52 protein-coding genes (1 of these 52 cut by a window edge) are annotated in these 56,088 nt (G+C 72.2%); 22 read left to right on the top strand and 30 right to left on the bottom strand.

Annotated features, from left to right (window positions below):
* Positions 1–8: 8 nt before the first annotated feature.
* The 5 genes from JI742_RS11055 (at position 9) to JI742_RS11035 (ending at position 9,875) form a co-directional block, all read left to right on the top strand.
* Positions 9–3,473, top strand: coding sequence for a transglutaminase family protein (locus JI742_RS11055; protein WP_201826858.1), 3,465 nt, complete (start codon positions 9–11; stop codon positions 3,471–3,473).
* Positions 3,474–3,570: 97 nt separating this feature from the next.
* Positions 3,571–6,309 (top strand): circularly permuted type 2 ATP-grasp protein, encoded by a 2,739-nt coding sequence (locus tag JI742_RS11050; RefSeq protein ID WP_350309669.1) that lies wholly within the window; start codon positions 3,571–3,573, stop codon positions 6,307–6,309.
* Positions 6,287–7,339, top strand: coding sequence for a transglutaminase family protein (locus JI742_RS11045; protein ID WP_201826856.1), 1,053 nt, complete (start codon positions 6,287–6,289; stop codon positions 7,337–7,339). The genes JI742_RS11050 and JI742_RS11045 overlap by 23 nt, the downstream gene beginning before the upstream one ends.
* Positions 7,340–7,432: 93 nt before the next feature.
* Positions 7,433–8,866 (top strand): circularly permuted type 2 ATP-grasp protein, encoded by a 1,434-nt coding sequence (locus JI742_RS11040; protein WP_201826853.1) that lies wholly within the window; start codon positions 7,433–7,435, stop codon positions 8,864–8,866.
* 52 nt (positions 8,867–8,918) lie between these two features.
* Complete coding sequence (locus JI742_RS11035) at positions 8,919–9,875, top strand: alpha-E domain-containing protein (RefSeq protein ID WP_201826851.1); 957 nt, start codon at positions 8,919–8,921, stop codon at positions 9,873–9,875.
* Between the two features lie 43 nt (positions 9,876–9,918).
* On the opposite strand, the gene JI742_RS11030 is transcribed toward JI742_RS11035, so the two are convergent.
* The 19 genes from JI742_RS11030 to JI742_RS10940 all read right to left on the bottom strand — a co-directional run bounded on the left by JI742_RS11030 (position 9,919) and on the right by JI742_RS10940 (position 24,886).
* Positions 9,919–10,113, bottom strand: a complete 195-nt coding sequence (locus JI742_RS11030) for a zf-HC2 domain-containing protein (RefSeq protein WP_201826849.1) — start codon at positions 10,111–10,113, stop codon at positions 9,919–9,921.
* A gap of 11 nt (positions 10,114–10,124) precedes the next feature.
* Positions 10,125–10,706 (bottom strand): sigma-70 family RNA polymerase sigma factor, encoded by a 582-nt coding sequence (locus JI742_RS11025; protein ID WP_201826848.1) that lies wholly within the window; start codon positions 10,704–10,706, stop codon positions 10,125–10,127.
* Between the two features lie 68 nt (positions 10,707–10,774).
* Positions 10,775–11,686: a cell envelope integrity protein TolA gene (tolA, locus tag JI742_RS11020; protein WP_201826846.1), complete on the bottom strand. Its 912-nt coding sequence runs from the start codon at positions 11,684–11,686 to the stop codon at positions 10,775–10,777.
* Complete coding sequence (locus JI742_RS11015) at positions 11,683–12,174, bottom strand: ExbD/TolR family protein (RefSeq protein WP_201826844.1); 492 nt, start codon at positions 12,172–12,174, stop codon at positions 11,683–11,685. Before JI742_RS11015 ends, tolA begins: the two co-directional genes overlap by 4 nt.
* 16 nt (positions 12,175–12,190) lie before the next feature.
* Entirely contained in the window at positions 12,191–12,874 is a 684-nt protein-coding gene (tolQ, locus tag JI742_RS11010; protein WP_201826842.1) for a protein TolQ, read from the bottom strand.
* Between the two features lie 48 nt (positions 12,875–12,922).
* Positions 12,923–13,450 (bottom strand): YbgC/FadM family acyl-CoA thioesterase, encoded by a 528-nt coding sequence (locus tag JI742_RS11005; protein ID WP_201826840.1) that lies wholly within the window; start codon positions 13,448–13,450, stop codon positions 12,923–12,925.
* 27 nt (positions 13,451–13,477) lie between these two features.
* Positions 13,478–14,035, bottom strand: a complete 558-nt coding sequence (nusB, locus tag JI742_RS11000) for a transcription antitermination factor NusB (protein WP_201826838.1) — start codon at positions 14,033–14,035, stop codon at positions 13,478–13,480.
* The gene (gene ribH / locus JI742_RS10995; protein ID WP_201826837.1) at positions 14,032–14,496 is read right to left on the bottom strand and encodes a 6,7-dimethyl-8-ribityllumazine synthase; all 465 of its coding nucleotides are present in this window, start codon (positions 14,494–14,496) and stop codon (positions 14,032–14,034) included. Before ribH ends, nusB begins: the two co-directional genes overlap by 4 nt.
* A gap of 75 nt (positions 14,497–14,571) precedes the next feature.
* Positions 14,572–15,666 (bottom strand): bifunctional 3,4-dihydroxy-2-butanone-4-phosphate synthase/GTP cyclohydrolase II, encoded by a 1,095-nt coding sequence (gene ribBA, locus JI742_RS10990; RefSeq protein WP_201826835.1) that lies wholly within the window; start codon positions 15,664–15,666, stop codon positions 14,572–14,574.
* A gap of 52 nt (positions 15,667–15,718) precedes the next feature.
* Positions 15,719–16,375: a riboflavin synthase gene (locus JI742_RS10985; protein WP_201826833.1), complete on the bottom strand. Its 657-nt coding sequence runs from the start codon at positions 16,373–16,375 to the stop codon at positions 15,719–15,721.
* 59 nt (positions 16,376–16,434) lie between these two features.
* Positions 16,435–17,574: a bifunctional diaminohydroxyphosphoribosylaminopyrimidine deaminase/5-amino-6-(5-phosphoribosylamino)uracil reductase RibD gene (ribD, locus tag JI742_RS10980; RefSeq protein ID WP_201826831.1), complete on the bottom strand. Its 1,140-nt coding sequence runs from the start codon at positions 17,572–17,574 to the stop codon at positions 16,435–16,437.
* Between the two features lie 55 nt (positions 17,575–17,629).
* On the bottom strand, positions 17,630–18,697 hold the full coding sequence (locus JI742_RS10975; protein WP_201826829.1) for a hypothetical protein: 1,068 nt from the start codon (positions 18,695–18,697) through the stop codon (positions 17,630–17,632).
* A 9-nt stretch (positions 18,698–18,706) separates the two neighbouring features.
* Entirely contained in the window at positions 18,707–20,053 is a 1,347-nt protein-coding gene (locus JI742_RS10970; protein ID WP_201826828.1) for a hypothetical protein, read from the bottom strand.
* Positions 20,019–20,657 carry a hypothetical protein gene (locus tag JI742_RS10965; RefSeq protein ID WP_201826826.1) on the bottom strand — a complete coding sequence of 213 codons (639 nt, stop codon included), beginning with the start codon at positions 20,655–20,657 and terminating at the stop codon, positions 20,019–20,021. Before JI742_RS10965 ends, JI742_RS10970 begins: the two co-directional genes overlap by 35 nt.
* 5 nt (positions 20,658–20,662) lie before the next feature.
* Complete coding sequence (locus tag JI742_RS10960; RefSeq protein ID WP_201826824.1) at positions 20,663–21,157, bottom strand: type IV pilin protein; 495 nt, start codon at positions 21,155–21,157, stop codon at positions 20,663–20,665.
* A gap of 9 nt (positions 21,158–21,166) precedes the next feature.
* Positions 21,167–21,739: a prepilin-type N-terminal cleavage/methylation domain-containing protein gene (locus JI742_RS10955; RefSeq protein ID WP_201826822.1), complete on the bottom strand. Its 573-nt coding sequence runs from the start codon at positions 21,737–21,739 to the stop codon at positions 21,167–21,169.
* A gap of 108 nt (positions 21,740–21,847) precedes the next feature.
* A complete protein-coding gene (gene nrdR, locus JI742_RS10950) occupies positions 21,848–22,291 on the bottom strand; it encodes a transcriptional regulator NrdR (protein WP_201826820.1) in 444 nt (147 codons plus the stop codon).
* 95 nt (positions 22,292–22,386) lie between these two features.
* The gene (glyA, locus tag JI742_RS10945; protein WP_201826818.1) at positions 22,387–23,637 is read right to left on the bottom strand and encodes a serine hydroxymethyltransferase; all 1,251 of its coding nucleotides are present in this window, start codon (positions 23,635–23,637) and stop codon (positions 22,387–22,389) included.
* A 229-nt stretch (positions 23,638–23,866) separates the two neighbouring features.
* On the bottom strand, positions 23,867–24,886 hold the full coding sequence (locus JI742_RS10940; protein ID WP_201826816.1) for a lytic transglycosylase domain-containing protein: 1,020 nt from the start codon (positions 24,884–24,886) through the stop codon (positions 23,867–23,869).
* A 235-nt stretch (positions 24,887–25,121) separates the two neighbouring features.
* Here JI742_RS10940 and JI742_RS10935 point away from each other — a divergent pair, with 235 nt between their 5' ends.
* Positions 25,122–26,699: a UbiD family decarboxylase domain-containing protein gene (locus JI742_RS10935; protein WP_201826814.1), complete on the top strand. Its 1,578-nt coding sequence runs from the start codon at positions 25,122–25,124 to the stop codon at positions 26,697–26,699.
* A 272-nt stretch (positions 26,700–26,971) separates the two neighbouring features.
* Here the strand turns inward: JI742_RS10935 and adk are convergent, their stop codons facing one another.
* The 4 genes from adk to lpxK form a co-directional block, all read right to left on the bottom strand.
* A complete protein-coding gene (adk, locus tag JI742_RS10930) occupies positions 26,972–27,625 on the bottom strand; it encodes an adenylate kinase (protein WP_201826812.1) in 654 nt (217 codons plus the stop codon).
* A 109-nt stretch (positions 27,626–27,734) separates the two neighbouring features.
* The gene (gene kdsB / locus JI742_RS10925) at positions 27,735–28,508 is read right to left on the bottom strand and encodes a 3-deoxy-manno-octulosonate cytidylyltransferase (protein WP_201826810.1); all 774 of its coding nucleotides are present in this window, start codon (positions 28,506–28,508) and stop codon (positions 27,735–27,737) included.
* Complete coding sequence (locus JI742_RS10920) at positions 28,505–28,705, bottom strand: Trm112 family protein (RefSeq protein WP_201826808.1); 201 nt, start codon at positions 28,703–28,705, stop codon at positions 28,505–28,507. The genes kdsB and JI742_RS10920 overlap by 4 nt, the downstream gene beginning before the upstream one ends.
* Before the next feature lie 19 nt (positions 28,706–28,724).
* Positions 28,725–29,828 carry a tetraacyldisaccharide 4'-kinase gene (lpxK, locus tag JI742_RS10915; RefSeq protein ID WP_201826806.1) on the bottom strand — a complete coding sequence of 368 codons (1,104 nt, stop codon included), beginning with the start codon at positions 29,826–29,828 and terminating at the stop codon, positions 28,725–28,727.
* Between the two features lie 291 nt (positions 29,829–30,119).
* Here lpxK and xseA point away from each other — a divergent pair, with 291 nt between their 5' ends.
* The 6 genes from xseA (at position 30,120) to pbpG (ending at position 37,062) form a co-directional block, all read left to right on the top strand.
* Positions 30,120–31,442, top strand: coding sequence for an exodeoxyribonuclease VII large subunit (gene xseA, locus JI742_RS10910; RefSeq protein ID WP_350309668.1), 1,323 nt, complete (start codon positions 30,120–30,122; stop codon positions 31,440–31,442).
* Between the two features lie 119 nt (positions 31,443–31,561).
* The gene (locus JI742_RS10905) at positions 31,562–32,143 is read left to right on the top strand and encodes a superoxide dismutase (protein WP_201826801.1); all 582 of its coding nucleotides are present in this window, start codon (positions 31,562–31,564) and stop codon (positions 32,141–32,143) included.
* 137 nt (positions 32,144–32,280) lie between these two features.
* Positions 32,281–32,925: a phosphatidylserine decarboxylase gene (locus tag JI742_RS10900; RefSeq protein ID WP_201826799.1), complete on the top strand. Its 645-nt coding sequence runs from the start codon at positions 32,281–32,283 to the stop codon at positions 32,923–32,925.
* A 59-nt stretch (positions 32,926–32,984) separates the two neighbouring features.
* Complete coding sequence (pssA, locus tag JI742_RS10895; RefSeq protein ID WP_201827893.1) at positions 32,985–33,773, top strand: CDP-diacylglycerol--serine O-phosphatidyltransferase; 789 nt, start codon at positions 32,985–32,987, stop codon at positions 33,771–33,773.
* 231 nt (positions 33,774–34,004) lie between these two features.
* Complete coding sequence (locus JI742_RS10890) at positions 34,005–35,546, top strand: 2-isopropylmalate synthase (RefSeq protein WP_201826797.1); 1,542 nt, start codon at positions 34,005–34,007, stop codon at positions 35,544–35,546.
* A 169-nt stretch (positions 35,547–35,715) separates the two neighbouring features.
* A complete protein-coding gene (pbpG, locus tag JI742_RS10885; protein ID WP_350309667.1) occupies positions 35,716–37,062 on the top strand; it encodes a D-alanyl-D-alanine endopeptidase in 1,347 nt (448 codons plus the stop codon).
* A gap of 21 nt (positions 37,063–37,083) precedes the next feature.
* Here pbpG and JI742_RS10880 read toward each other — a convergent pair whose 3' ends face one another.
* On the bottom strand, positions 37,084–37,854 hold the full coding sequence (locus JI742_RS10880) for an IclR family transcriptional regulator (protein WP_201826792.1): 771 nt from the start codon (positions 37,852–37,854) through the stop codon (positions 37,084–37,086).
* 91 nt (positions 37,855–37,945) lie between these two features.
* On the opposite strand from JI742_RS10880, the gene JI742_RS10875 reads away from it, so the two are divergent.
* From JI742_RS10875 to JI742_RS10865, 3 genes are all read left to right on the top strand, one after another.
* Positions 37,946–38,716, top strand: coding sequence for a (Fe-S)-binding protein (locus tag JI742_RS10875; RefSeq protein WP_201826790.1), 771 nt, complete (start codon positions 37,946–37,948; stop codon positions 38,714–38,716).
* Positions 38,717–38,719: 3 nt separating this feature from the next.
* Positions 38,720–40,147, top strand: a complete 1,428-nt coding sequence (locus tag JI742_RS10870) for a lactate utilization protein B (RefSeq protein WP_201826788.1) — start codon at positions 38,720–38,722, stop codon at positions 40,145–40,147.
* A 61-nt stretch (positions 40,148–40,208) separates the two neighbouring features.
* Complete coding sequence (locus JI742_RS10865) at positions 40,209–41,438, top strand: TIGR03790 family protein (protein ID WP_236677007.1); 1,230 nt, start codon at positions 40,209–40,211, stop codon at positions 41,436–41,438.
* Positions 41,439–41,544: 106 nt separating this feature from the next.
* Here the strand turns inward: JI742_RS10865 and rsgA are convergent, their stop codons facing one another.
* Both rsgA and JI742_RS10855 read right to left on the bottom strand, forming a co-directional pair.
* The gene (gene rsgA, locus JI742_RS10860) at positions 41,545–42,567 is read right to left on the bottom strand and encodes a ribosome small subunit-dependent GTPase A (RefSeq protein WP_201826786.1); all 1,023 of its coding nucleotides are present in this window, start codon (positions 42,565–42,567) and stop codon (positions 41,545–41,547) included.
* Positions 42,564–43,850 (bottom strand): M48 family metallopeptidase, encoded by a 1,287-nt coding sequence (locus JI742_RS10855; protein ID WP_201826783.1) that lies wholly within the window; start codon positions 43,848–43,850, stop codon positions 42,564–42,566. Before JI742_RS10855 ends, rsgA begins: the two co-directional genes overlap by 4 nt.
* A 101-nt stretch (positions 43,851–43,951) precedes the next feature.
* On the opposite strand from JI742_RS10855, the gene orn reads away from it, so the two are divergent.
* From orn to JI742_RS10820, 7 genes are all read left to right on the top strand, one after another.
* Positions 43,952–44,533 (top strand): oligoribonuclease, encoded by a 582-nt coding sequence (gene orn, locus JI742_RS10850; protein ID WP_201826781.1) that lies wholly within the window; start codon positions 43,952–43,954, stop codon positions 44,531–44,533.
* A gap of 89 nt (positions 44,534–44,622) precedes the next feature.
* Complete coding sequence (locus JI742_RS10845; protein ID WP_201826779.1) at positions 44,623–45,681, top strand: methyltransferase domain-containing protein; 1,059 nt, start codon at positions 44,623–44,625, stop codon at positions 45,679–45,681.
* Between the two features lie 10 nt (positions 45,682–45,691).
* Positions 45,692–46,513, top strand: a complete 822-nt coding sequence (locus JI742_RS10840) for a phosphate ABC transporter substrate-binding protein (RefSeq protein ID WP_201826777.1) — start codon at positions 45,692–45,694, stop codon at positions 46,511–46,513.
* Positions 46,500–47,432 carry a PstC family ABC transporter permease gene (locus JI742_RS10835; RefSeq protein ID WP_201826775.1) on the top strand — a complete coding sequence of 311 codons (933 nt, stop codon included), beginning with the start codon at positions 46,500–46,502 and terminating at the stop codon, positions 47,430–47,432. The genes JI742_RS10840 and JI742_RS10835 overlap by 14 nt, the downstream gene beginning before the upstream one ends.
* Before the next feature lie 6 nt (positions 47,433–47,438).
* Entirely contained in the window at positions 47,439–48,326 is an 888-nt protein-coding gene (gene pstA, locus JI742_RS10830) for a phosphate ABC transporter permease PstA (RefSeq protein ID WP_201826773.1), read from the top strand.
* Between the two features lie 21 nt (positions 48,327–48,347).
* On the top strand, positions 48,348–49,178 hold the full coding sequence (locus JI742_RS10825) for a phosphate ABC transporter ATP-binding protein (RefSeq protein WP_201826771.1): 831 nt from the start codon (positions 48,348–48,350) through the stop codon (positions 49,176–49,178).
* 99 nt (positions 49,179–49,277) lie between these two features.
* On the top strand, positions 49,278–50,189 hold the full coding sequence (locus JI742_RS10820) for an FkbM family methyltransferase (protein ID WP_201826769.1): 912 nt from the start codon (positions 49,278–49,280) through the stop codon (positions 50,187–50,189).
* 38 nt (positions 50,190–50,227) lie between these two features.
* Here JI742_RS10820 and JI742_RS10815 read toward each other — a convergent pair whose 3' ends face one another.
* The 4 genes in view from JI742_RS10815 to JI742_RS10800 are tightly spaced (at most 15 nt apart) and all read right to left on the bottom strand, a layout consistent with a single transcriptional unit that may run on beyond the window.
* Positions 50,228–51,184 (bottom strand): alpha/beta hydrolase family protein, encoded by a 957-nt coding sequence (locus JI742_RS10815; protein ID WP_201826767.1) that lies wholly within the window; start codon positions 51,182–51,184, stop codon positions 50,228–50,230.
* Positions 51,181–54,354 carry an efflux RND transporter permease subunit gene (locus JI742_RS10810; protein ID WP_201826765.1) on the bottom strand — a complete coding sequence of 1,058 codons (3,174 nt, stop codon included), beginning with the start codon at positions 54,352–54,354 and terminating at the stop codon, positions 51,181–51,183. Before JI742_RS10810 ends, JI742_RS10815 begins: the two co-directional genes overlap by 4 nt.
* Positions 54,355–54,369: 15 nt before the next feature.
* Positions 54,370–55,548: an efflux RND transporter periplasmic adaptor subunit gene (locus JI742_RS10805; RefSeq protein WP_236677006.1), complete on the bottom strand. Its 1,179-nt coding sequence runs from the start codon at positions 55,546–55,548 to the stop codon at positions 54,370–54,372.
* 9 nt (positions 55,549–55,557) lie between these two features.
* Positions 55,558–56,088, bottom strand: partial view of an efflux transporter outer membrane subunit gene (locus JI742_RS10800; protein ID WP_201826763.1) — the 3' end only. It continues 957 nt past the right edge of the window; the window shows 531 of its 1,488 coding nt (coding positions 958–1,488); its start codon lies off the right edge, out of view; it ends in the stop codon at positions 55,558–55,560.

Below are 56,088 nucleotides of genomic sequence, written 5' to 3'. Positions count from 1 at the left end.
AGAGGGCCTTGGCCATCCACGTCGCGCTCCACCACGTCACCCACTACAAGTACGACCGCCGGGTCCAGCTCTCGCCGCAGGTCGTGCGTCTGCGCCCGGCGCCGCACTGCCGCACGCCGGTGCTGAGCTACTCGCTGCGCATCGAGCCGGCGCAGCACTTCATCAACTGGCAGCAGGACCCCTTCTCCAACCACCTGGCCCGCCTGGTCTTCCCCGAGAAGACCACTGAGTTCAAGATCACCGTCGACTTGGTCGCCGAGATGGCGGTCTACAACCCCTTCGACTTCTTCCTGGAGCCGGAGGCCGAGACCTTCCCCTTCGCCTACGAGGCCGGCCTCAAGCACGACTTGGCGCCCTACCTGGTCAAGGGCGAGCTGACGCCGAAGTTCAAGGCCTTCGTCGACAGCATCCCGCGCGAGGAAGTGCGGACGATCGACTTCATCGTCAGCCTGAACCAGCGCCTGCAGTCCGACATCGCCTACCTGATCCGCATGGAGCCCGGGGTGCAGACGCCGGAGGAGACCCTGGTGAAGGCCAGCGGCTCCTGCCGCGATTCGGCCTGGCTGATGGTGCAGGCCTTCCGCCACCTGGGCCTGGCGGCACGCTTCGTGTCGGGCTACCTCATCCAGCTCAAGGCCGACGTGAAGGCCCTGGACGGCCCGAGCGGCACCGAAGTCGACTTCACCGACCTGCATGCCTGGTGCGAGGTCTACCTGCCCGGCGCGGGCTGGATCGGCCTGGATCCCACCTCCGGCCTGCTCGCCGGCGAGGGCCACATCCCGGTGGCCTGCACCCCCGAGCCCTCCAGCGCCGCCCCCGTGACGGGCGCGGTCGACGAGTGCGAGGTCAGCTTCGCGCACGAGATGTCGGTCACCCGCATCTATGAATCGCCGCGCGTGACCCAGCCCTACACCGAAGGCCAGTGGGCCGAGGTGTTGAGCCTGGGCGAGCAGGTCGATGCCGCCCTGAAGGCGGCCGACGTGCGCCTGACCCAGGGCGGCGAGCCGACCTTCGTCGCCGTCAGCGACCGCGACGCGGCCGAATGGAACACCGCCGCACTCGGCCCGACCAAGCGCAGCTATGCCGTCGACCTGGTGCACAAGCTGCGCGAGAAGTATGGCCAGGGCGGCTTCCTGCACTTCGGCCAGGGCAAGTGGTATCCGGGCGAGCAGCTGCCGCGCTGGGCCCTGACCATCGCCTGGCGTGCCGACCGCCAGCCCTGCTGGACCGATCCCGGCCTCTTCGCCGACGAGCGCCAGCCCGCCGGCCACGGCCCGGCCGAGGCCGAGACCTTCATCCGCCACCTGGCCGGCCTGCTCGGCTGCGGCGGCGAGCACATCCGCCCGGGCTTCGAGGACGCCTTCTACTACCTGTGGCGCGAGCGCCGGCTGCCGGTCAATGTCGATCCGCACGACAGCCGCCTCGACGACGAGCTGGAGCGTGACCGCCTGCGCCGCGTCTTCGAGCAGGGCCTCAAGCACACCGTGGGCTGGCTGCTGCCGCTCAAGCGCGAGCCCTGGGACCCGGCCCTGCAGGGACCGCGCTGGACCAGCGGCCCCTGGTTCCTGCGCGATGAGCGCCTCTACCTCATCCCCGGCGACTCGCCCATGGGCTACCGCCTGCCGCTCGATTCCCTGCCCTGGGCCGTGCCCGGCGAGCGCCAGCCCTTCTACGACGCCGATCCCTTCGCCGCGCGCAGCGCGCTGCCCGAGGCCGCGGCGCTGCGCATGCAGTACGCCCGCGCCTCTGGCCTGGCCGGCCTCGGCGACCCGATGCCGCCGGCCTTCCCGGCAGCGGAGGCGGCAGGCTTCGACGGCCCGGCCGGCGAGGCCGCAGGCGCCCAGGGCCCCGGTTCGCGCGGCGAAGCCGCCGCGGCCCCCGGCAGCGACCCGTCCGCCGCCCGCTGGCCGCAGCGCCACGAATCGGCCGGCTGGATCACCCGCACCGCGCTCTGCGTGGAGGCCCGCAACGGCACGCTCTACGTGTTCATGCCGCCCCTGGCTGCGCTGGACGACTACCTCGACCTGCTTGCCGCGCTGGAAGCCACCGCCCGCACGCTGGCCATGCCGGTCATCCTGGAGGGCTACCCGCCGCCGCGCGATCCGCGCCTGAAGATCCTGCAGGTCACGCCCGACCCCGGCGTGATCGAGGTCAACATCCACCCGGCCCACGACTGGGACGAACTGGTCGACCACACCGAATTCCTCTACCAGGCCGCCCACGAGGTGCGCCTGACCAGCGAGAAATTCATGGTCGACGGCCGCCACACCGGCACCGGCGGCGGCAACCACTTCGTGCTCGGCGGCGCCACGCCGGCCGACAGCCCCTTCCTGCGCCGGCCCGACCTGCTCGGCTCGCTGCTGACCTACTGGCACAACCATCCCAGCCTGAGCTACCTGTTCAGCGGCATGTTCATCGGCCCGACCAGCCAGGCGCCGCGGGTCGACGAGGCGCGCAACGACCAGGTCGTCGAGCTGGAAATCGCGCTGGCCGAAATGGAGCGCCAGATCGGCCTGTGGGACCAGGCCGGCGGCGTGCCGCCCTGGCTGATCGACCGCACCCTGCGCAATGTGCTGGTCGACGTCACCGGCAACACCCACCGCAGCGAGTTCTGCGTCGACAAGCTCTACAGCCCCGACGGCCCCACCGGCCGCCTCGGCCTGCTGGAGCTGCGCGCCTTCGAGATGCCGCCCCACGCCCGCATGAGCCTGGTGCAGCAACTGCTGCTGCGCGCGCTGATCGCCTGGTTCTGGAAGACGCCGCACCGCGGCCGCGGCGCCACCCGCCTGACCCGCTGGGGCACCGAGCTGCATGACCGCTTCCTGCTGCCGACCTTCGTGCAGATGGACTTCGACGATGTGCTGGCCGAGCTGGCCGAAGCCGGCTTCGCCTTCGATCCGGCCTGGTTCGCGCCGCACTTCGAGTTCCGCTTCCCGCTGATCGGCGAGGTGGCCGCGGCCGGCCTGAAGCTGAGCCTGCGCAATGCCCTGGAGCCCTGGCATGTGATGGGCGAGGAAGGCGCGCCCGGCGGCACCGTGCGCTATGTGGACAGCTCGCTGGAGCGGCTGGAGGTCAAGGTCAGCGGCCTCAACGGCAACCGCCATGTCGTCGCCGTCAACGGCCATGCCCTGCCGCTGCAGCCCACCGGCCGCATCGGCGAGTTCGTCTGCGGCCTGCGCTACCGCGCTTGGCAGCCGCCCTCGGCCCTGCATCCGACCATTGACGTGCATGCGCCGCTGAGCTTCGATGTGGTCGACCGCTGGCTGCAGCGTTCGCTGGGCGGTGCCCGTTACCATGTGGCGCACCCGGGCGGCCGGAACTACGAGACCTTCCCGATCAATGCCTACGAGGCCGAGAGCCGGCGGCTGGCGCGCTTCTTCGCCTTCGGCCACACGCCGGGCAAGATCGACCTGCTGCCGGCCCAGCCGAGCCGGGAGTTCCCCTTCACGCTCGACCTGCGCATGCGCCGCTGAGCGCGGCCCGAAGCCGTTTCGGTTCGGGCAGGCCCACCCGGCGCGGGCCGGGTGAACCGGCCTTCCTGCCCCTGCCGACGTCTGTCTTCCTGCCCCCGTGCTGCCGCTTCCCCTCGACCCGGATCCCGATGCTGAACTGGCCGCCGCCGAGGCCGCCTGCGCCCATGCCCTGAGCGTGGCGCAGCCGGCCGTGGCCGGTCATTTCGACGAGCTGCGCGGCCCGGCCCCCGAGCCGCACACCGAGCCGCCCGAGGACCATGAGGCGCCCGAGGCCGCCGAGCCCGCCGGCGCCGGCGGCCTGCGCGAGCCCTGGCGGCGCTTCTTCGGCCAGCTCGGCCCGAGCGGCTGGGCCGAGCTGCCGCAGCGCGCGGCCGAGGTGCAGGCCCAGATCCTGCGCGACGGCGTGACCCACAACGTCTATGGCAGCGACGGCGTGGCCGTCGACCGGCCCTGGTCCATGGGCCTGCTGCCCTTCCTCGTCGAGCCCGGCGAGTGGCGGCGCATCGAGGCCGGTGTCGGCCAGCGGGTGCGGCTGCTGGAGGCCATCCTCGACGATGCCTACGGCCCGCAGCGCCTGATCGCCGACGGCCTGCTGCCGCCGGCCCTGGTGCTGGGCCATCCCGGCTACCTGCAGGCCCTGCACGGCAGCATGCCGCCCGGCGGCCTGCGCCTGCACGTGACCGCGCTCGACCTGGCGCGCGGCCCGCAGGGCCACTGGTGGGTGGTGGCCCAGCGCACCCAGGCGCCTTCGGGCCTGGGCTATGTGATGGAGAACCGGCTGATCGCTTCGCGCGTCTTCGCCGAGCCCTTCCGCGAGCTGCGCGTGCAGCATCTGGCCTCCAGCTACCGGGCCCTGGTCGACAAGCTCGATGCCCTGGCCGCGCCCATCGCCCGCGCCGCTGGCGACGGCCCGCCGCGCGTCGCGCTGTGGACGCCCGGCCCCTACAACGAAACCTATTTCGAACAGGCCTACCTGGCCCGCTACCTGGGCCTGCCGCTGGTCGAGGGCGCCGACCTGACGGTGCGCGGCGAGCGCCTGTTCATGCGCACCGTGCAGGGCCTGGTGCCCATCCACGGCCTGCTGCGCCGGCTGGACGACGACTGGTGCGACCCGCTGGAGCTGCGCCCCGACTCGGCCCTGGGCGTGCCCGGCCTGCTCAAGGTGGTGCGTGCCGGCCAGGTGCTGGTGGCCAATGCCCTGGGCGCGGGCTTCCTTGAATCGCCGGGCATCACCGGTTTCCTGCCGGCGCTGTCGCGCCGCCTGCTCGGCGAGGAGCTGAGCCTGCCGGCCCTGCCGACCTGGTGGTGCGGCGAGGCCGCGGCCTGGGCGGCCGGCCGCAGCCAGCTCGGCCGCTGCGTGATCCGCCCGAGCTACCCGGACAGCCGGAACTTCGAGCCGGTCGTCGGCGCCCGGCTGGATGCGATCGAACGCGCCGCCTGGACCCGCCGCATCGAGGCCGACCCCGAGGCCTACACCCTGCAGCTCGACCTGCCGCATGCACAGACCCCCGTCTGGCAGCCCGGCGGCCAGCTCGTGCCGCGCACGGCCATCCTGCGCGTCTATGCCATTGCCGACGGCCGGGGCGGCCACCGCATCCTGCCGGGCGGCATGACCCGCATCGCGACCCACGATCCGCATGCCCTGTCGATGCAGCGCGGCGGCGCCAGCCTCGACACCTGGGTGCTGACCGACGGCCCGGTCGATACCTATTCCATGCTGCCGGCCGCGCTGCGGCCCGAGGATCTGGCCGACTACCGCCATCCGGTGGCCAGCCGCACCGCCGAGAACCTGTTCTGGCTGGGCCGCTACACCGAGCGCACCGAGCATCTGGTGCGCTGCGCCCAGACCCTGGCCACCCTGGTGGCCGAGGACGAGGAACTGCCGCCGCCGGTGCTGGAGGCCGTCAGCCGCCTGGCCCGCGACACCGGCCTGGTCGGCTGGGGCGTGCCTTCGATGGCGGTGGCGCCGCGCGTCTTCGAGCGGGCGGTGGCGGCCGCGCTGGGCGATGCGCGCGGCCAGGCCAGCATCGCCTACAACCTGGCGGCGCTGCAGCGGGTGGCGGGCTCGCTGCGCGAGCGGCTCTCGCCCGAGGCCAGCCGCCTGGTGCGGGCCATGGGCGAGGATTTCGCCCGCCGCCTGCGCCGCCCCTTGCCCGAGGGGGTCGAGCGGCCCGGTGTGCCGGGCGAACCCGTGTCCGGCGGCCCCACCCCCGAGCTGGGCAGCCCGGCCACGCTGGCCGCGCTCGACGGCCTGGCCCAGCAGCTCGCTGCCCTGACCGGCACCCAGACCGACCGCATGACCCGCGACGACGGCTGGCGCCTGCTCAGCGTCGGCCGCCTGGCCGAGCGCCTGATCGGCCTGAGCAGCCTGCTCAAGGCCTTCTTCGAAGCCGGCGCCCTGGCCCATGCCGCCGGCTTCGACAGCCTGCTGGCCCTGACCGACAGCACCATCACCTACCGCGCCCGCTACCAGGGCCGGCTGGAGCCGCTGGCCCTGCTGGCCGCGCTGGTGATGGACGAGACCAACCCCCGCTCGCTGGCCTGCGTGCTGCGCCGCTTGCGCACCGAGCTGCGCAAGCTGCCCGATCCGCCCGGCGCGGCCGACCCGGTCGATGCCCACGCCACCCTGCTGGCCCACCTGCCGGAACAGGGCGTGGGCCTGCCGCTGGCCGCCCTGGCCGAGCCGGCGGCCGAGGGCCGCGACCCGCAGGCCGACCGCGCTGCGGTGATCGATCTCTGCGAACGGCTCAGCGCCGCGGGCAGCAGCCTGTCCGATGCGCTGGGTCAGCGCTACTTCGCCCTGGCGACCGGCCATGACCGACGACTTGCCTCCTGAGCCGCCGGCCGGCGCCGCCGCCCACCCGGCCGGCGCGGCCAAGCCGCCGTCCGCGCCGGCCCAGCCCCTGCCGCGGCCCGGGCCGACCGTGCTCGAAGTCGAGCACGAGACCCGCTATGCCTACGCCAGCCCGGTCGAGCTGGCCCAGCATCTGGCCTATCTGCGGCCGCGCGAGGATGCCGGCCTGCAACGCCTGCTCAGCCACAGCCTGAGCATCGACCCGGTGCCCAACCACCGCATCGATGCGATCGACGCCTGGGGCAACCCGCGCACCCACTTCGGCCTGGCGCGTCCGCATCGTCATCTGCTGGTGCGCTCGCGCAGCCGCGTCGTGCCCGAGCCTTCGGCCGGCACCTGCCCGGCCGACAGCCTGGCCTGGGACGATGCCCGCGACCTGGGCCGCTACCGGGCGCCCGCGGGCCGTTCCGCCGCAGCCGTGGATGCGCAGGCGCCCGTGCCCGACCTGGGCCTGGCCGCCCGCTATGCCTCGCCCATGCTGCCGCCGGCCGTGCTGCGCGATGCCGGCCTGCGTGCCTACACCCTGGCCAGCTTCCCGCCGGGCCGGCCGGTGCATCTGGGCGCGCTCGACCTGATGCACCGCGTGCACCGCGACTTCCGCTATGCGCCGGCCAGCACCGAGATCCACACCCCGGTGCTGGAGGCCTTCGCGCGCCGCGAGGGCGTCTGCCAGGACTTCGCCCACCTGATGATCGGCGCGCTGCGCGGCCTGGGCCTGTCGGCCCGCTACGTCAGCGGCTACCTGCTGACCGAGCCGCCGCTCGGCCAGGAGAAGCTGCAGGGCGCCGATGCCTCGCATGCCTGGCTGGCCGTGGCCTGTCCGCAGCCCGAGGGCGCCAGCCTCTGGCTGGAACTTGATCCGACCAACGATTGCATCCCCGGCACCGGCCATGTGCGCGTGGCCACCGGGCGCGACTACAGCGACGTGACGCCGCTGCGCGGCGTGATCCGTGGCGGCAGCTCGCACACGCTTTCGGTGCGCGTCAGCACACGACCGGGCGAAGCCGCCTGATGGGCGGGCATGCCTGCGTCGAGAAGGCGATCCGGCGCACAGCCCTGGGTCGGCACAATCCCTGCAGGATCCCTTCGGCTTGAGGGAATCACGATGAAACGCTACGACGAAATGCACGCCGCCGATGCGGCCGTCCGCAAGCACTACGAGGCCTACGGCCGCTGGTTGCAGGGCCAGTCCCCGGAAACCATGCGCAGCCGTCGCGACGAGGCCGAGCTGATCTTCCGGCGGGTGGGCATCACCTTCGCCGTCTACGGCGCGAAGGACGAGGACGGCTCGGGCACCGAGCGCCTGATCCCCTTCGACCTGATCCCGCGCATCATTCCCGCCCACGAGTGGCGCGAGATGGAGAAGGGCCTGCGCCAGCGCGTGAATGCGCTCAACCGCTTCATCCACGACGTCTACCACGGCCAGGAGATCCTCAAGGCCGGCATCGTCCCGGCCGAGCAGATCACCCGCAATGCCCAGTTCCGGCCCGAGATGGTGGGCGTGGACGTGGCCGGCGGCGTGTACTCGCACATCGCCGGGGTCGACATCGTGCGGGCCGCCCAGCCCGACGGCAGCGGCACCTACTACGTGCTGGAAGACAACCTGCGCGTGCCCAGCGGCGTGAGCTACATGCTCGAGAACCGCAAGATGATGATGCGGCTCTTTCCCGAGCTGTTCGAAAGCCACCGGATCGCGCCGGTCGCGCATTACCCCGACCTGCTGCTGGAGACGCTGCGTACCGTCTCGCCCTCGGGCGTAAACGATCCCACCGTCGTCGTGCTGACGCCGGGCATGTACAACTCGGCCTACTTCGAGCACGCCTTCCTGGCGCAGCAGATGGGCATCGAGCTGGTCGAGGGCCAGGACCTCTTCGTCAAGGACGGCTACCTCTACATGCGGACCACGCAGGGCCCGAAGCGCATCGACGTGATCTACCGCCGCGTCGACGACGACTTCCTCGACCCCACCGCCTTCCGGCCCGATTCGACCCTGGGCTGCGCCGGCCTGCTCGATGTCTACCGGCGCGGCAATGTGACCCTCTGCAATGCCATCGGCACCGGGGTGGCGGACGACAAGTCCATCTACCCCTATGTGCCGAAGATGATCGAGTTCTACCTCGGCGAGAAGCCCATCCTGCAGAACGTGCCCACCCACCTCTGCCGCGACAAGGACGACCTGCAATACACGCTGGACCATCTGGACGAGCTGGTGGTCAAGGAAGTGCACGGGGCCGGTGGCTACGGCATGCTGGTCGGCCCGGCGGCGAGCAAGGCGGAGATCGAGGCCTTCCGCGCCCATCTGCTGGCCAACCCCTCCAACTACATCGCCCAGCCGACGCTGGCGCTGTCGACCTGCCCGACCTATGTCGAGAGCGGCATCGCGCCGCGTCACATCGACCTGCGGCCCTTCGTGCTGAGCGGCAAGTCGGTGCAGATGGTGCCCGGCGGCCTGACCCGCGTCGCGCTCAAGGAGGGTTCGCTGGTCGTCAACTCCTCGCAGGGCGGGGGCACCAAGGACACCTGGGTTCTCGAATCCTGAGCGCGTCCCCGCGACGACACGACGCATCGATCCACGCACCCGGGAGACCACCATGCTTTCGCGCACCGCCGACCACCTCTTCTGGATGGCGCGCTACACCGAACGGGCGGAGAACACCGCCCGCATGCTCGACGTGAACTACCAGGCCTCGCTGCTGCCGCAGACCAGCGAGGCCGCCGAGCAGGGCTGGCGCGGCCTGCTCGGCATCTCCGAGCTGCTGCGCGACTTCCTGGCCAAGCACGGCAAGATCAGTCCGCGTGCGGTGATCGACTTCATGGTCGCCGACGAGGCCAACCCGGCCTCCATCCACAGTTGCCTGCGCGCCGCCCGCGAGAACGCCCGCGCCGTGCGCGGCACCCTGACCACCGAGGTCTGGGAGACGGCCAACACCACCTGGCTGGAATTCAAGCGCCTGATCGCCGGCGGGGCCCACCGGCGCGATCCGGGCGAATTCCTGGAGTGGGTCAAGTTCCGCTCGCACCTCTCGCGCGGCGTCACCCTGGGCACCATGCTGCAAGACGTGGCCTTCCACTTCATGCGCATCGGCACCTTCCTCGAACGTGCGGACAACACCGCCCGCCTGCTCGATGCCAAGTACCACGCGGCCGACAGCGAGTTCTTCGGCGAGGGCGTGCAGCGCGAGCCGCTGGAGATCGACTTCTATCACTGGAGCAGCGTGCTGCGCTCGGTCTCCGGCTTCGAGGTCTACCGCAAGGTCTACCGCAACACCATCCGGCCCGAGCGCGTGGCCGAGCTGCTGATCCTGCGGCCGGACATGCCGCGTTCGCTGGTGGCCTGCATCAACGAGGTGGTGGCCAACCTCGAACTGGTGGCCAATCCGCAGAGCGAGGAAACCCGCCGCCGCGCCGGCCGCCTGCGGGCCGACCTGCGCTACGGCCGGATCGACGAGATCCTGGCCACCGGCCTGCACGCCTACCTGACGGCCTTTCTCGACCGGGTCAACGACCTGGGCTTCGGCATCAGCCGCGATTTCCTCGTGCCGGCCTGAGGCCTGCCGCTGAGGCCGTGAGGCTCCCGCAGGCCGGGGTGCCTCAGTCCTCGGTGTACTGCTTCCAGCGCCCGACGGCGCTGCGCAGCAAATCCACCTGCCGCGCGAAACGCGGGCAGGCACCACAGACCGCCAGGTGGCGGCGCAGGGCGAGGCGCTCGACAAGCGTCAGGCGATGATCGGCCCGCTTGGAGAGCAGGCGGGCGGCTTCGAGGCAGCTACGGTCAAGGAACTTCATGGCAGTCGGGTTCAGGCCGCCGTGGAGGTTTCACCGAACCATTTGACCTGCAGGCATTCCCGCAGTCGCAAACGGGCACGGTGCAGCATGACCCAGAGGTTGGTCGAGGTGATGCCCAGTTCCTTGCAGATCTCCTCGGTCTCCAGCTCCAGCCACTCGCGCATCATGAAGACGCGCCCCAGGCGTTCGGGCAGCACCTCGACGCAGGCATCGAGCACGGCCAGGAACTGCTGCTGGCCGATCACCGCCTGCGGGTCGCCCCATTCCACCGGCATCTCGCGGAAGCCGCCGTTGTCGTCGAAGAGCAGGGCCTCGATCTCGTCGCGGCGGTCCTCCTCGCCCTCGGCGCGCTGGCCGACGGTGATCTCTCGACTGTGCTTGCGCAACTGGTCGACGAGCTTGTGCTTGAGGATGCCGATCAGCCAGGTCTTGAGCTGCGAGCGGCCGGCAAAGCTGCCGGGCTTCTCCAGCGCGACCAGCAGGGTCTCGGAGACCGCATCCTCGGCCCAGGCCTCGTTGCGGGTCTGCAAGCGGGCGTAACGCATCAACTGGGGGCGCAGATCTTCGAGCAGCGCGGCGAGATCGTTCGACACGGTGTCCTTCGGCGGGGGTGAGAGCGGGCGCAGTGTACGCAGGCCCTGACAGCCAGGGCAGTCCTGGGTCAGCGGATGCCGAGTTCCTGGCGGTTGAAGATCAGCTCCATTTCGGGCGGGATGCTGCCGTCGGTGTCCAGCGGCAGCACCTCGGTCTTGGCGATGGCGCGCATGACGGCCTCGTCCCAGCTCTTGACACCGCTGCTGCGGCTCAGCCGGATGCCGCGGATGCGGCCGTCGGGCGTGACCTCAATGCGCACCGTCGCGATCGGGTTGCTCGACAGGTTCTCGGTGTAGACGATGTTCGGCCGGATGCGCGCCGCAATGCGGCCTGCATAGCTGGCCGAGGGGCCGGCCGATTGCAGCGCGCTGCCGGTGGCCGTGGGGGCGCCGGTCGCGCCGGCCAGGCCGGCGATGCGCTTGAGCTGCTCGCTGCGGATGGCTTCGCGCGTCGCCTCCTCGGCAGCCTCGCGGCGGGCCTTTTCCTCGGCAGCCTTCTCGGCGGCGAGGCGAGCCTTCTCTGCCTTGGCGGCTTTCTCCTCGTCGAGCTTCTTCGCGGCCTCTTCGCGCTTCTGCTGCTCGGCAGCCTCGCGCTTCCTGGCCTCGATCTTCTTCTGCTCGGCCTCGGCCTTGGCCTGGGCGGCCTCGCGGCGCTTGGTCGCGATCTCAGCCTCGCGGTCGGCCGTGGGCGGCGGCGGGGGTGGCGGCGGCGGGGCCGTGCGGGCCGGGGCCGGTGGGGGCGGCGGGGCCGGCGTGGGCGGCGGCTCGACCGCTTGCGGCGCAGCCACCACCGGCACGGCGGCCCAGAGCTCGGCTTCCAGGCCCTGCGGCGGGCTGGAGCGCCAGTCCAGGTTCAGGCTCAGGCCAATCAGCAGCAGGGCGTGCGCCAGCAAGGCCAGGCCGATGCCCGGCCCGGGCGCGTCTGCGTCGCGCGGGCGCAGCGTATCCGGCAGGGGCACGGTGGCCGTGGGTGCGTTCATGAGCCGGTCTTCACCGCCAGGCCGATGCGCTGCACGCCACCGCGTTGCAAGCTGTCCATGACCTTGACGACTTCGTCGTACTTGATGTTGCGGTCGGCCGAGATGATCACCGGGGTGATCGACGCCGGATCGACCGCGCGCGGCGCCGCCGCAGCGCCCGCCTTGGGCGTTTCGGTCAGGCCGGGTTCGGTCTGGTCTTGCAGGGTCTTGACCCGGCCGGCCAGGTCGGCCGCGCTGACGGTGGCATGGTCGCGGCCGTTGACGCGCAGCTTGAGCTGGTTGTCGCTGGCCACGACGATCTCGATCACGCGGTCCGGCGCGCGCTTGGCCTGGCCGACCGAGGGCACGTCGATCGAACTGGGCGAGATGAGGGGGGCGCTGACCATGAAGATGATCAGCAGCACGAGCATCACGTCGATGAACGGGACCATGTTGATCTCGCTCATCGTGCGGCGGCGTGAACCGCCTCGGCTGGCCATCGCGGGCATGAGTGTCTCCCTCCGGTCAGGCGGCGCTGCTGTTGCGCTGCAGGATGTTGGAGAACTCCTCGATGAAGGTCTCCATCTGGATCGCGACGCGGTCGATGTCGCGCGAGAAGCGGTTGTAGGCCAGCACTGCCGGGATGGCGGCGAACAGGCCGATGGCGGTGGCCACCAGGGCCTCGGCGATGCCGGGGGCCACGGTGGCCAGGGTCACCTGCTGCAGGTTCGCCAGGCCAGTGAAGGCATGCATGATCCCCCACACCGTGCCGAACAGGCCGACATAGGGCGAGATCGAGCCGACCGAGGCCAGGAAGGACAGGCGCGACTCGATGGTGTCGAGCTCGCGCTGGTAGCTTGCGCGCATCGCGCGGCGGGCGCCGTCGAGCAAGGCTGCGCCGTCGCTGACCTTCTTCTCGCGCAGCTTCAGGAACTCGCGCATGCCGGCGGCGAAGATGCGGTTGAGCGGCCCGCCCTGCTCGGCCGTGTGCACGGCCTCCTGGTAGAGGGCTTGCAGCGTGGCATTGCCCGACCAGAACTCGCGCTCGAAGCCCTCATTGGCCTGGCGCACGCGCTTGAGGCCGATGTACTTCGAGAAGATCGCCGCCCAACTGGCCAGCGACATGGCCACCAGCAGCGCGATCACGAGCTGCACCACCAGGCTGGCTTGCAGGATCAGGTTGAAGATCGACAGGTCTTGCGAGTTCATGCGGACAGGCTCGGTCGGAAGGCGTTCAGGAAGGACGTTGCGGACGGCTCAGGCCGGCGCGGCCGGCGGCTCCGGCGGCGGCAGGCGGCTGAGCAGTTGTTCGGGGAAGCGGCGCGCGCGGAAGCTGCTGGCCTCGACGCAGGCGATGCGAATCAGGCCTTCGGCCAGCAGCGGGCCGGGCGCTTCGCTGCCGGGCGGGCCGGCCTCGCTGGCCTCGTCGGCCAGGCGCCAGGCCTGCTGGGCGATGGTCAGGCGGCTGCGGCCGGCGTCGAGCACCCGCACGCTGAGCGCGAGCCGGTCGTCCAGCCGCGCCGGGCGCAGGTAGCGTACCTGGGTGTCGGCGATGACGAAGATCAGGTCCTCGCGCTCGCGCAGGGTCCACTGCGCCCAGCCCATGGCGCGCAGCCACTCGGTGCGGGCGCGCTCGAAGAACTTCAGGTAGTTCGCATAGAACACGACGCCGCCCGCATCGGTGTCCTCCCAGTAGACCCGCAGCACATGGCGGAAGACTTCGGTGCCCGCAGCGGCCGGGCCGGCCGGCACGGGCACGCTGCGCAGGACGGGTGCGGTGGCCATGCGGTGCGGGGGGCTTCGGGCCGGGGCTCAGCGCGCGGCGCCGCGGCGGGCGGCCACCTCGACCGGCCGCAGCTCGGCCGCGGCCTTGTCGAGCACGCCGTTGACGTACTTGTGGCCGTCGGTGCCGCCGAAGGCCTTGGCCAGCTCGACGGCTTCGTTGATGGCGACCTTGTAGGGCACGTCCAGGCAATGCCGCAGCTCGTAGGCGCCGATCAGCAGCACCGCATGCTCGACCGGCGAAAGCTCGGTGGTGCGTCGGTCGGTGTGGCGTGCCAGCACCTCGTCGAGCAGCGCGGCTTCGCCGATGCAGCCGTGCAGCAGCAGGTCGAAGTGCTTGGCATCGGCGAGAGGGAACTCCTCCTGCTCGCGCATGTGGGCGTCGATCAGGCCGGCTTCTGTGGCGGCGACCAGCCATTCGTACAGGCCTTGCACGGCGATCTCGCGCGAGCGGCGGCGCGCCGACTTCTGGCCGGGGACGCGGGCCGCGGGCTTGCCGCTGCGCGGACCGCGCGGGCGCGCGGCGGCGGGCGCGGCATCCGCCGCGGGGGCCGCGGACGGATCGGGATGGGGAACGGGGGTGCTCACGACAGGGCTTTCATCAGGCGGGCCATTTCCACCGCCACTTGCGCGCCATCCCGGCCCTTGTCGATGCGGGCCCAGGCCTGGGCCTCGGTCTCGACGGTGAGGATGACGTTGGCGATCGGCAGGCGGTGGTCGAGGCCGACGCGGGTGACCCCGGCGCCGCTCTCGTTGGCCACGAGTTCGAAGTGGTAGGTCTCGCCGCGCACGATGCAGCCGAGCGCGACCAGGGCGTCAACCCCGCCGCGGCGCGCCAGCGCCTCCAGCGCCAGCGGCACTTCCAGCGCGCCGGGCACGGTGTGCAGGCTGATGTCGGCCTCGGCCACGCCCAGGGCCAGAAGCTCGGCCCGGCAGGCTTTGACCAGCGCGCCGGTCAGCGGCGCATTGAAGCGGGCCTGGACGAGGGCCACCTTGAGGCCGCGGCCGTCGAGGGCCTGGGCGGTCTTGCCTTGATCAGCGCCTTGCATGGGGAGGACCGTGAGAAAAAAGAACAGGAACAAGCAGGATCGATCGGGCCCCGGCGCGGCGGCCGGGTGCGGCGCTCAGCGGGCGGCGAGGTAGCCGCTCACCTCCAGGCCGAAGCCGGTCATGCTGGGCATGCGGCGCGGGCTGCCGAGCAGCTTCATCTTGCGCACGCCCAGGTCGCGCAGGATCTGGGCGCCAACGCCGTAGGTGCGCAAGTCCCATTGGCTGCGCGGCGCGGGGCCGGCCTGGGCGCTGGTGTCGAGCGCGGCGAGCAGGCTTTCGCCCGCATCGCCGGCATTGAGCAGCACGGCCACGCCACGGCCGGCTTGCTGCAGCGCCGCCAGGGCCTGGGGCAGGGGCCAGGAGTGGCTGCTGCTGCCGACATCGAGCAGGTCGATCAGCGACAGCGGCTCATGCACCCGCACCGGCACTTCCTCGCCCGGCTGCCACTGGCCCAGCGACAGGGCCAGGTGTACGCTGCCGGAACGGTCGCGGTAGGCGGTGCAGTCGAACAGGCCCTGGGCGGTTTGCAGCGGGCGGCGGCTGACGCGCTCGATCAGAGTCTCGTGGCGGCTGCGGTGGCCGATCAGGTCGGCGATGGTGCCGATCTTCAGGCCGTGTTCGCGGGCGAAGACTTCCAGGTCGGGCAGCCGGGCCATGCTGCCGTCGTCGTTCATGATCTCGCAGATCACGGCGGCGGGGCTCAGGCCGGCCAGGCGGGCCAGGTCGCAGCCGGCCTCGGTGTGACCGGCGCGGGCCAGCACGCCACCGTCCTGGGCCTGCAGCGGAAAGATGTGGCCGGGCTGGACCAGGTCGCTGGCCCGCGCGCCCGGGGCCACGGCGGTGCGGATGGTGTGGGCGCGGTCGGCGGCGGAGATGCCGGTCGTCACGCCCTCGGCTGCTTCGATGGACACGGTGAAGGCCGTGCCGTGCTGCGCGCCATTGCGCTGCGTCATCGGCGGCAGGCGCAGCTTCTCGCAGCGTTCGCGGCTCAGGGTCAGGCAGATCAGGCCGCGGCCGAACTTGGCCATGAAGTTCACGGCCTCGGGCGTCACGAGGTCGGCGGCCATCACGAGGTCGCCCTCGTTCTCGCGGTCTTCCTCGTCGACGAGGATGACCATGCGGCCGGCCGCCATGTCGGCGACGAGCTCAGGGACGGGGGCAATCGGCATGGGGCGGGATTGTAGGCGGGGCCCCCGGGGCAACCCTGGGCAGGGCGACGCCTCAGTCGCGGGCGGCGGCGGGCTGGCCGGGGCCGGCCGCCAGCATGCGCTCCACATAGCGCGCGATCAGGTCCACCTCCAGGTTCACGGCCGCGCCGGGCGCGAGCGTGCCCAGGGTGGTGTGCTCCAGGGTGTGCGGGATCAGGTTGATCGTGAAGCGGCAGCCCTCGGCCGCGTCGTCCACCCGGTTCACGGTCAGGCTGACGCCATTGACCGTGATCGAGCCCTTGACCGCCAGGAAGCGGCCCAGCGCAGCCGGTGCGCGCACGGCCAGCAGCCAGCTCTCGCCGACCGGCTCGAAGACCTCGACCGTGCCCAGGCCATCGACATGGCCGCTGACCAGGTGGCCGCCCAGGCGGTCGTGCGCGCGCAGGGCCTGTTCCAGGTTGACCGGGCCGGGCCGGTCGAGGCCGGCGGTCAGGCGCAGGCTTTCGGCCGACACATCGACGCTGAAGCTGCCGGGCGCCGGGGCCGGCGGGGCGTCGAAGCGGGTGACGGTCATGCAGGCGCCGTTGATCGCGATGCTGTCGCCGGGCTGCACGCCGGCCAGCCAGCCCGGCGGCGTTTCGATCTGCAGGCGCTTGCCATGCTGCGGGCCGTCGCCCAGCGGGTCGACGGAGAGGATGCGGCCGAGGCCGCTGACGATGCCGGTGAACATCACAAGATTGTCGCCGGCCCGCTCCGGCCCCCGGGCGCCAGGGGCCGGGAAGGCGGGTCTCAGAACCGTGCCCGGCCCGGCGGGCGGGCGATGAGGCGCAGGTCGCCGCCGACGGTGTCGACCCGCTCGAAGCGCAGGTCCAGGCTCTGGTCCAGCGCGCTCAGGGGGCCGAAGCTCGCCATCGGCAGGCCGCCGGCCAGCAGGCGCGGCGCAAGGTAGACGAGGAACTCGTCGACCCGGCCGGCCCGCACCAGGGAGCCGTTGAGCTTGTGCCCGGCCTCGACATGCAGTTCGTTGACGGCATGGTCGCGCGACAGGGCGTCCAGCATGGCGGCCAGGTCGACCTTGCCCTGCGCGTCGGGCAGGCAGCTCAGGCCGGCGCCGGCGGCGCGCAGGGCGGCGGCGCGGGCTGCATGCTCCGGCGCCTCGGCATCGACCGCGTGATAAATCCACACCCGGCCCGGCGGCTGCAAAAGGCGGGCATCGGGCGGGGTCTCCAGCCGCGCGTCGACGACGACGCGCAGCGGCTGCACGGCGGTCTCGACCAGGCGCACGTCGAGGCGCGGGTTGTCGTCCTTCAGGGTGCCGATGCCGGTCAGCACGGCGCCGGCGCGGCGCCGCCAGGCATGACCGTCGCGGCGCGCGGCCTCGCCGGTGATCCACTGGCTGGCGCCGTTCTCCAGCGCGGTGCGGCCGTCGAGCGAGGCGGCGATCTTCATCCGCAGCCAGGGCCGCCCGCGGACCATGCGCGAGAAGAAGCCCAGGTTCAGCTCGCGGCATGCATGCGCCCAGTCGCTGTCGGCCAGCAGCTCGACATGCAGCCCGGCGGCCTGCAAGCGGGCCAGGCCGCGGCCGGCGACCAGGGGATTGGGATCGACATTGGCCACCACGACCCGCGCTAGGCCCGCCGCCACCAGCGCATCGCAGCAAGGCGGCGTGCGGCCGTGGTGGCTGCAGGGTTCGAGCGTGACGATGGCGGTCGCGCCGCGCACCGGCCGGCCGGCGGCCTCGGCGGCGCGCAGGGCGACGATCTCGGCATGCGGCCCGCCGGCCTGCTGGGTGTGACCGCGGGCGATCTCGCGGCCCTCGGCATCGATCAGCAGGCAGCCGACGCGGGGGTTGGGTTCGGACAGGCCGATGGCGCGCGTGGCTTCGTCGAGCGCGGCCTGCAAGTGGGCGGGGGCGAGGGGCGGCAGCATGGGGCGCGATTGTCCCCGGCCGCCGGCCAGCTCGGCCCCGGGGCGCCGCCCGGCCTCAAGGCAGGACCTGGTGCAGTGCGCTGCCGGGCGGGCAGGGCTCGCCCGGCCGCAGCAGCAGGTGCTGGCGGCTGAGCGAGCCGGTTTCGCCGCGGTAGCGCGGCGGGCTGGCGCTGGCGTCGAAGCTGGGGGCCAGGGTGACCAGCAAGCGGCAGGCGACGCTGCCCGCGGGCGCCGAGGCCGCCTGAAGCTGGAGGCGGCCACCCCAGGCCGGCACCGCGCCGGGCGTCTCCATCAGCAGCAGCAGGCAGAGGTAGCCGCGGCTGCCCTCCGGCCAGGCGGGATCGCCATAGCCCATCGGCGCCAGGCGGCAGAAATGCCCGTCCCGCGCCAGGCCGGGGCCGGGGTCCAGGTCGACATCGGCTTGCAGGCCTTCGGTGGCCACCAGGTCCAGACGCTCGACCGCGGCGGCGCCGGCGCCCAGCAAATGCCCGCCGAGCAGCCGCGCATTCACATCTACGCATGCGCCCGCGGCATTGCAGCGCTGCCGCAAGCTGCCGTCGGCGGCGTCGGCCACCCAGTGCTCGCCGTCGAGCGCAAGCAGCAGCTCACCGGGCGCCAGGGCCAGGCCGGGCGCGCTGGCCATCGACCCGCCCAGGCCCAGGCGCTGCACCCTGTCCGGCGCCAGCCAGTCGAGCGGGGCCGCGGCCGGTCCGCCGATCCAGGCCGGGGCGGGTTCGGCGATCAGGCTGTCCACGTGCAGGCGCGTGCTGCTGCCGGCCCCGTCGGGCCAGGCCAGGCTCAGCCTGAGGGTGTGCAGCGTGGCGCTGGCGCCCAGGGCGAGTTCCAGGCTGTGGGGGGCCGAGGCCGGGGCCAGCGCGCCAAGCAGGCTGCCCGGCGCCTCGACCGCGGCTTGCAGCGCGGCGGCCTCGGTCTGGCTGCGCAAGTGATCGAGCACCGAGGCGGCGATCTGCGCCGCCTCGGCCAGCCGGCCGGCCTCCCGGCCGTCGGCCGCCATGCGCTGCTGCAAGCCGGTGACGGCGAGCAAGCCCAGGGCCAGCAGGCTGGCGAGCAGCAGGGCCTCCAGCAGCGCGCTGCCGGGTCGACGGGCGGGGCGCGGCTTCATGGCCGGCGCTCAGAAATCCCGCAGGCTGCCGGGCTGCGGCAGCAGCAGGCTGCTCTGGGCCCGCAGCCGCTGGAGCAGCTCGGCGTCATGCCGCAGCCACAGCGCGGCTTCGGCATCGAAGTCGCCGGACAGCAGCACGCCGCCGTGGATCTCCGGGCCCGGCGCCGGCGGGTCCACCTGCAGGGCGGGGGCGAGCAGCAGGCCGTGCAGGCGGCCGCCGCCGCGCCAGTGCACCGGGCCGTCCACCCACAGCAGCAGGGGCGAGGTGGGCGAGCCCAGCTCGCCCGGCGCATCCAGGGTCAGCGGCCCTTCGACCCAGACCCGCCGCGCCCCGGCGGCCACCGCCTCGACCAGGCGGACTGCCGCATCCTCGGCCGACGCCGCCCCCACCCGCTGCCAGCCGGGAGCCTGCCGGGCCAGCTCGGGCGGCAGGCCGAAGATGCTGCGGCTGAGGGCCTCCGGCGTGCCGAGCCGCAGGCTCAGGGCGGCATCGGGGCCGACCAGGGCCTCCAGCGCCGGCAGGCCGGGCGGGACATGCAGGCGCAGGCCGGCGCAGCCCTCGCCGCTGCACAGCGCCAGGCCGGCCGGGCAGGGCGCCAGGCCGCCCGCCGCCCCCGGACGTTCCAGCGCCAGGCCGGCATGCACGAGCAGGCCGGCTTCGGCCGGATCCTGGTTCTCCAGATGCAGCGGGGCGCACAGGCGCGCCCGGCCGCCGGCCGTCAGCGCCGCACGGGGCAGGCGCTGCAGCAGGGGGCGGAGCTGCAAGCCAACGGAGAGCTGGGCCCGTGCCGGGGCCTCGGGCCCCGTGCCGCCGAGGCAGGCGCCCAGGGCCTGGCTGCAGCCCTCCACCCGCATCAGCAGGCCGCCGGCCGCTGCGGCGGCCGAGCCCGCCGGGGCTTGCAGCCTCAGGGTGAAGGCCGGCGCGGAGCCGCCGAGGGCGGGCGGGCTGAGCACTCCCGGCGCGGCCGCCGGGCAATCGCAGGCCGGCCCGCCCGGATCGAGCCGGCAGCCGGCGCGCTGGCCGGCCTCGACCGGCACGGGCTGCAGGGCGCCGGAGGCGGGCAGGGGCTGGAGCAGGCGGTCGCGCAGCGTGGCCATGCCGCAGCCGGCAAGGCCCGCGACCTGGGCCTGGTTGAGGAAGACCTGGCCCCAGGCGGCACCGGCCTCGGCGGCTTCGCGTGCGCGCAAGGTCTGCACCTGGCTGTGGGCGGCCTTGAGCTCGGCCAGCAGGGCCCGCAGGCCCAGGCCGGCCAGGATCACCAGGCCCAGCAGCATCAGGCTGCCCAGGCCGAGCGAGACCAGGCCCCGCGGCCGGCGGCCTTCAGCCCAGGCAGGGTGGGGCCGGGAGCCGGTCATTGCGCAGTCGCGGGCGGGCCCGCACTTCGCGCCGGATGCTCGGGTCGGCGGGCGATTCGGCTTGCAGCAGCAGGCTCAGCGCCCGCTGTTGCCGGGGCACGGTCGCGAGCGTGTCGGGGCCGCAGACCACATGGACGGCCTGGTCCGCGCTGTCCAGGTTCAGGCCCAGGCTCAGCACACGGGTCGAGGCCGGATCGGTGAGGGCCTGGAAGCTGCTGCCCGGGCTGAGCTGGAGCTGCAGCACCCCGCTGTTGAGCCGCAGCATGCGGCGCTGCACGGCACCGCCTTCGTCGTAGGCATAGGCCAGGGTGGCGCTGCCCGGGCTGCCGCCCAGCAGCAGGGCCGTGTTCGGATTGGAGGCGGTGCCGCCATCGAGCGCGGCCTGCCAGTGGCCGGCCCGGCGCAGCTCGCGCACGATCAGCTCGCTCGCGGCGCGCAGGTCCTGGTCGAGCTGCCGCGCCAGGGCGGCGCGGTGCAGCAGATCGAGTTGCAGCAGCATCAGCCGCAGACCGCCGGCCAGCAGGGCCAGGCTCAGGCCCAGGCCGAGCATCAGCTCGACCAGCGTGCTTCCGCGAGCCCGGCGGCATGGTCGCGCAGCAGTCATGGCCCTCAGAGCTTCCAGCAGCGTCTTGCGCTGGCCGAGCTGCCGACCTCGCTCAGCGATTCCGGGGCCGGCCCGGCCAGCCGCAGCGTCTGGGCCGAAGCCTGTTCCAGCACGAGCAGGCGACAGGCCAGGTCGGACTCCTGGCTGCCCTGGCCCAGGGCCCGCAGGCGGTAGCCGCTGGCGCTGACGGCTTCGAGCTCGATGCGGTAGCGGCCGCTGTCGGAAAGCACCGCCGTGCTGTGGGCATTCGCCGGATCGAAGGCCAGGCCCTCGCTGCCGAGGTTGTTGCTGTAGTCGCCGCGGATGGCCTGCCAGCGGGCCTGCCGAAGCTCGATCTCCATCAGCAGGCCCAGGGCCTCGCTGCGCCGGCCTTCGCGCAGCGCGCTGAGGTAGCCCGGCAAGGTCAGGCTGCTGAGCAGGGTGAGCAGGCCCAGCACCAGGGCGAGTTCGACCAGGGTCCAGCCGGGCCGGCGACGGGAAGGGGCGCGGGCGGGGTACATGCCGGAGCCTCAGCAAGCGGGATGGCCGGGCAAGGCCCTGCCGCCGGCCTGGCAACTGCGCACCCGGCCCATCACGCTGAGCACGGCGCGCAGCTCGCGGCCCCGGCTGTCGACCAGCTTGAGCGTGGCGCTGGGGCTGAGCGTGCCGAGCAGGGGCGAGACGGCCAGGCTCGCGACATTGCTGCTGAGCGCCACCTTGCCGGCCGCCGGCCAATGCTGGCTGCGCAGGGCCTGGGCGCCGGGGCTGCAATGCAGGCTGCCATCGGCCGGGTTGCAGGTGCAGGCGCCGCCCGGGCCGGTGTGGCTGACAAAGCAACTGCCCAGGCCGGGGCCCTCGCCGAAGCCCAGCCGCAGCGTCTGCTGCCGGGCCACGGCATCCAGCCGCAGGAGCTGCAACTCGCTGCGCAGATGCTGCAAGCCGCCTTCAAGCCGCCGACGTTCGAGCTGGTCCTGCCAGGCCGGCGCGCCCAGGCCGATCAGCACGCTGCCGATGGCCAGGCCGACCAGCAGCTCGACCAGGGTCAGGCCGCCGGTCCGCGTGCGCGTGGGCGGGGCGACGATGGGGACGCGGGCGCAGCTCATGGGGCACTCCCTCGGCCCGTGCAAAGGGGCCGTTGGAGTCACCTTAAGGGGCCGGTCGCCGGCCTGCGTCCCCCGCGCAGGGGAGCGCCGTCCACGGTCTAGGGAGGCTCAGATCTCGCGGATCAGGCGGCTGAACTCGTCGACGCCCTCGAAGCTGCGGTAAACCGAGGCGAAGCGCACATAGGCCACCTTGTCGAGCTTCATCAGCTCGCGCATGACCAGCTCGCCGATGCGGCTGGAGGGCGTCTCGTTGGCGCCTGCGGCCAGCAGCGCCTCCTCGATGCGGGCCACCGCCGCATCGATCTGGTCCATGCTGACCGAGCGCTTGCGCAGTGCGAGCTGCATCGAGGCGCGCACCTTGGCCCGGTCGAAGTCGACCCGGGTGCCGTCCTTCTTGACGACGGTGGGCATGGCCAGCTCGGCCCGCTCGTAGGTGGTGAAGCGCTTGTCGCAGGAGGGGCAGCGCCGGCGCCTGCGGATGACCGTGCCCTCGTCCGAGCCCCGGGTCTCGACGACCTGGGTGTCTTCATGCAGGCAGAAGGGGCAGCGCATGGACCGGGACTCCAAATGAAACGACCCGCCGCGCGGGGCTCGCGCAGGCGGGTCGTTGGAGCTTAGCAGCGGCGGCCGGGGCCGCCGCGAGAGGCTTAGCGGTAGACCGGGAAGTCGCGGGTCAGGGCCTCGACTTTGGCGCGCACTTCGGCGATGCGGGCGGGATCGTTGGGCGCATCCAGCACATCGGCCACCAGGTGGGCGGTCAGGCGGGCCTGTTCTTCCTTGAAGCCGCGGGTCGTCATGGCCGGCGAGCCCAGGCGGATGCCGCTGGTGATCATCGGCTTCTGCGGGTCGTTGGGGATGCCGTTCTTGTTGCAGGTGATGTGCGCCTCGCCCAGCACCCGCTCGGCGTCCTTGCCGGTGATGCCCTTGGCGCGCAGGTCGACCAGCATCACATGGCTCTCGGTGCGGCCGCTGACGATGCGCAGACCGCGCTCGGTCAGGGTGTCCGCCAGGGCCGCAGCGTTCTTGAGCACTTGCTCCTGGTAAACCTTGAAGCCGGGCTGCAAGCACTCGTGGAAAGCCACGGCCTTGCCGGCGATGACGTGCATCAGCGGGCCGCCCTGCAGGCCGGGGAAGACGGCGCTGTTGATCTTCTTGGCGATGTCTTCGTCGTTGGTGACGATGATGCCGCCGCGCGGGCCGCGCAGGCTCTTGTGGGTGGTCGAGGTCACCACATGGGCATGCGGCACCGGGTTCGGGTAGACGCCGGCGGCGATCAGGCCCGAGTAGTGGGCCATGTCCACCATCAGGTAGGCGCCTACATCCTTGGCGACCTTGGCGAAGCGCGCCCAGTCGATGCGCAGGGCATAGGCCGAGGCGCCGGCGATGATCAGCTTGGGCTTGTGCTCATGGGCCTGACGCTCCATCGCGTCGTAGTCGATCTCTTCGGCCGCATTCAGGCCGTAGCTGACGACCTTGAACCACTTGCCCGACATGTTCAGCGCCATGCCGTGGGTCAGGTGACCGCCTTCGGCCAGGCTCATGCCCAGGATGGTGTCGCCCGGCTGGAGCAAGGCGAGGAAGACGGCCTGGTTGGCCTGCGAGCCGGAGTTGGGCTGGACGTTGGCGAAGTTGGCGCCATACATCTGCTTGAGCCGGTCGGTGGCGAGTTGCTCGACGACGTCGACGTTCTCGCAGCCGCCGTAGTAGCGCTTGCCCGGGTAGCCCTCGGCGTACTTGTTGGTCAGCTGGGTGCCCTGCGCCTCCATGACGGCCGGCGAGGTGTAGTTCTCCGACGCGATCAGCTCGATGTGCGCTTCCTGGCGGTGGTTCTCCGCCTGGATGGCTGCCCAGAGGTCCGGGTCGATTTTGGCGATGGTCGAAGTGCTGCGATCGAACATGAGGGTGTCCCGACAAGGATGGCAAGAGGGGGCTGCCTGCAAGCTGCCGAACCGTCCCGCCCAGGGCGTTGGGGTCCTTCAGGGTGGCCGCCGGAGCCCCGGAGGCGAGGACTGCCGACATTGCAGCAGCTTCAAACCAGTGTAGCGGCGGCCCTTCCGGCGCAAGCCTCAGGGATTGTGACCGCGGGGTTAAGCGCCGCTGATCCGCCCGGCGCTTGCCCGCGCGGCCTCAGCGCGACGAGGCGAGCTGCCGGCGTTCAGCCGCCGAGGCCGCCGGCGCCGGCCGCCACAGGCTGAGCGAGCGGGTGTCCGGCACCGCCAGGTCCCGCCCGAGCGGCGAGGGCGTGCCCTCCACGCCGACAGGTCCTTCGGCCGGCTCCGGCCGGGTGCTCGGCGAGTCATCCGCCGGGATGGAGGGCAGCGGCAGGGCCTCGGCCTGCGGCGCCAGCAGGGTGAGCTGGCGCCCGCCCGAGATGCGCAGCAGATGCGACTGCTCCGACAGCACCTTGAGTGCGTAGCCGCCGTCGGTGGGCAGGTTGGCGGCGCCGACGTAATGCTTCAGGCCGCCCTCGATCGACCCGGTCCGGTCGATCGCCTCCTTCAGGATCTGCACGCCGACGCGCAGATTGGCCAGCGGATCGAGCGCCGCCAGGCTGCCACCGAAGTTCTCGTACTTCTCGTCATGCACCCGGGTCATGACCTGCATCAGGCCCTGGGCGCCGACGGGGCTTTGGGCGAAGGGGTTGAAGCGCGACTCGATCGCGATCACTGCCAGGATCAGCGTCGGGTCCAGCTTGGCACGGCGTCCGGCTTCCCAGGCTTCCTGCACCAGGCGGCTGACGGGCTCGGGCGCCACGCGGTAGCGGCGCGACAGCCACTGGGCGATGGCCGCTTGCTGGCGGGTCAAGGAGCTGGGGTCGGCCGCGGTCACGCGTTCGATCGCGCCCGGCTCGGCGAGGGCGACGGTGACATTGGGATCGGCCTCGGTGCGCAGGTCTTGCCGGACTTGCAGCCAGCCCAGGGCACGAAGCTCCAGGGTTTCGCGCAGTTCCGGGCGGCCGGCCAGAAACAGGCTGGCCGCGACGACGCCCAGGCCCAGCAGGGCCAGGGAGTTGTGGCAGACCTCCAGCAGGCCGTGGCCGGCGTCCTTGACGAAGACCGCGATCGGGCGGAAGACGGCCAGGGCGGTGCGCCGGAGCGCGTCACGCGCAGCCGCGCCCACCTTGGCGATGGCTTGGAACGCTGTCATGTCTCTCCTTTCCTGGGGTGGTCGCGGGACGGAAAGAACCGTCTGCACCCCCCATTCGATAATCCCCCGGCGGGTGGAACGGGTCGGCCTCAAGCGGGCGGACCCCCGGGTGGGGACCATCGGCAGCGTCGCGCCACGACCGTGGCGCGGGTTATCCCTAGGGACGGCCCGCAGTCTAGGGACGCTTCAAATAACCTGTCAACCATAAAGAAGGCGCGGATCATTCCGCCAAAGCATGAAATACCGGGATTTGCGGGACTTCATCCAAGGATTGGAAGCCGGTGGCGAGCTGCGCCGCATTCGCGAGCCGGTCTCGCCCCGGCTGGAGATGACAGCCGTTGCCGACGCCACGCTGCGTGCCGCAGGCCCTGCGCTGCTTTTCGAGACCCCGGTGGAAGCACCGGGTTCCCGGCCCGGCACGGTGCCGGTGCTGGCCAATCTCTTCGGCACCCCCCGACGGGTGGCCCTGGGCATGGGCGCCAGCGAAGTGGCCGAGCTGCGCACCATCGGCCAGCTCCTGGCCAGCCTGAAAGAGCCCGAGCCGCCGCGCGGCCTGAAGGATGCCGGCAAGCTGCTCCAGCTCGGCAAAGCCCTGTGGTCGATGAAGCCCGAGCGCCTGCGAAGCGCGCCCTGCCAGGAGGAAGTCCTCGAAGGCAGCGAGATCGACCTCGGCGCGCTGCCCATCCAGACCTGCTGGCCCGGCGATGCCGGGCCGCTCATCACCTGGGGCCTTGTGGTCACCCGCGGGCCGCAGTCGGTGCCGAACCCGCGCGCGCGCCAGAACCTTGGCATCTACCGCCAGCAGAAGATCGGCCCGCGCCAGACCATCATGCGCTGGCTGGCGCATCGCGGTGGCGCGCTGGATTTCCGCGACTTCGCGCGGGCGAATCCCGGCCAGCCCTTCCCGGTGGTCACCGCGCTCGGGGCCGATCCGGCGACCATCCTCGGCGCCGTCACCCCGGTGCCCGACACCCTGGGTGAATACCAGTTCGCCGGCCTGCTGCGCGGCAGCCGCACCGAGGTGGTCGACACCGCGGTCGGCGAGGCCGGCCGCTGGCTGCAGGTGCCGGCCAGCGCCGAGTTCGTGCTGGAGGGGCACATCCCGCCGGCGGCGCCCGGCTTTGTCGGGCACAGCGCCGACGGCGTGCCGCTCAAGGAGAAGAACGGCTACCTGCATGCGCTCGAAGGGCCCTTCGGCGACCACACCGGCTATTACAACGAGCAGGACTGGTTCCCGGTCGTCGAGCTTCAGCGCCTGACGCGCCGCCACCAGGCGATCTACCACTCCACCTACACCGGCAAGCCGCCGGACGAGCCCGCCATCCTCGGCGTCGCGCTCAACGAGGTCTTCGTGCCCATCCTGCAGAAGCAGTTTCCGGAGATCGTCGACTTCTACTTGCCGCCCGAGGGCTGCAGCTACCGTCTGGCGGCCATCAGCATCCGCAAGGCCTACCCCGGCCATGCCAAGCGCGTGATGTTCGGGCTGTGGAGCTTCCTGCGGCAGTTCATGTACACCAAGTTCATCGTCGTCACCGACGAGGACGTGGACGTGCGCGACTGGAAGGAGCTGATCTGGGCCATCACCACCCGCATGGACCCGGTGCGCGACACCACCCTGGTGCCGCAGACGCCCATCGACTACCTGGATTTCGCCAGCCCCGTCAGCGGCCTGGGCGGCAAGATGGGCCTCGACGCAACCAACAAGTGGCCGGGCGAGACCGACCGCGAATGGGGCCGCGCCCTCAGCATGTCGCCCGAGGTCACGCAGCGGGTGGCGGGCATCGTCGCCGGCCTGGGCCTGGATCGTCGCTGAGGGATCGCCGCTGAGGGATAGCCCGGCCCAGCGGGCGCGGCCCGGGCCGATAGCCAATGCCCGCTGGTCAAGACGGGCGGCGCGGTCGCAAGATGGCGACGCCCCTGAGGGCATGCACCGAGGTCCATCCCTGGGCCTCCGCGGTCCGGTCCCCGGCCCCTCCGTCCGGTTCGACTGGCCGCCAGCGGCTTCGGCCGCAACCCCCGTCCGCCTCACGGCGGGCGGGGTTTCTTGTTTCTGGGGGCCGGCGCTGCGCCCGCCCCGGGGGCGGATCAGCCCAGCGCGGCGAGCGCGCGGGCGGTGATTTCTTCCACCGTGCCCAAGCCGAGGATGCGCGCATAGCGCGGCGCGGAGGCATCGCCAGTGGCCGACCAGGCCGAGTAGTAGTCCACCAGCGGACGCGTCTGGCTCTGGTAGACCTCCAGCCGCTTCTTGACGGTGGCTTCCTTGTCGTCGTCGCGCTGGATCAGGTCCTCACCGGTCGCGTCGTCCTTGCCTTCCACCTTGGGCGGGTTGAACTTGACGTGGTAGGTGCGGCCCGAGGCCACGTGCACGCGGCGGCCGCTCATGCGCTCGACGATGGCCTCGTCGGGCACGTCGATCTCGAGCACCAGGTCCAGCTTGACGCCGGCGGCCTTCATCGCGTCGGCCTGCGGGATGGTTCGCGGGAAGCCGTCGAAGAGGAAGCCCTTGGCGCAGTCCGGCTGGGTGATGCGTTCCTTGACCAGGCCGATGATGATGTCGTCGCTGACGAGGCCGCCCGCGTCCATCACCTTCTTGGCCTCCAGGCCCAGTGGGGTGCCGGCCTTGACCGCCGCGCGCAGCATGTCGCCGGTCGAAATCTGCGGGATGCCGTAACGCTGGCAGATGAAGGCGGCTTGCGTGCCCTTGCCCGCGCCGGGCGCTCCCAACAGGATCAGTCTCATCCGTTCCTCGTGCTCTTTGCGGTGCCCTTGCACCACGGCCAGAAAAATGTCCGCGCCATGTCATCCGCAGACCTCGGGTGAGGATAGCACCCGCATTCCTGTGTCCCGCTTACGAAGCCAGCCCCGCGCCCCGCGCGAAGAGGTCCCGCACGCGCGCCAGATCCTCGGGGGTGTCGACCCCCGGCCCGGGCTGTCCGGCGCCGACATGCACGGCGATGCGCTCGCCATGCCAGAGCACGCGCAACTGCTCCAGCGACTCGGTCTGCTCCAGCGCGCAGGGCGGCAGCAGGGGGTAGCGCCGCAGGAAGCCGACGCGGTAGGCGTAAAGGCCGATGTGGCGCAGCGGCGCCGGGTCGGGCAGGGCCTGCACGCCCTGGGCATGGCCGTCTCGCCACCAGGGCAGGGGCGCGCGCGAGAAGGTCAGCGCACGGCCCAGCCGGTCACAGACGACCTTGACCACATTCGGGTTCAGGTAGTCCTCGACCCGGTCGAGGGGATGGGCTGCGGTGGCCATCACGCATTCGCCGCGCTCGGCCAGCAGGCGCGCGCAGGCGTCGATCAGGGCCGGGTCGATCAGGGGCTCGTCGCCCTGCACATTGACGACGATCGCGGCATCGTCCAGGCCGAGCAGCGCACAAGCCTCGGCCAGGCGGTCGCTGCCGGTCGGGTGGTCGGCGCGGGTCATCACCGCGTCCACGCCATGGGCCTGGCAGGCGGCGAGGATGCGCGCATCGTCGGCGGCCACCACCACGCGGGCGGCGTCGGCCTGCGCCGCGCGCTCGGCCACCCGCACCACCATGGGTTTGCCGGCCAGGTCGGCCAGCGGCTTGCCCGGCAGGCGGCTCGACGCCATCCGCGCCGGGATCAAGACGACCGGTTTCACGCCGACAGGCCTGCCGCGGCCGGCGGGGCGGCTTCGTCCACGGGACGCGCCTCGTTCACCAGCATGACGGGAATGCCGTCGCGGATGGGGAAGGCCAGGCGGTCGGCGGCGCAGATCAGCTCACGGGCCTCGCGGTCGTGGCTCAGGGGGCTCTTGCAGATCGGGCAGACCAGCAGGTCGATCAGGCGGGTGTCCATCGGGCGCGTCGGCAGGGGGTCAGGGGGCGGCGGCAGGGGCGCCACGGCCGGGGGCTGGGCCCAGCGCTTCGTGCAGCGCATCCCGCAGTTCCGGGGTGGCGGGCAAGTCTAGCGGCGTGACCCAGACGCGCGTGCCCGGCCGCTCGCGGGCCAGGCGCTCGGGGCGGACCTTCACCGCATCCTTCTCGGTCAGCAGCAGGCGCGGCAGGCCGGCCGGCCAGGGCAGGGGGTCGAGGCGGTCGTGGTCGGCGCAGGGCAGGCCGTCGATCTGCAAGCCCTCGGCCCGCAGGGCCTCGAAGTAACGGGGCGGATGGGCGATGCCGGCCAGCGCGGCTAGGGGCTGCGGGCCTTCGCGCAGCGCAGCCCAGGCGGCTGCCGGCGGCGCCGGCCGGCGCGCCCACCATTCCGCCAGCGGCTGCGGCGGGCTCAGCCGGCGCTGCAGCACCAGGCCGGGCAGGGCGGTGCTTGCCACGCCGTCGCTGTAGACGACCCGGCAGGCCCGGCGGGCGAAGGAGGGGGTGCGCAGCGGCTCGCGCAGCGGCCCGGCCGGCAGCAGCCAGCCATTGCCGGCGCCCCGCCGGTCGAAGACCAGCAATTCGACGTCGCGCGCCAGCCGCAGGTGCTGCAGGCCGTCGTCGCTGACGATCACGTCGACCTCGGGATGCGCGGCCCGCAGCGCTTCGGCCGCCGCCGCCCGGTTGCGGCCGACCCAGACCGGCACGCCGCTGCGCAGCCGCATCAGCAGGGCCTCGTCGCCGACCGACTCGGCCTCGGCCTGCGGCGTCACCGCCAGGATGCGGGTCGGATCGCGTCGCCCGTGCCCGCGCGAGACGATGCCCGGCCGCCAGCCCAGGTCTTGCAGCGCGGCGACGACGGCCAGGGTGGTCGGGGTCTTGCCGGCGCCGCCGACAATCCGGTTGCCGACCACCACCACCGGACAGCCCGGATGCCGCACGCGACGCAGCCCCAGGCGATACAGCCCGCGATGCAGCGCCCCCAGCAGGCCGAACAGCGCGGCCAGCGGCAGCAGGGCCCAGGCCAGCGCGCCGCGCCCGCGCCAGGCCGCCTGCAAGCGCATTTCGAGCCGGGCGCGACCGGAGCGGGGCGGGGGGGAGGGCGGCATGGCAGACGATTATCGGCGGGCCTTTTGTGACTGCCCGGTCATCCACCGTCCCTGTGGATAACTTTGTGGGCAAGCCGGCTCGACCGGCCGCCAAGGCGCATGAATCCTGCGTCCGCAACAGATTGCCTCATCCTGAGGCAGAAAAATGTCATTGAAAATCAAACACTTGAGACGATATGGCGGGCGTGTGACGGGGGCTGGGGCGCGGTTTGCAGCCTGTCCCGTGCTTGTGGAGTTCCCCCGCCCGGCTGTGCGCCGCAGCAAGCGCGTCGGGCCGGTTGGAGGCCATCCGTGAGGCCGGCCGAGCCTCTGGCTTCAGGCCGCCCGGCCTGGTCGGTCGCCGCGCTGGTGCAGGCCGTGGCCGAGACCCTGGCCACCCGCTTCGCCAACGTGACGCTGCGCGGCGAGATCAGCGGCTTCACCCGCGCGGCCAGCGGCCACTGCTACTTCACGCTCAAGGATCCGGACGGCGGCGCCAGCCTGCGCTGCGCGATGTTCCGCCGCGCCGCCGCCCTGCTCGCCAGCCTGCCGGGCGAGGGCGAGGCGGTCGAGCTGCGCGGCCGGGTGGCCGTCTACGAGCCCCGCGGCGAGCTTCAGTTCGTCGCCGAATCCTTGCAGCGCGCCGGCGCCGGTGCGCTGTACGAGCGCTTCCTGCGGCTCAAGGCCCAGCTTGCGGCCGAGGGGCTGTTCGAGACCGAGCGCAAGCGCCCGCTGCCACCGCTGCCGCGCTGCATCGGCGTGGTCAGCTCGCTGGCCGGCGCGGCCTTGCACGATGTCTGCACCGCCCTGGCGCGGCGCGCGCCGCATGTCCGGGTGCTGGTGCTGCCCAGCCCGGTGCAGGGCGTGGATGCGCCGGCGGCGCTTTGCGCCGCGCTGGCCGCCGCCGCGCGCCGGCCGGAGATCGAGCTGCTGATCCTCGCCCGCGGCGGCGGCTCGATGGAGGACTTGTGGGCCTTCAACGACCCCGCCCTGGTACGGGCGATTGCCGCCCATCCGGTGCCGGTGATCACCGGCATCGGCCACGAGACCGACCTCAGCCTGGCCGACCTGGCCGCCGACCTGCGCGCGCCCACGCCCACCGCCGCCGCCGAGCTGGCCGCGCCCAGCCGAGACAGCCTGCTGCTCCAGCTCGCCCAATGGGCGCGCCGCGCAAGCGAAGGCCTGAACCGCCGGCTGGAGCGCGAGGGCGAGCGGCTCGACCGCCTCGGCCTGCGCCTGGCCCGGCCGGCCCAGCGCCTGGCGCATGCGCGCGAGCGCCTGGCCGGCCTGGACCAGCGCCGCCGCCGCGCGCTGGAGCGCCAGCTCCAGGCCCGCGCCCAGGCCCTGGACCGCCTGGCCCTGCGCGGCCGGCATGCGGCCCAGGCCCGGCGCGAGGGTCTGGCGCAGCGCCTGGCGCAGCTCGGCCTGCGGCTCGATGCCCTCGATCCGGCCCGGGTGCTGGCCCGCGGCTGGTCGCGGCTGGAGGACGACACCGGCCAGCCGCTGCTGTCGATCGCCCAGGTCCAGCCCGGCCAGGCCTTCGAGGCGGTGCTGGCCGACGGCCGCGTGCAGGCCCGCGCCGAGGCCACCTGGCCGGCGGTACCGCCGCCGACGCGTCGCCGCCGTCGGCCCTGAGCCTGGCGCCGCCGGGTTCAAGGTCTCCCGCCCCCGGGCGCCGGCGGCATCCCTGCCTACAATCAAAAGCTGCGATTTGGGCCTCCCGCCCGGTGCCATCCCCCCAGCCAGGACCCCTCATGGAACACACCCTTCCCGCCTTGCCCTATGCCGCCGACGCCCTGGCGCCGCACATGTCGAAGGAGACCTTCGAGTACCACCACGGCAAGCATCACAACGCCTACGTGGTGAACCTGAACAATCTGCAAAAGGGCACCGAGTTCGAGGCCATGACGCTCGAGGAGATCGTCAAGAAGTCCTCCGGCGGCCTCTACAACAACGCAGCCCAGGTCTGGAACCACAGCTTCTTCTGGCACTGCATGAAGCCCAATGGCGGCGGCGAGCCCAGCGGCGCGCTGGCCGAGGCCATCAACGCCAAGTTCGGCAGCTATGCGGCCTTCAAGGAAGCCTTCACCAAGAGCGCGGTCGGCAACTTCGGCTCGGGCTGGACCTGGCTGGTGAAGAAGGCCGACGGCTCGGTCGACATCGTCAACACCGGCGCCGCCGGCACGCCGCTGACCACCGGCGACACCGCGCTGCTGACCGTCGACGTCTGGGAGCATGCCTACTACGTCGACCACCGCAATGCGCGTCCGAAGTATGTGGAGACCTTCCTGAACCATCTGGTCAACTGGGACTTCGCCGCCAAGAACTTCGGCTGATCCCAGCCGCTTGCGATGACCGACCGGCCCCCGCGGGGGCCGGTTTGTTTTGGGGCCTCATGCCCCCTGCCTGCGGCCTGCGGGCCCCCTCGGGTCCCGTCAGGTGCGCCCCTCCCCCTCGGTTATCCTCGCCCGCCATGGATTACCCCCACCCCCTGCTGGCCCGTGAAGGCTGGCCCTTCATCGGCGGCATGTTCGTCATTGCGCTGCTGGCCTCGGCCTACCTGCCGGGCTGGCTGGCGGCCATCGCCTGGCTGCTGCTGGTCTTCGTCGTCCAGTTCTTCCGCGATCCGCCGCGGGCCGTGCCGAGCGAGCCTGGCGCCGTGCTGTCGCCGGCCGACGGTCGCATCGTCAAGGTCGAGCGCGCCCATGACCCCTACGCCGGCCGCGAGGCGCTGCTGATCAGCGTCTTCATGAATGTCTTCAATGTCCACAGCAACCGCTCGGGCGTCGACGGCACGGTCAAGACCGTGCAGTACTTTCCCGGTAAATTCCTGAATGCGGACCTGGACAAGGCCTCCACCGAAAACGAGCGCAATGCGGTCGTCATCGATGCCGGCGGCCGCACGGTGACCCTGGTCCAGGTGGCCGGCCTGATCGCGCGGCGCATCCTCTGCTACACGCAGGTCGGGGCGGTGCTGAAGCGCGGCCAGCGCTACGGCTTCATTCGCTTCGGTTCGCGGGTCGATGTCTACCTGCCGCTGGACGCCCAGCCGCGCGTGGCCCCCGGCCAGAAGGTCAGCGCCACCACCACCGTGCTGGCCACGCTGCCCAAGCCATGAGCACCGGCACCGAGCTGAGCCCCCTGCCCGAAGGTGCGGACGAGGATCCGGACGATCCGATGCCGCCGCGTCGCCCGCGCCGCAAGGGCATCTACATCCTGCCCAATCTGTTCACGCTGGCGGCCCTGTTCGGTGGCTTCTACGCCATCGTGATGGCGATGAACCAGCGCTTTGACCTGGCGGCGGTCGGCGTGTTCTGCGCCATGGTGCTCGACAGCCTCGACGGCCGGGTAGCGCGCATGACCAACACCCAGAGCGCCTTCGGCGAGCAGATGGACAGCCTGTCCGACATGGTCAGCTTCGGTGCCGCACCGGCCCTGATCATGTACGAGTGGGCGCTGCAGGGCCTGGGCAAGGCCGGCTGGATCGCGGCCTTCGTCTACTGCGCCTGCGCGGCGCTGCGGCTGGCGCGCTTCAACACCAACATCGGCGTGGTCGACAAGCGCTTCTTCCAGGGCCTGCCCAGCCCGGCTGCTGCGGCCCTGGTGACCGGCTTCATCTGGCTGCTCGACGACATGGGCTGGAGCGGCGCGCGCGACATCACCTGGCTGGCCTGGACGGCCTTTGGCGTCACGCTCTATGCGGGGCTGACGATGGTCACCAACGTGCCCTTCTACAGCTTCAAGGATGTGAGCTTCAAGCGCAGCGTGCCCTTCATCGTGATCGTCGCGATCGCGCTCGGCATCGCGCTGATCAACATCCATCCGCCCGCGGTGCTGTTTGCCCTGTTCTGGATCTACGGTCTCTCGGGTTACGGCGTCTACGTGTGGAAGCGCAGCAAGGGCAAGCCGGTCAGCGTCATCGCCACCTCGATGGACGAGCCCGATGAACGCGGCCTACATGGCTGATAGCCAAGGCCCGGGTCCTGCGGCCGGGGCTGCGTGCTACATTCTTTTCATGTGCTCGATCCAACGCCCCTTCCTGCTGTCGCTAGGCCTGCTCGGCCTGCCGGCCGAGCTGCGGGCCCGTTGATGGCGCACCCCTGATTCCCATGCCCCAACGGCCCGCGTGCATTACGCCCGCGGGCCGTTTCGTTTCCGGCGTGCGCCTTTCCTCCGATCCCGACCACGGAGTTCCCCATGGCTGACAAGCTCATCATCTTCGACACCACCTTGCGCGACGGCGAGCAATCGCCCGGCGCCTCGATGACCAAGGACGAGAAGCTGCGCATCGCGCGCCAGCTCGAACGCCTGCGTGTCGACGTGATCGAGGCCGGCTTCGCCGCCTCCAGCAACGGCGACTTCGAGGCCGTGAAGGCGATCGCCGATGCGATCCGGGAATCCACCGTCTGCTCGCTTTCACGGGCCAATGAGCGCGACATCTCGCGCTCGGCCGAGGCCCTGGCCGGTGCGGCCCAGGCGCGCATCCACACCTTCATCGCGACCAGCGAACTCCACATGGAGAAGAAGCTGCGCATGAGCCGCGAGCAGGTGCTGGCCCAGGCCCGCAGCGCGGTGGTTTATGCGCGCAGCCGGGTCGGCGACGTCGAGTTCTCGCCCGAGGATGGCTACCGATCCGATCCCGATTTCCTCTGCCGGGTGCTCGAAGCCGTGATCGATGCCGGCGCGACCACGATCAACATCCCCGACACCGTCGGCTACGGCGTGCCCGAGCTCTACGGCAACTTCATCAAGACCCTGCGCGAGCGGGTGCCCAACAGCGACAAGGCGATCTGGTCGGTCCACTGCCACAACGACCTCGGCATGGCGGTGGCCAATTCGCTGGCCGGCGTGAAGATCGGCGGAGCGCGCCAGGTTGAATGCACCATCAACGGCCTGGGCGAGCGCGCCGGCAACTGCTCTCTCGAAGAGGTGGTGATGGCGGTTAAGACCCGCCGCGACTACTTCGGCCTCGACGTGGGCATCGACACCACGCAGATCGTGCCGGCCAGCCGCATGGTCAGCCAGACCACCGGCTTCGTCGTGCAGCCCAACAAGGCGGTGGTCGGCGCCAATGCCTTCGCCCATGCCAGCGGCATCCACCAGGACGGCGTGCTCAAGGCCCGCGACACCTACGAGATCATGCGCGCCGAGGACGTGGGCTGGAGCGCGAACAAGATCGTGCTGGGCAAGCTCAGCGGCCGCAATGCCTTCAAGCAGCGCCTTCAGGACCTGGGTGTCGAGCTCGACAGCGAAGCCGAGGTGAACAATGCCTTTGCCCGCTTCAAGGACCTGGCCGACCGCAAGAGCGAAATCTTCGACGAGGACATCATCGCCCTCGTCAGCGACGAGAGCGTCACCGCCGAGCAGGAGCACTACCGCCTGCTCTCGCTGGCCCAGCAGTCCGAGACCGGCGAGCGGCCGCGTGCCCAGGTGGCTTTCGCGGCCGGCGCCGTCGAGCACCGGGCCGAGAGCGAGGGCAACGGCCCGGTCGATGCGAGCCTGAAGGCCATCGAATCGAAGATCCAGTCGGGTGCCGAGATGCTGCTCTATTCGGTCAACGCGATCACCAGCGGCTCGACCGAGTCGCAGGGCGAGGTCACGGTGCGGCTGCAGCACGGCGGGCGGGTGGTCAACGGTGTCGGCGCCGATCCCGACATCGTCGTCGCCTCGGCCAAGGCCTACCTCGCGGCCCTGAACAAGCTGCACAGCAAGCAGGAACGGGTCGCGGCCCAGGGCTGAAGCCCGCGGCCGGACCGGGCGGCGGGCCGCCCGCGCCGGCCTGTGGCTTCGATCGCTCCATCAGCGGCGCGATCACGGCCCAGATCACACTTCAAGTGCTCTTTGCAAGTTATTGATCTTGTGCAGCTTTTTCGCAGGCCCTAGACTGGTGCGCCTTATGGAGATTTGCGTGTTTCCAGTCTTTCGCGCGGCCCTGCGTCGAGCCTTGTGGTCCCTGGTCCTGCCCCTCGGGCTGGGCCTGGCGGCCTTGCCCCCGGTCCAGGCGGCGGCCCCGCTGCAGGCCGCCGAAGCCCGCGCCAAGGATGCCAAGCGCGCCGCACCCGCCCGCCGCAGTGAGGTCAAGGCCAAGCGCAAGAAGCCCGAGGCCAAGGCCAAACGCGTGACGGGCGGCGAGCGCAAGGCCGAAGCACGACGCAGCCCGCGCAAGGGCCAGCTCCGCAGCGCGGGCAAGCCCCGGGCCAAGGCTGCCTCAGCCACCGCCCGCCGGGCCGGCCCGCCCGCGCCGGCCGATGCGAAGGCCGCGAAGTCCGGTCAGGCGCTGACGCTTACGCCCCGGCTGGCCCAGCCCCCTGCGGCACCCCGCGCCGAGCGGCCTGCGGCCGCGGGCGGGGCGGCGGCTGGCCTGGCGGCCGGAGCGTCCGCGTCCGGCCTCGCAGCCGCCTTGCCGGCGGCGCCCGAGCCTGGCCTGCCACAGTTCGATCTCCATGCCCTGAAGTCCAGCGCCGCCTTGGTGATCGACCCGCAGACCCAGGAGGTGCTGCTGGCCAAGAACGCCGAGGCCGTGGTGCCCATCGCCTCGCTGACCAAGCTGATGACTTCGCTGCTCGTGCTCGAAGCCGGCCAGCCGCTCGACGAGGTGCTGAGCATCTCGACCGAGGACATCGACACCGAGAAGGGCAGCAGCTCGCGCTTGCAGCCCGGGGCGCAGCTCAGCCGCGGCGAGATGCTGCACCTGGCGCTGATGTCGTCCGAGAACCGCGCCGCCAATGCCCTGGGTCGGCACTATCCGGGCGGCCTGCCGTCCTTCGTGCGCGCGATGAACGCCCGCGCCCTGGCGCTGGGCATGCTGGACACCCGTTTCGTCGAGCCGACCGGCCTGTCCAGCGCCAACCAGTCCAGTGCCCGCGACCTGGCCCTGCTGGTGCGTGCCGCCGCGGACCAGCCCCTGATGCGCGTGCTGTCCACCTCGCAGGAGCACCGGGTCGCCGTCGGCAAGCGCGAGCTGCAGTACCGCAACACCAACGGCCTGGTCCGCAACCCGGCCTGGGAAGTCGTCTTGCAGAAGACCGGCTACATCGCCGAGGCCGGCCGCTGCCTGGTCATGCAGACGCGCATGGCCGGTCGCGACCTGATCATGGTCTTCCTCGATTCGGCGGGCAAATACTCGCGCATCGGCGATGCCGAGCGGGTGCGGCGCTGGGTGGAGTCGCAGGTCCCGAGCCGGCGATCCAGCCTGGAACCCGATGCGGTCGATCGGCTCGATCCGCCGCCCGTCGCGCTGCGGCTCACCTCCTGAGCCTGCGCGACGCGGCGCAACTCATGCGGCCTGGTGGCCGAGCTTGAGCGAGATCTCGCCGGCGGTGGTGCGCAGCCGCTCCAGCCAGCTTTCCTCCAGCCGGTCGGCCGGTGCCGAGATCGACAGGCCGGCCACCAGCTTGCCCTGGTCGTCGTAGATGCCGGCGGCCATGCAGCGCACGCCCAGCTCCAGCTCCTCGTTGTCGCGGGCCACGCCGCTGGCCTGCACGCGGGCGATCTCGCGCTCCAGCGTGGCCAGGTCGGTCAGGCTGTTGCGGGTGTGGCCGGCTAGGCCGGTGCGGGTGGCGTAGGCGCGCACGCGCTGGGGGTCGTCGTGGGCCAGGAAGAGCTTGCCGACCGATGTGAGGTGCAGCGGCGCCCGGCCGCCGACGGCCCGGACCACCTGCATGCCCGAGCGCTCGCTGTAGGTGCGCTCGATGTAGACGATCTCGTCGCCCTGGCGCACCGACAGGTTCACGGGCTGGTGGGTCAGGCGGTGCAGCTCGCGCATGGGGACGAGCGCGGCCTCGCGCACGTCGAGCCGGGCCTTGACCAGGTTGCCCAGCTCCAGCAGGCGCATGCCGAGCCGGTAGCTGCCGGCTTCGGGCCGGTCGACGAATCGGCCGACGGCCAGGTCGTTGAGGATGCGGTGGGCGGTGGAGGGATGCAGCCCTGTCTGCTCGGACAGGACCTTGAGCGACACCGGTTCATGGTGCCGGGCCAGCACGTCGATCAGGGAGAACATGCGCTCGATGACCTGGATCGTCGGGGTCGGGTTCTCGTTGCGGTTCATGGCGGGAGGCAGGCGGATCGAGGCTCGATTTTGCATCGCGAAACGGCCGGACGGCAGGTGACCCTGGACAGGCCCGGCTGATAATGCCCCGATGACCGTTGGTTTCTTCATCACTTGCCTGGTCGACGCGATGCGTCCGTCGATCGGCTTCGCCGCCCTGCGCCTGCTTGAGGCGGCGGGCTGCCGGGTCGAGGTGCCCATGGCCCAGACCTGCTGCGGCCAGCCGGCCTACAACAGCGGCGACCGCGCCACCGCCCGCGACCTGGCCGAGAAGATGCTCGACGAGTTCGAGCGCTTCGACCATGTGGTGCTGCCCTCGGGCTCCTGCGGCGGCATGGTGGCCGCGCACTATGGCGAGCTGTTCGCCAACGACCCCGAGCTTTCGCGCCGCTATGCCGCGCTGCAGCCGCGCATCCACGAGCTGTCGGGCTTCCTCGTCGATGTGCTGGGCTGGACCGATCTGCCGCCCAGCCTGCGCGAAGACCCGAGCCTGCAACGCTTCCAGGGCGTGGCCACTTACCACGACAGTTGCTCGGGCCTGCGCGAACTCGGCATCAAGCAGCAGCCGCGCCGCCTGATCGCCGGCCTGCCCGGCGTCGAGCTGCGCGAGATGGCCTCCTGCGAGCAGTGCTGCGGTTTCGGCGGCACCTTCTCGATCAAGTACGGCGAGATCTCCACCGCCATCGTCGACGAGAAATGCGGCCACATCGCGGCCAGCGGCGCGCAGGCCGTGGTGCTGGGCGACCTGGGTTGCATGCTCAACATCGAGGGCCGCCTGCGCCGCCGCGGCGACACCCACACCCGCGTGCTGCACTGGGCCGAGCTGCTCGCCGGGTCGGCCCCCACCCCCGAGAAAGGCTGAGCCATGCAAGTCCAGGCCATGCACTTCAAGGCACGCGCCGGCCAGCGGCTGGCCGATGTCCGCTTGCAGCAGAACCTCAAGAAGCTTGCCGGCAAGTTCGTCACCGCCCGCGCGGTGGCGATGGACGAGCTGGGCGATTTCGAGATCATCCGCACCGAGGCCGTCCGCCGCCGCGATGCCGCGCTGGCCCAGCTCGACGGCTGGCTGGAGGCCTTCGAGGCCGAGGCCAGCCGCCGCGGCACCACCGTGCTCTGGGCCGAGACACCGCAGGAGGCCTCGGCCCTGGTCGTCGAGATCGCGCGCCGCCACCAGGTCCAGCGCGCGACCAAGACCAAGAGCATGGTCAGCGAGGAAATGGCGTTGAATGCGGCGCTGGAGGCCGTCGGCGTGCAGGTCACCGAGACCGACCTCGGCGAATACATCCTGCAGATCAACGACTACGAGCCGCCCAGCCACATCATCGCGCCGGTGGTGCACAAGGACCGCCAGCAGGTCGCCGAGCTGTTCCGCCGCGAGCATGACCGCGAGCGCAGCGAGGGCTGGGAGAACGACATCGCCGGCATGGCCCGCGAGGCCCGCGAGGTGCTGCGCGAGCGCTTCCTGGCGGCCGACATGGGCATCACCGGCGGCAATTTCGTGATCGCCGAGACCGGCTCGGTCGCGCTCGTCACCAACGAGGGCAACGAAGGCCTGTGCACGGTGCTGCCGCGGGTGCATGTGGCCATCACCGGCATCGAGAAGGTGCTGCCCACGCTGGATGACCTGGCCACCGTGATGCGCCTGCTGCCGCGCTCGGCCACCGGCCAGGTGATCAGCAACTACTTCTCGCTGCTGACCGGCCCGCGCGCGCCCGGCGAGACCGACGGGCCCGAGCACAACTACGTGATCCTGCTCGACGGCGGCCGCACCGGCCTGATCGGCGGCGAGTTCCAGGACATGCTCCGCTGCATCAAGTGCGGCGCCTGCATGAACCACTGCCCCGTCTACCAGAAGATCGGCGGCCACAGCTACGGCTGGGTCTACCCCGGGCCGATGGGCTCGGTGCTCACGCCCAGCTATGTCGGCCTGGAGAAGACGCTGGACCTGCCGCATGCCGCCACGCTCTGCGGCCAGTGCCAGGTTGTCTGCCCGATGAAGATCCCGCTGCCCGAACTGCTGCGCAAGCTGCGCGAGCGCCAGTTCGACCGCGGCCTGCGCCCGCGCGGCGAGCGCGCGCTCCTGGCCGCCTGGGGCTGGCTGGCGCGCCGGCCGGCGCTTTACCGCCTGGCCAGCCGGGTGGGTGTGCGCTTGCTGGCAGCGCTGGCGCCCGACGGCCGGCTGCACAAGCTGCCCGGTGCGGGCGGCTGGACGGTGGGCCGCGACCTGCCCGTGCCCACCGGCCGCACCTTCCGCGACCTCTACCGCGCCCGGCGCGACGCCCAGGGTGGCTGAGCACCGCCCGGTCGCCCCCGCCTGCAGGCCGGCCCGGCCTGGGGCGTGGGCGGCTGGGCGCTTGGGTGGCTTGCGCCGCGGCCTCGGCCTGCTGCTGGGCCTGGGCCTGGGCCTGAGCGCGGGCGCGGTCTTCGGCGCGGCCGATGACGCGGCGGGCCCGCAGGCCCCGCGCGCGGCCGAGTCGGCGCTTCCCCTGACCGCGCCGGCGCCGGCGGGCCCTGCCGCATCGGCCGAGCCTGCCGCGCCCGCGCTGCGCAGCGGCACGCGACCCCGCGCGGCAGCCGGCCTGGCCACCCTGCTGCGCGTGCCGCGCCTGCGCGGCCGCATGCAGGCGGCCGACATCGGCCTGCTGATCAACACCGCCGATCCCTATTCCCTGGCCGTTGGCGAGCACTACATCGCCGCCCGCGGCCTGCGGCCGGAGCAGGTGCTGCGCGTCAGCCTGCCGCTGCGCAGCACGCTCAGCGGCGAGGAATTCGAGGCCCTGCGCCAACGCATCGCCAGCCGCTTCGGCCCGATCGAGGGCAGCCGGGTGCAGGCCCTGGCCCTGGCCTGGCAGCAGCCCTATGCGGTGGGCTGCGCCTCGATCACCGGCGCGCTGGCCCTGGGTACCGAAGCGGTCGATTGCACGCAGACCTGTGCCGCAACCGCCCCTTCGCCCTACTTCAACAGCGCCAGCCTCCGGCCCGCGGCCGAGCTGGGCCTGCGCCCGGCCATGCTGCTGGCCGCGCCCGACGAGGCCGCCGCCCGCGCCCTGATCGACCGCGGCGTCGCCGCCGACGGCCGCCTGGGCCTGCGCGGCGCGCCGCCGGTGCAACTGGCCCTGCTGCGCAGCAACGATGCCCGTCGCGACGTCCGCAGCGTCTTCTACCCGCCGCCCGGCCCGCTGCGCGGCCTGCCTGCCGAGGTGGTGCAGGCCGCCGCCGATCCGCCGCCCGCGCTGGACCGCGTGCTGCTGGCACAGATGGGCGTGGCGCGCCTGCCGGCGCTGGATGCCCTGCAGTTCGTGCCCGGCGCCCTGGCCGACCACCTCACCTCCTGGGGCGGCGCGCTCGACGGCCACCATGGCCAGAGCACCGCCCTGGCCTGGATCGCCGCCGGCGCCACGGCCAGCCACGGCACGGTCAGCGAGCCCTGCAACCACCTCCAGAAGTTCCCGCATCCGCAGGTCCTGCTGCTGCATTACTTGCAGGGCGCGACCGCGATCGAGGCCTACTGGAAGAGCGTGGCTTGGCCGGGCCAGAGCCTCTTCATCGGCGAGCCCCTGGCCGCCCCCTACGCGCGGCGCTGAGCGGGCTTCGGCCGATGCCGCGCGCGAGCCGCCGGGCGCGCAAGGAAACACTGGGCGCGCAGGAAACACCGGGCCGCCCCAAGCTTGCCTGCGCCCTGCGGGGCGCTCAGTAGCGCGGCGGCGCCTCCAGCTCCTCGCGCAGGCTCTGGTACAGCTCATGGCGCAGCGGGCTGATGCGGCCCTCGGCCAGGGCCGCGCGCACCGCGCAGCCGGGTTCGTGGCGGTGGCTGCAGTTGTGGAAGCGGCAGCCGGCCTCGGCCGCCTGGCGCAGGTCGGGCATGAAGCCGGCCAGGTCCTCGGGCGCGAGGTGGCGCAGGCCGAATTCCTGGAAGCCCGGCGAGTCGATCAGCGCGGCGCCGTCGAGCGTGCCGGGCACGCGGTCCAGCCAGTGCCAGCGGGTGTGGGTGGTGGTGTGGCGGCCGCTGTTGAGGGCGGTGGAGATCTCGCCGGTCAGCACCTCGGCCTCGGGCAGCAGGGCATTGATGAGCGTGCTCTTGCCGCTGCCTGAGGGCCCCAGCACCAGCGTGGCCCCGCCCAGCAGCGGCCGCAGCCGGGCGAGCAGGGCCTCGGCCTGGCCGGCGGCCCGGGCCGGGTCGCGCGGCTTGAGCGCGCCGTCGATCACCCGGTAGCCCATGGCCGCATAGGGCGCCAGCCGGGCGCGGGCGGTGTCGGCGCCGGGCAGCTCGGTCTTGTTGAGCACCAGGGTCACGGGGATGCGCGCGGCCTCGGCGGCAATCAGCGCGCGGGTGAGCTGCATCTCGCTGAAGACCGGCTCCACCGCGATCCAGACCAGCAGGTGATCCAGATTGGCCGCGAAGCTCTTGGTGCGCAGCTCGTCCTGGCGGAAGAAGAGGTTGCGGCGCGGGGCGACGGCCTCGATCACGCCCTGGGCGACCTCGCCCTCGGGGCCCTCGGCCGCGCCGGCCGGGCCGTCCTGCGTCGGCCGCCAGCGCACCCGGTCGCCGACCACGGCCTCGTTGCGCTTGCCGCGCGAGGTGCAGAGCACCCGGCGGCCCTCGGCCGTCTCGACGCTGTGGTGGCGGCCGTGGCCGGCGATCACCCGGCCTTCCTGCAGGCCCTCGGGGGTGGCGGCCGGGCGGTCGCCGTGCGCGGCGCGGGCGCGCTTCACGCGGCCTGCGGGGCCGGCCCCAGGGCCTGCAGCGCGGCCAGGCGCTCGGCGGCCGGCGGGTGCGAGTAGTAGAAGGCCGCGTAGAGCCGGTCCGGCGTCAGGGTGGCCGCGTTGTCCTCGATCAGCTTGAGCAGGGCGGCGCGCAGGTCGGCGGCGTCGGTCTGGGCTGCGGCATAGGCATCGGCCTGGTATTCGTCGCGCCGCGACATCGCCGCGAAGACCGGCCCGAGGAAGAAGCTGAACACCGGCCCGGCCAGCAGGAAGAGCAGCAGGGCCAGCGCATCGTTCGGCGCGGCGAGTTGCGGCGTCACGCCCAGGCCGGTGTAGAACCAGGCCTGTTGGCCCAGCCAGCCCAGCAGCGCGAAGCCCAGGCCGCTGAGCGCGAACATGCCCAGGATGCGCTTGGGCACGTGGCGGTGCTTGAAGTGGCCCAGCTCATGGGCCAGCACCGCTTCCAGCTCGGGCCCGCTGAGCTTGCCCAGCAGGGTGTCGAAGAAGACCACCCGCTTGGCCGCGCCGAAGCCGGTGAAGTAGGCGTTGGCATGGGCCGAGCGGCGGCTGCCGTCCATCACATAGAGGCCCTGGGCGCTGAAGCCGCAGCGCGCCATCAGGGCCTGCACGCGGCGCTTCACGGCCTCGTCCTGCAGCGGCTCGAAGCGATTGAAGAGTGGCGCGATCACGCCCGGGTAGAGCACCAGGATCAGCAGGTTGAAGCCCATCCAGGCGCCCCAGGCCCACAGCCACCAGGCCGGGCCGGCCGCGCCCATCAGCCAGAGGATGAGGGCGGCGATCGCGCCGCCGAAGACCGCGCCGACCGCCAGGCCCTTGAGCTGGTCGCCCAGCCACAGGCCCGCGCTCATGCGGTTGAAGCCATGCGCCTGCTCCAGCTTGAAGGTGTGCCAGGCATCGAGCGGCGCCTCCAGCAGCGCGCTCAGCAGCGCGAAGGCCGCCAGCAGCAGGAGCTGGTGGGCCACCGGCCCGAGCGAATCGCCGACCTGGATCGCGACGAACTGGTTCAGCACCTCCAGGCCGCCGAGCAGGGTCCAGCCCAGCAGCAGCAGCGTGGACCAGGCGATCTGCACCAGGCCGAAGCGGCCCTTGGCCAGGGTGTAGTCGGCCGCGCGCTGGTGGGTGGCCAGGCTGACCACGCCCTGGAAGGCTGCCGGCACCTGGCCGCGGTGGCGGGCCACATGCCGCATCTGCCGTGTCGCCAGCCAGAGCTTGAGCGCCAGCGAGGCCAGCAGGAAGGTGGCGAAGAGGGCAGTGAAGGCCAGGGGATGCATCGATCCAGTTTAAGGGCTGGCCCACAATCGCCCGACCCGGCACGGCGCCGCATCCACACTGCGCCGCGGCCCGTAAACCCACGCATCCCGAAGTCCCGCCGATGAGCCTTCCGACCGACCCTCCCGCCGCGCCCGGCCTGCCCAAGAAGGCCGACAACCTGATCTGGATCGATCTGGAGATGAGCGGCCTCGACACGGTGAAGGACCGCATCCTGGAGATCGCCGTCGTCGTCACCGATGCCCAGCTTGGCGTGCGCGTGGAAGGCCCGGTCTTCGCGATCCACCAGAGCGATGCCGTGCTCGACGGCATGGACGCCTGGAACAAGGGCACCCACGGCAAGAGCGGCCTGATCGACCGCGTGCGCGCCTCCACCGTCGACGAGGCCCAGGCCGAGGCCGCCGTGATCGACTTCCTCAAGGCCTACATCGGCGAGCGCGGCTCGCCCATGTGCGGCAACTCGATCTGCCAGGACCGCCGCTTCCTGGCCAAGGACATGCCCAAGCTGGAAGCCTTCTTCCACTACCGCAACCTCGACGTGTCCACGCTCAAGGAACTGGCCAAGCGCTGGAAGCCGGCCATCCTCGACGGCTTCCGCAAGCAGCAAGCCCACACCGCGCTGGCCGACATCCACGAATCCATCGACGAGCTGGCTTACTACCGGCAGCATCTGCTGGCGCTGTAAGGTCTGCCCCGGCGGGGCGACGCAAAAGCACACTGGGGGCCTGCGGGCGCCCGCCTTTCTCTTCCGTTTCAACCCTCCGCTTTCCCACCATGCAGCAGGATCAAGTCAAGGATCAGGTCAAGGACTACTACGGCCGCCAGCTCCAGGGCACGGCCGATCTCAAGACCAGCGCCTGCTGCGATGCCAGCGCGGTGCCGATCTGGCTGCGGCCGCTGCTGGCCCGCATCCACCCCGAGGTGCTGGACCGCTACTACGGCTGCGGCCTGGTCTGCCCGCCGCTGCTCGAAGGCTGCCGCGTGCTCGACCTGGGCTGCGGCGCCGGCCGCGATGTCTATGCCCTGGCCCAGCTCGTCGGCCCGCGCGGCGAGGTCGTCGGCGTCGACATGACCGACGAGCAGCTCGCCGTGGCCGAGCGCCACCGCGCCCACCATGCCGCCCTCTTCGGCTACGACAACGTGCGCTTCCTGCAGGGCTACATCGAGCGCCTCGACGAGCTCGACCTCGCCCCGGGCAGCTTCGACGTGATCGTCTCCAACTGCGTCGTCAACCTCTCGCCGGACAAGGATGCCGTGCTGGCCGGCGTGCAGCGCCTGCTCAAGCCGGGCGGCGAGTTCTACTTCTCCGATGTCTATGCCGACCGCCGCGTGCCCGAGGCCGTGCGCAACGATGCCGTGCTCTACGGCGAATGCCTGGGCGGCGCGCTGTACTGGAACGACTTCCTGCGCCTGGCCCAGCGCCACGGCTTTGCCGATCCGCGCCTGGTCGACGACCGCCCGCTCGACATCACCGACCCGGCCCTGGCCGCCCGCGCCGCGCCGCTGCGCTTCTTCTCGGCCACCTACCGCCTGTTCAAGCTGGAGGCGCTGGAGAGCGCCTGCGAGGACTACGGCCAGGCCGTGATCTACCGCGGCACCGTGCCCGAGCATCCGCAGCGCTTCGTGCTCGACAAGCACCATGACCTGGCCACCGGCCGCGTCTTCCCGGTCTGCGGCAACACCTGGCACATGCTGCACGGCACCCGCTTCGCACAGCACTTCGATTTCATCGGCGATTTCTCGCGCCACTTCGGCCTGTTCGAGGGCTGCGGCAGCAGCATGCCCTTCGACACCGCGGCGGCCGGCTCCGGCGCCTCGGGCGCCTGCTGCTGAGCCGCGTGCGATGCTGTCGCGCCGTCCCCTGCTGGCGGTCGGCCTGCTGGCCCCGCTGCTGGCCGCCCGACCGACCGGCCTGCGCGCGCAGGCGGACAAGCGCCTGCTGCTGAGCGGCTCCAGCACCGTCGCACCCCTGGTGCTGGAGATCGCCAAGCGCTTCGAGTCGCTGAACCCCGGCGTGCGCATCGAGGTGCAGACCGGCGGCTCCAGCCGCGGCCTGGCCGATGCCCGCCAGGGTCGTGTCGCCTTCGGCATGGTCTCGCGTGCGCTCAAGCCCGAGGAAGCCGACTTACAGGCCTACACCCTGGCGCGCGACGGCATCGGCCTCATCGTCCACCGCAGCAATCCGGTGGTGGCGCTGAGCGCGGCCCAGGTGCAGGCCATCTACACCGGCCAGGTGCGCGACTGGGCGGCGGTGGGCGGCCCGGCCCGGCCGATCAGCGTGGTCCACAAGGCCGAGGGCCGCTCGACGCAGGAGCTGTTTCTCCAGCACTTCGGTCTGCCCGGCAGCGCGGTCAAGCCGCAGGTGGTGATCGGCGACAACGCCCAGGGCATCAAGACCGTGGCGGGCAATCCGGGCGCGATCGGCTACGTCTCGATCGGCAGCGCCGAGTTCGAGGCCGGCCTGGGCACGCCGATCCGGCTGCTGCCCATGGACGGCGTGCCGGCCACCGTGGCTGAAGTGCAGCGCGGCCGCTTCCCCATCAGCCGGCCGCTGAACCTCGTCAGCGCCCAAGCCCCCACCGGCCTGGCCGCGCGCTTCCTGGCCTATGCCCGCTCGCCCGCCGTGCACGACCTGGTGCGGGAGCAGTTCTTTGTCCCGGTCTGAACGCGGCCTGGGCCGGGCGCTGGGCGCGCTGGCCCTGCTCAGCGGCGTGCTGCTGCTCGGCATCGTCGCTCACTTGCTGATCCGGTCCTGGCCGGTGCTCGCCGGGCCGCAGGCGCCGGGCCTGGGCGGCCTGCTCGGCCTGGACGGCGGGCCGGGCGGCTGGCATCCGCTGGAGGGGCGCTTCGACCTCTCGCCCATGATCGCCGCCAGCGCCGCCGCGGCCGGCGGCGCCCTGCTGCTGGCCGCGCCCTTCGGCCTGGCCTGCGCGATCCACGAACACTTCCTGGCCGGCCCGCGCACGGCGCGGCTGCAGCGCCTGGCGATCGGCCTGCTGGCCGGCATCCCCTCGGTGGTCTTCGGCCTCTGGGGCCTGACCGTGCTGGTGCCGCTGATCGGCCGCTGGCAGCCGCCCGGCGCCAGCCTGCTGGCCGCCATGCTGGTGCTGGCCCTGATGATCGTGCCGACCGTGGCCCTGCTGGCCAGCGCCGCGCTGGCCCAGGTGCCCCGGTCGGTGCTGCAAGGCGCCGCCGCCCTGGGCCTGAGCCGCCGCGCCATCGTCCTGGGCGTGGCCCTGCCGGCGGCCCGGTCCGGCCTGTGGGCCGCCCTGCTGCTGGCCCTGGCGCGCGCCCTGGGCGAGACCCTGGCCGTGCTGATGGTCGCCGGCAATGTCGTGGCCTGGCCCGCCGGCCTGTTCGAGCCGCTGCGGGTGCTGACCGCCAACATCGCCCTGGAGATGGCCTATGCCGAGGGCCTGCACCGCGCCAGCCTCTATGCCGCCGGCCTGCTGCTCACCGCCCTGGTGCTGCTGCTGGCCGGCCTGGGCCTGCTGGCTGGCCGCGGCCTGCGCGCCGGCCGCGCGCAGACCTTGCCGGGGGCGGATACCCCGGCCGCCCCGGCCGCGCTGCGGCCCCTGCCCTGAGAAGGCGTGAACGAACTCTCCATGCCTGCCGCCACCGCCCGTCCCCGCGCAACCCGCCGCGCCCGGCTCAAGGACGGCCTGTTCGACCTCGGCATCCGCGCGGCGGCCTGGACCCTGCTCGCCGCCCTGTTCGCCCTGCTGCTGGACCTGGCGGTGCAGGGCTTCGGCCATCTTTCCTGGGATTTCCTCGTCAGCGAACCGCGCGCCTCGGGCCGGGCCGGCGGCATCGCGCCCATCCTGGTCTCGACCCTGGCCCTGGTGCTGATCGCGCTGGCCGTGGCCCTGCCGCTGGGCCTGGCCACGGCCGTCTGGCTGGTCGAGTTCACGCGGCTCGGCGGCCCGGCCGCGCGGGGGCTGCGGCTCAGCCTGGACGTGCTGGCCGGCGTGCCCTCCATCGTCTTCGGCCTGGCCGGCCATGCCCTGTTCGGGCCCTGGCTGGGCTACTCGCTGCTGGCCGGCGGCCTGACCCTGGCCTGCATGATCCTGCCCCTGCTGATCCGCAGCGCCGAGGCCGGCCTGCACGCCGTCGACCCCGACTGGCGCCGCGGCGCCGCCGCCCTGGGCCTGCGCCGCAGCACCGCGCTGCGTCATGTGCTGCTGCCGGCCGCCGCGCCGGCCCTGCTGGCCGGCGTGATGCTGGGCCTGGGCCGTGCCACGGCCGAGACCGCCGCGCTGCTCTTCACCAGCGGCTATGCCGACCGCATGCCTGCTTCGCTGCTCGACTCGGGCCGCTCGCTGGCCGTGCACATCTACGAGCTGTCCATGAACGTGAGCGGCGGCGACCGCGCCGCCCAGGCCAGCGCGCTGGTGCTGGTCGCGCTCATCCTCGTCCTCAACCTCGCGGCCCTGCGCGCCTCGGACCGCTGGGTCCGGCGCCGCATGGGTCCGGCCTGAGAAGGTGTGAACGAACCCGCCATGCCCCCCGAAGCGCCCGTGCCCGCCCACACCCTCGGCCAGGTCCAGTTGGGCCGGCCCTGCTGCCGGCCCGAGACCCTGATCGAGGTGCGCGAGCTGGCCGTCGCCTACGGCCCGCGCACCGTGCTGGCCGGCGTCAGCCTGGACATCCCGCGCGGCTGCATCACCGCCCTGATCGGCCCCTCGGGCTGCGGCAAGACCAGCTTCCTCGGCACGCTCAACCGCATGAGCGACATCAGCCCCGGCGCGCGCGTCAGCGGCCGGCTGCGCTTCGACGGCCTGGACCTGCTCGACCCCGCGCTGGACCTGATGGCCCTGCGCCGCCGCATCGGCATGGTCTTCCAGCGGCCCAATCCCTTTCCGCTTTCGATCCGCCGCAACCTCGACCTGCCGCTGCGCGAGCACGGCGTGGCCGACCGCGGCGAGCGCGAGGCGCGCATCGAGACCGCGTTGCGCGATGTCGGCCTGTGGGACGAGGTGGCCGGGCGCCTGGACGCGCCGGCCCTGGGCCTGTCCGGCGGCCAGCAGCAGCGCCTGTGCGTGGCCCGCGCGCTGGTGCTGCGGCCCGAGGTGCTGCTGATGGACGAGCCCTGCAGCGCGCTCGACCCGCTGGCCTCGGCCGTGGTGGAGGACCTGATCGTCCGCCTGCGCGGCCGCTACACCGTGGTGATCGTCACCCACAACCTGGCCCAGGCGCGCCGCATCGCGAACTACGCCGCCTTCTTCTGGCTGCAGGGCCAGGTCGGCCAGCTGGTCGAGCAGGGCAGCCACCTGTTCGAGGCGCCCGAGCATGCGCTGACGGCGGCCTACCTTTCGGGCGCGCGGGGCTGAGCGGCGCGGGGCCGGGCGGGTGCTGCCCCGCATGGCAACTTCAGGTGGTCTTCATGCCCGGGGCTTACAAGCCGCGCTTTCCCGCCTCGAAGTGCCCCGATGCCCCCTCTCTCCCCGACCCGGCGGTCCGCCCCTCTTGCCGATGCCGGCTTCGGCGCCCATGCGCCCTCGGCCCGTCTGGGCCACCTGATCCGCCTGGCCCAGTCCGCGCCGCGGAACTGGCTGGGCCAGCAGTTCGCGCAGCTCGTGCGGGCCCTGGTGCTGCGCCGGCATGCGCTGCCGCTTGATGTCGTCGTCGGCCGGCTGCGCCTGCGCTGCTGGCTGCGCGACAACCATTCCGAGCGCAAGTTCGTCTTCATGCCCTGGCGCTTCGATGCCGAGGAGCGCCGGCTGATCGTGCAGGCCCTGGGCCCCGACGGGACCTTTGTCGACATCGGGGCGAATGTCGGCCTCTACACCCTGGACATCGCCACCCAGCTCGGCCCGCGGGGCCGGGTGCTGGCGCTGGAGCCGCATCCGCCCACCTTCGAGCGCCTGCGCTTCAATGTGCAGGCCACCCTGGCCGACCGGCCCGACGGGCCGCGGGTGCAGATCGAGCGCCTGGGCGTGCACGACGCCGGCGGCGAGCTGCGCCTGCACCTCGACCCGGGCAATCTCGGCGGCTCCAGCCTGCTGCCGCGCGGCCGGTCGGGCGCGGACGCCGGTGCGGCAACCCGGCCCGAGGCGCCGGTCTCGACGGTGAGCTGCCGGCCGCTGGCGCAGATCCTCGACGCCCAGGGGATCGAGCGGGTCGACGCGATCAAGATCGACATCGAGGGCGCCGAGGACAGCGCGCTGATGGACTACCTGCGCCACCAGCCCGAGGCGCGCCTGCCGGTTTGCCTGGTGATCGAGAACTCCGAGCACCTCTGGCGCCAGGACCTGCCGGCCGCCCTGCATGCGCGCGGCTTCCGGCCCCAGCACCGCAGCCGGCTCAACACCGTCTACTGCCGTGCGAGGGCTCCGGCCTAGGACCGGGCCGCGGTCGGGCTGTGTCGCATCCGCCCGCCTCAGGCCGTGGGCCCTTGGAAGCGCGCCAGGATGTCCGCATGCTGGCCGGGCCAGGCCGTCAGGGCGCGCTCGTCCCCTTCAAAAACTGCATGCATGAAGGCCGTGACCAAGGCCTGGCTCGCCCGCTTGGCCTGGGGATTGAGCGCGCCGCCGGGGCCGTTGCGGTCGGTGAACATGCTGTGCGCACCGCCCTGGAAGACGGCAAGCCATTTGCGCCGGCTGCCGATGGCTTCATAGACGCGCAGACGGTCTGCCAGGTCGCTCCAGTAGCCAGGGATGCGGATCACGTCTTCGGTGCAGGTGATGTGCAGGCTCGGCACCTTGACGTTGCCCAGGATGTCCCCGGGCTCGCCCTGGCCATAGAAGGGCGGGGCGCTCAGCACCACGACGGCGGCCACCCGGGGGTCGACGAGCAGCAGGGGCTGACCCTCGCGCTGCACCTGGGCTCCGGCGACCAGCAGGCTGGTGTTGGCTCCGTAGCTGTGGCCGGTCGCGACGATGCGGCGCACGTCGATGCGCTCGCCCGCTTCGCTGGTCAGCAGGGTGTCCAGCGCAAAGCGGAAGTCCTCGGTGCGGGCCAGGGCCTCCTCATCCTGCGCGGCAGCTTGCAGGCGGCCCACCAGGCCGAGGACGCTCCCGCCCCAGAGGCTGCGGTCGCTGCCCACATGCTGCAAGTGCAGGCAGGCAATGCCTTGCGAGGCCAGATGCCGGCCCAGCCAGCTGTAGCCCCCTCGCGAGCCGCCGATGCCATGCGAGATCACGAACAGCGGCGTCGGCCGGGCCTTCGTCGCTTGCTGCGGCAGGTGCAGCCGCACCGGCACCGGGCGTTGACGGGCGGTGTCGGTCCAGTCCAGGTCCAGGGTGTCGAAGCCGGCCGCGCCCTCGGCAGCGCGCAGCGCGGGAGATGTCGCCAAGGCCAGGGCGGCTGCGCCCTGCAGCAGCAGACGCCGCCTCATGCCGTCGCCCCGGACTGCGCCGGCCGGGCCGCGCGGCCCCGCCGCAGCAGGCGCTGCATGGCCGCGATGCCGTCGTCCACATAGGTGAAGAGCACCGGGATCACCAGCAGGCTCAGGAAGGTGCTGGTGATCAGGCCGCCGATCACGACGATGGCCATGGGGCTGCGGAAGCTCGGGTCGGTGCCCAGGCCCAGGGCGATGGGCAGCATGCCGGCGGCCATGGCGATGGTGGTCATCACGATCGGCCGGGCGCGCTTGCGGCAGGCGTCGAGCACGGCCTCGAAGCGGTCCATGCCGTGGTCGCGCCGCGCCAGGATCACGTAGTCGATCAGCAGGATGGAGTTCTTGGTCGCGATGCCCATCAGCATGATCAGGCCGATCATGCTGGGCATGGAGATGGCCGTCTGCGTCACATAGAGCGCCAGGAAGGCGCCGGGGATCGACAGCACCAGCGCGCCCAGGATGGTGGCGGGCTGCACGAAGTCCTTGAACAGCAGCACCAGCACGATGTAGATGCAGAGCACGCCGGTTGCCATCGCCAGGCCGAAGCTGGCGAAGAGCTCGGCCATGGCCTCGGCGTCGCCGATTTCCGTTTGCGTCACGCCCGCGGGCAACTGCTGCAAGCTGGGCAGGGCCAGCGCGGCGGCCTTCACCGCGCCCAGCGGCTGCTGGTTCAGCTCGATCTCGAAGTTCACATTGCGCTGGCGGTTGTAGCGGTCGATGCTGGCCGGGCCGCTGCCCAGCTCCAGCGTCGCCACATTGCCCAGCATCACCGGACCGCGCGTGCCCGGCACCGGCAGCCGGGCGAGCAGGCTCAGGTCGGTGCGCGCCTCGGCCGGCAGGCGCACGACGATGGGCACCTGGCGCTGGCTGAGGTTGAGCTTGGGCAGGCTCTGGTCGTAGTCGCCCGCGGTGGCGATGCGCAGGGTCTCGGCGATGGCCGCGCTGGTCACGCCCAGGTCGGCGGCGCGGGCGCTGTCGGGCCGCACGATCAGCTCGGGCCGCACCAGGCTGGAGGAGCTGGTGACCGCGCCGATGCCGGGGATGCCGCGCAGCTCCTTTTCCACCACCGCCGCATGCTGCTGCAGCACGGCGCCGTCGGCACCGGCCAGCACGAGCACGTACTTCTCCGCGCTGGCCCCGAAGCCCACCTTCACCCGCGCGCCGGGCAGATCGGCCAGGGCCTTGCGCAGCTCGGCCTCGATGTCCTGCTTGCTGGTCTTGGTGCCGAAGAGCGGGCTGCGCTCGCTGCGGTGGGTCAGGTTCAGCGTCAGCGTGGCCTTGGTGACTTCGGGCAGGCCGGCGCCCGGGGTGAAGGTGTCGGCGCCGGTGCTGCCGCCGCCCACCGCGGTGTAGACCAGCTTCACATGCGGGTTGCGCTGCACCAGCAGGCGGGCCTGCTCGGCGGCGGCCAGGGTCTGGGCATAGCTGCTGCCCGGCGGCAGGGTGAGGGTGACCTGGGTCTGGTTGATGTCGTCCGGCGGGATGAAGCCGGTGGACAACAGCGGCACCAGGCCGAAGCTGCCGACGAAGAAGGCCGCCGCCGCCAGCATGGTGAGGATGCGATGCCGCAGGCACCAGGCCGCCCAGCCCAGGTAGTACCGCATCCAACCTGGCTCGGTGTGCTCGGTGCGCGGCGGCTTGAGCAAGTAGGCCGCCATCATGGGCGTGAGCATGCGCGCCACGACCAGGCTGAAGAAGACCGCGATCGCCGCCGTCCAGCCGAACTGCACGAAGAACTTGCCCGGCACGCCGGCCATGAAGGCGGTGGGCAGGAAGACGGCGATCAGCGTGAAGGTGGTGGCGATCACCGCCAGGCCGATCTCGTCGGCCGCTTCCATCGCCGCCTGGTAGGGCGTCTTGAGGACATGGGCCCCCATGCCCCCCGAGGGGGAATGCCCGCCCTGGGACAGCCCGGCGGCGGGCATGCGCAGGTGGCGCATGATGTTCTCGATCTCGACGATGGCATCGTCGACCAGGATGCCCACCACCAGGCTCATGCTCAGCAGCGTCACCACATTGAGCGTGAAGCCGAAGACGTAGTGCATCACCGCGAAGGCCGGCACGATGGACAGCGGCAGGGCGGTGGCCGCCACCAGGGTGGCGCGCCAGTCGCGCAGGAAGAACCACACCACGACCACGGCGAGCACCGCGCCTTCGAGCAGCAGCACCATGCTGCCCTCGTAGTTCTCCACCGTGGGCTGGACGAAGTTGAAGGCCTCGACGATCTCGATGTCCGGCCGCTCGGCGCGCAGCGTGTCCAGCGCCCGGCGCACGCCCTCGGCCACGGCGGTCTCGCCCGCGCCGCGGCTGCGCTGGATCTCGAAGGCGACCGCTGGCTTGCCGTTGATCAGGGCGCCGCTGCGCACCTCGGCCACGGTGTCGCTGAGGGTGGCGACCTGGTCCAGGCGCACCAGGCGGCCGTCTGGCATGGCCAGTTGCAGGCGCGAGAGCTCCTCCGCGCTCTGCACATTGGCCAGGGTGCGCACGCTCTGCTCGATGCCGCCCACCTCGGCCCGTCCGCCGGGGGCGTCGGCCTGCACGGCGCGCAGTTGCCGGCTGACTTCGGCGGCGCTCAGGCCCAGGGCCAGCAACTTGTCCGGGTCCAGCTCGACGCGCACCTCGCGCGTCACGCCGCCCACCCGGTTGACGGCGCCCACGCCGCGCACCGCGAGCATGGCCTTGGTGACCGTGTCGTCGACGAACCAGCTCAGCGCCTCCTCGTCCATGCGCGGCGAGGCCACGGTGTAGGTCAGGATCGGCGAGCCCGCCAGGTCGAGCTTGGTGACGACGGGGTCGCGCAGCTCGGCCGGCAGGTCGGCGCGCACGCGGGCCACGGCGCTGCGCACATCGTCCAGCGCCTCCTGGGTGTTCTTCTCCAGGCGAAATTCCACGGTGACCAGGGCCGTGCCGTCCTGCACCTTGGTGTAGAGGTTCTTCACGCCGGTCAGCGAGGCGACCGCGTTCTCCAGCTTGCGCGCGACCTCCGTCTCCATCTGCGCCGGCGCGGTGCCGGGCAGGCTGGCGCTGATGGTGATGGTGGGCAGGTCGATGTCCGGGAACTGCTGGATCTTCATCTGCTGGAAGCCCAGCAGGCCGGCCAGCGTCAGCATCACGAACAGCATCACCGAGGGGATGGGGTTGCGGATGCACCAGGCGGAAACGTTCATGGCGGGCTCCCGGCTTCAGTCGTTGCGCTGCGGCGCGCTGCCTGCCGTCGCCGGGGCCGGCGCGGCGACCACCCGCACCGTGTCGCCATCGGCCAGGAAGCCCGCGCCGCTGGCCACCACCCGGTCGGCCGGGCCGACGCCTTCGAGGATCTCGACCTGCTCGGCGCTGCGCCGGCCGGTGCGCACCTTGCGCTGCGCCACCCGGTCCGCGCCCTCCAGCACGAAGACATAGCTGAAGCCCTCGCGCAGCAGCACCGCGGCCTGCGGCAGCGTCAGCGCGGTGCTGCGGCCCAGCTCGAAGCTGCCGCGCGCGAACATGCCGGCCTTCAGGCGGCCGGCGCTGTCGGGCAGGTCCACATAGACCAGGGCATTGCGGGTCGTGGCATCCACCGTCGGCCCGACCTGGCGCAGCCGGCCGGCGACGGTCGCGCCGCCCGGCGCCTGCACCTGCACGGTCTGGCCCGGGCGCAGGGCCGCCAGCTCGTCGGCGGCCACCTCGCCGCGCCATTCCAGGCGGCCCTGGCGGATCAGCCGGAACAGCTCGGTGCCCGAAGCCAGCACCGCGCCCACAGTGGCGCTGCGGGCGCTGATCACGCCATGGTCGGGCGCCCGCACCTCGGTCTGCGTCAGGCGCAGTTGCTGGAGCTGCTGGGTGGCCTGCACGGCGGCCAGGCGGGCCGCGGCGGTGCGCTCGGCGGTCAGCAACTGGGTGATCTGCTGGGCGCTGAGGGCGCCGCTGTCTTCCAGCTCGCGCGCCCGGGCGGCATTGGCGGCGGCCTCGGCCAGGGCGGCTTCGGCCTCGGCGACGGCGGCGCGGCTCTGGGCCAGCTCAGCCTCGCTGCTGCGGCGGTCGAAGATGGCCAGCACCTGGCCGCGGCGCACGATGTCGCCCACATTCACCCGCACCTCGGCCAGGCGCAGGCCCTGCACTTCGGCGCCGACGATGGCTTCCTGCCAGGCGGCGATGCTGCCGTTGGCGCTCACCGTGTCGGCCAGGCTGTTGCGCTGCGGGCTGACCAGGCTCACCGTCAGCGCCGGGCGTACGGTGGCGGCGGGGGCGGGCGGGGCACCGGCAGCGGCCGGGCGGCTGTTCAGGCCGACGAAGGCGAGGCCGGCCAGCAGCAGCGCGGCGCTGACGAGGGTCAGGGGGTGCTTGATCCAGGCGGGGCTCATGTCCAGGGTGGCTTGCGGCATGGAAAGGGTTCAGTCCGGCGTGCCGGCGCGGGCGGCGGCGCGAGGCGCTTCGCCGGGGCGCCAGCCGCCGCCGAGGCTGCGGTAGAGCGTGATCCATGCGCTGGCGCGTTCACGCTGCACTTCGATCAGGGCGCCGCGGGCCTGCAAGGCATTGCGGCGGGCGGTTTCCAGGTCGAGCAGGCTGGCCAGGCCGCCGCGCTGGCGGGCCTCGGTGGCCCGGCGGGCCGCCTCGAAGCCTTCGGCGGCGGCTTGCAGGGCCGGCTCGCGGGCGGCGCTGGCGTCCAGGGCGACGAGGGCGGTCTCGACCTCGCGCAGCGCCTGGCGCAGCGTGCCCTGCAATTGCGCCAGCGCTTCGTCGTAGGCGGCCTCGGCCCCGGCGCTTGCGGCGCGGCGCCGGCCGCCGTCGAAGAGCGGCAGGCTCAGGGTGAGGGGCCCGAGCGACCAGACACCGCCCTCGGCATCGAAGCCGCCGCCGCGCGTCACGCTGCGGCCGATGGAGCCGCCCAGGCTCAGGCGCGGCTTTTCGTCGCGGCGGGTCAG

This window comes from Piscinibacter lacus (assembly GCF_016735685.1).
Lineage (GTDB): Bacteria > Pseudomonadota > Gammaproteobacteria > Burkholderiales > Burkholderiaceae_C > Aquariibacter > Aquariibacter lacus.
The sequence above is the reverse complement of the archived record's forward strand: the minus strand, read 5'-3'. Positions and strand labels throughout refer to the sequence as shown.

Coding starts and splice junctions, on each gene's coding strand:
- JI742_RS11045 (WP_201826856.1), top strand. CDS start 6,287: ATGACCGACGACTTGCCTCCTGAGCCGCCGGCCGGCGCCGCCGCCCAC.
- JI742_RS11040 (WP_201826853.1), top strand. CDS start 7,433: ATGAAACGCTACGACGAAATGCACGCCGCCGATGCGGCCGTCCGCAAG.
- JI742_RS11035 (WP_201826851.1), top strand. CDS start 8,919: ATGCTTTCGCGCACCGCCGACCACCTCTTCTGGATGGCGCGCTACACC.
- JI742_RS11030 (WP_201826849.1), bottom strand. CDS start 10,113: ATGAAGTTCCTTGACCGTAGCTGCCTCGAAGCCGCCCGCCTGCTCTCC.
- tolA (WP_201826846.1), bottom strand. CDS start 11,686: ATGAACGCACCCACGGCCACCGTGCCCCTGCCGGATACGCTGCGCCCG.
- JI742_RS11015 (WP_201826844.1), bottom strand. CDS start 12,174: ATGCCCGCGATGGCCAGCCGAGGCGGTTCACGCCGCCGCACGATGAGC.
- tolQ (WP_201826842.1), bottom strand. CDS start 12,874: ATGAACTCGCAAGACCTGTCGATCTTCAACCTGATCCTGCAAGCCAGC.
- JI742_RS11005 (WP_201826840.1), bottom strand. CDS start 13,450: ATGGCCACCGCACCCGTCCTGCGCAGCGTGCCCGTGCCGGCCGGCCCG.
- ribH (WP_201826837.1), bottom strand. CDS start 14,496: ATGCAAGGCGCTGATCAAGGCAAGACCGCCCAGGCCCTCGACGGCCGC.
- ribBA (WP_201826835.1), bottom strand. CDS start 15,666: ATGCCGATTGCCCCCGTCCCTGAGCTCGTCGCCGACATGGCGGCCGGC.
- JI742_RS10985 (WP_201826833.1), bottom strand. CDS start 16,375: ATGTTCACCGGCATCGTCAGCGGCCTCGGCCGCATCCTCTCCGTCGAC.
- ribD (WP_201826831.1), bottom strand. CDS start 17,574: ATGCTGCCGCCCCTCGCCCCCGCCCACTTGCAGGCCGCGCTCGACGAA.
- JI742_RS10975 (WP_201826829.1), bottom strand. CDS start 18,697: ATGAAGCCGCGCCCCGCCCGTCGACCCGGCAGCGCGCTGCTGGAGGCC.
- JI742_RS10970 (WP_201826828.1), bottom strand. CDS start 20,053: ATGACCGGCTCCCGGCCCCACCCTGCCTGGGCTGAAGGCCGCCGGCCG.
- JI742_RS10965 (WP_201826826.1), bottom strand. CDS start 20,657: ATGACTGCTGCGCGACCATGCCGCCGGGCTCGCGGAAGCACGCTGGTC.
- JI742_RS10960 (WP_201826824.1), bottom strand. CDS start 21,157: ATGTACCCCGCCCGCGCCCCTTCCCGTCGCCGGCCCGGCTGGACCCTG.
- JI742_RS10955 (WP_201826822.1), bottom strand. CDS start 21,739: ATGAGCTGCGCCCGCGTCCCCATCGTCGCCCCGCCCACGCGCACGCGG.
- nrdR (WP_201826820.1), bottom strand. CDS start 22,291: ATGCGCTGCCCCTTCTGCCTGCATGAAGACACCCAGGTCGTCGAGACC.
- glyA (WP_201826818.1), bottom strand. CDS start 23,637: ATGTTCGATCGCAGCACTTCGACCATCGCCAAAATCGACCCGGACCTC.
- JI742_RS10940 (WP_201826816.1), bottom strand. CDS start 24,886: ATGACAGCGTTCCAAGCCATCGCCAAGGTGGGCGCGGCTGCGCGTGAC.
- JI742_RS10935 (WP_201826814.1), top strand. CDS start 25,122: ATGAAATACCGGGATTTGCGGGACTTCATCCAAGGATTGGAAGCCGGT.
- adk (WP_201826812.1), bottom strand. CDS start 27,625: ATGAGACTGATCCTGTTGGGAGCGCCCGGCGCGGGCAAGGGCACGCAA.
- JI742_RS10920 (WP_201826808.1), bottom strand. CDS start 28,705: ATGGACACCCGCCTGATCGACCTGCTGGTCTGCCCGATCTGCAAGAGC.
- lpxK (WP_201826806.1), bottom strand. CDS start 29,828: ATGCCGCCCTCCCCCCCGCCCCGCTCCGGTCGCGCCCGGCTCGAAATG.
- JI742_RS10905 (WP_201826801.1), top strand. CDS start 31,562: ATGGAACACACCCTTCCCGCCTTGCCCTATGCCGCCGACGCCCTGGCG.
- JI742_RS10900 (WP_201826799.1), top strand. CDS start 32,281: ATGGATTACCCCCACCCCCTGCTGGCCCGTGAAGGCTGGCCCTTCATC.
- pssA (WP_201827893.1), top strand. CDS start 32,985: ATGCCGCCGCGTCGCCCGCGCCGCAAGGGCATCTACATCCTGCCCAAT.
- JI742_RS10890 (WP_201826797.1), top strand. CDS start 34,005: ATGGCTGACAAGCTCATCATCTTCGACACCACCTTGCGCGACGGCGAG.
- JI742_RS10880 (WP_201826792.1), bottom strand. CDS start 37,854: ATGAACCGCAACGAGAACCCGACCCCGACGATCCAGGTCATCGAGCGC.
- JI742_RS10875 (WP_201826790.1), top strand. CDS start 37,946: ATGACCGTTGGTTTCTTCATCACTTGCCTGGTCGACGCGATGCGTCCG.
- JI742_RS10870 (WP_201826788.1), top strand. CDS start 38,720: ATGCAAGTCCAGGCCATGCACTTCAAGGCACGCGCCGGCCAGCGGCTG.
- JI742_RS10855 (WP_201826783.1), bottom strand. CDS start 43,850: ATGCATCCCCTGGCCTTCACTGCCCTCTTCGCCACCTTCCTGCTGGCC.
- orn (WP_201826781.1), top strand. CDS start 43,952: ATGAGCCTTCCGACCGACCCTCCCGCCGCGCCCGGCCTGCCCAAGAAG.
- JI742_RS10845 (WP_201826779.1), top strand. CDS start 44,623: ATGCAGCAGGATCAAGTCAAGGATCAGGTCAAGGACTACTACGGCCGC.
- JI742_RS10840 (WP_201826777.1), top strand. CDS start 45,692: ATGCTGTCGCGCCGTCCCCTGCTGGCGGTCGGCCTGCTGGCCCCGCTG.
- JI742_RS10825 (WP_201826771.1), top strand. CDS start 48,348: ATGCCCCCCGAAGCGCCCGTGCCCGCCCACACCCTCGGCCAGGTCCAG.
- JI742_RS10820 (WP_201826769.1), top strand. CDS start 49,278: ATGCCCCCTCTCTCCCCGACCCGGCGGTCCGCCCCTCTTGCCGATGCC.
- JI742_RS10815 (WP_201826767.1), bottom strand. CDS start 51,184: ATGAGGCGGCGTCTGCTGCTGCAGGGCGCAGCCGCCCTGGCCTTGGCG.
- JI742_RS10810 (WP_201826765.1), bottom strand. CDS start 54,354: ATGAACGTTTCCGCCTGGTGCATCCGCAACCCCATCCCCTCGGTGATG.
- JI742_RS10805 (WP_236677006.1), bottom strand. CDS start 55,548: ATGCCGCAAGCCACCCTGGACATGAGCCCCGCCTGGATCAAGCACCCC.